This is a genomic window from Saccharothrix violaceirubra (assembly GCF_014203755.1).
GTDB classification, from domain to species: Bacteria; Actinomycetota; Actinomycetes; order Mycobacteriales; family Pseudonocardiaceae; genus Actinosynnema; species Actinosynnema violaceirubrum.
In genome coordinates, this window is record NZ_JACHJS010000001.1 from 5,660,603 (window position 1) to 5,717,793 (window position 57,191).

Annotated in this window: 55 protein-coding genes, 2 pseudogenes and 1 riboswitch (2 of these 58 running past the window's edge); of the genes and pseudogenes, 21 read left to right on the forward strand and 36 right to left on the reverse strand. The window is 71.4% G+C overall.

Features of this window, described 5'->3' with window-relative positions:
• Together F4559_RS25980 and F4559_RS25985 are read right to left on the reverse strand one after the other, a co-directional pair.
• Positions 1-323: the 5' end (the start) of an NAD(P)H-dependent flavin oxidoreductase gene (locus tag F4559_RS25980; RefSeq protein ID WP_184672957.1), read on the reverse strand. It extends 715 nt beyond the left edge of the window; 323 of the gene's 1,038 nt are visible here — the first part of the coding sequence; it begins with the start codon at positions 321-323; its stop codon lies beyond the left edge, outside the window.
• A gap of 126 nt (positions 324-449) precedes the next feature.
• Positions 450-1,940 (reverse strand): chitinase, encoded by a 1,491-nt coding sequence (locus F4559_RS25985; protein WP_312865826.1) that lies wholly within the window; start codon positions 1,938-1,940, stop codon positions 450-452.
• Positions 1,941-2,111: 171 nt separating this feature from the next.
• Between F4559_RS25985 and F4559_RS25990 the strand changes: the two genes are divergently transcribed.
• Positions 2,112-2,561 (forward strand): HD domain-containing protein, encoded by a 450-nt coding sequence (locus F4559_RS25990; RefSeq protein ID WP_184672961.1) that lies wholly within the window; start codon positions 2,112-2,114, stop codon positions 2,559-2,561.
• Here the strand turns inward: F4559_RS25990 and F4559_RS25995 are convergent.
• Positions 2,535-2,972, reverse strand: a complete 438-nt coding sequence (locus tag F4559_RS25995; RefSeq protein WP_184672963.1) for a type II toxin-antitoxin system PemK/MazF family toxin — start codon at positions 2,970-2,972, stop codon at positions 2,535-2,537. The two genes, F4559_RS25990 and F4559_RS25995, sit on opposite strands and share 27 nt — an antisense overlap.
• Positions 2,973-3,073: 101 nt before the next feature.
• Here F4559_RS25995 and lepA point away from each other — a divergent pair, with 101 nt between their 5' ends.
• Positions 3,074-4,918: a translation elongation factor 4 gene (gene lepA / locus F4559_RS26000; RefSeq protein WP_184672965.1), complete on the forward strand. Its 1,845-nt coding sequence runs from the start codon at positions 3,074-3,076 to the stop codon at positions 4,916-4,918.
• Positions 4,919-4,964: 46 nt separating this feature from the next.
• Here the strand turns inward: lepA and F4559_RS26005 are convergent, their stop codons facing one another.
• Positions 4,965-5,765, reverse strand: a complete 801-nt coding sequence (locus F4559_RS26005; protein WP_184672967.1) for a siderophore-interacting protein — start codon at positions 5,763-5,765, stop codon at positions 4,965-4,967.
• Positions 5,766-5,904: 139 nt separating this feature from the next.
• Between F4559_RS26005 and F4559_RS26010 the strand changes: the two genes are divergently transcribed.
• Positions 5,905-6,501, forward strand: coding sequence for a class I SAM-dependent methyltransferase (locus F4559_RS26010; protein WP_184672969.1), 597 nt, complete (start codon positions 5,905-5,907; stop codon positions 6,499-6,501).
• A gap of 48 nt (positions 6,502-6,549) precedes the next feature.
• Here the strand turns inward: F4559_RS26010 and F4559_RS26015 are convergent, their stop codons facing one another.
• Positions 6,550-7,020, reverse strand: a complete 471-nt coding sequence (locus tag F4559_RS26015; RefSeq protein WP_184672971.1) for a GNAT family N-acetyltransferase — start codon at positions 7,018-7,020, stop codon at positions 6,550-6,552.
• Positions 7,021-7,125: 105 nt separating this feature from the next.
• On the opposite strand from F4559_RS26015, the gene F4559_RS26020 reads away from it, so the two are divergent.
• Together F4559_RS26020 and F4559_RS26025 are read left to right on the forward strand one after the other, a co-directional pair.
• Positions 7,126-8,046 carry an SPFH domain-containing protein gene (locus tag F4559_RS26020; protein ID WP_184672973.1) on the forward strand — a complete coding sequence of 307 codons (921 nt, stop codon included), beginning with the start codon at positions 7,126-7,128 and terminating at the stop codon, positions 8,044-8,046.
• A gap of 1 nt (position 8,047) precedes the next feature.
• The gene (locus tag F4559_RS26025; RefSeq protein ID WP_184672975.1) at positions 8,048-8,251 is read left to right on the forward strand and encodes a type II toxin-antitoxin system antitoxin; all 204 of its coding nucleotides are present in this window, start codon (positions 8,048-8,050) and stop codon (positions 8,249-8,251) included.
• A gap of 316 nt (positions 8,252-8,567) precedes the next feature.
• On the opposite strand, the gene F4559_RS26030 is transcribed toward F4559_RS26025, so the two are convergent.
• Complete coding sequence (locus tag F4559_RS26030; protein WP_184676219.1) at positions 8,568-9,368, reverse strand: TSUP family transporter; 801 nt, start codon at positions 9,366-9,368, stop codon at positions 8,568-8,570.
• Between the two features lie 186 nt (positions 9,369-9,554).
• On the opposite strand from F4559_RS26030, the gene rpsT reads away from it, so the two are divergent.
• Positions 9,555-9,815, forward strand: a complete 261-nt coding sequence (rpsT, locus tag F4559_RS26035) for a 30S ribosomal protein S20 (protein ID WP_184672977.1) — start codon at positions 9,555-9,557, stop codon at positions 9,813-9,815.
• 424 nt (positions 9,816-10,239) lie between these two features.
• Here rpsT and holA read toward each other — a convergent pair whose 3' ends face one another.
• Positions 10,240-11,223, reverse strand: a complete 984-nt coding sequence (holA, locus tag F4559_RS26040; protein ID WP_184672979.1) for a DNA polymerase III subunit delta — start codon at positions 11,221-11,223, stop codon at positions 10,240-10,242.
• Between the two features lie 103 nt (positions 11,224-11,326).
• A riboswitch (SAM riboswitch) is annotated at positions 11,327-11,440 on the forward strand.
• An 11-nt stretch (positions 11,441-11,451) separates the two neighbouring features.
• On the opposite strand from holA, the gene thrC reads away from it, so the two are divergent.
• On the forward strand, positions 11,452-12,714 hold the full coding sequence (gene thrC, locus F4559_RS26045; protein ID WP_184672981.1) for a threonine synthase: 1,263 nt from the start codon (positions 11,452-11,454) through the stop codon (positions 12,712-12,714).
• On the opposite strand, the gene F4559_RS26050 is transcribed toward thrC, so the two are convergent.
• The 10 genes from F4559_RS26050 to F4559_RS26095 form a co-directional block, all read right to left on the reverse strand.
• Complete coding sequence (locus F4559_RS26050; RefSeq protein ID WP_184672983.1) at positions 12,704-13,213, reverse strand: hypothetical protein; 510 nt, start codon at positions 13,211-13,213, stop codon at positions 12,704-12,706. The genes thrC and F4559_RS26050 overlap by 11 nt on opposite strands.
• A 278-nt stretch (positions 13,214-13,491) precedes the next feature.
• Positions 13,492-15,792 (reverse strand): DNA internalization-related competence protein ComEC/Rec2, encoded by a 2,301-nt coding sequence (locus F4559_RS26055; protein ID WP_184672985.1) that lies wholly within the window; start codon positions 15,790-15,792, stop codon positions 13,492-13,494.
• A 12-nt stretch (positions 15,793-15,804) separates the two neighbouring features.
• Positions 15,805-16,521, reverse strand: a complete 717-nt coding sequence (locus F4559_RS26060) for a ComEA family DNA-binding protein (protein WP_246445331.1) — start codon at positions 16,519-16,521, stop codon at positions 15,805-15,807.
• A gap of 87 nt (positions 16,522-16,608) precedes the next feature.
• Positions 16,609-17,451 (reverse strand): DegV family protein, encoded by an 843-nt coding sequence (locus F4559_RS26065; RefSeq protein WP_184672987.1) that lies wholly within the window; start codon positions 17,449-17,451, stop codon positions 16,609-16,611.
• Positions 17,452-17,462: 11 nt separating this feature from the next.
• Positions 17,463-18,188 carry a diglucosylglycerate octanoyltransferase gene (gene octT / locus F4559_RS26070; RefSeq protein WP_312865827.1) on the reverse strand — a complete coding sequence of 242 codons (726 nt, stop codon included), beginning with the start codon at positions 18,186-18,188 and terminating at the stop codon, positions 17,463-17,465.
• Positions 18,185-18,799: a histidine phosphatase family protein gene (locus F4559_RS26075; RefSeq protein ID WP_184672991.1), complete on the reverse strand. Its 615-nt coding sequence runs from the start codon at positions 18,797-18,799 to the stop codon at positions 18,185-18,187. Before F4559_RS26075 ends, octT begins: the two co-directional genes overlap by 4 nt.
• Positions 18,796-19,185, reverse strand: a complete 390-nt coding sequence (gene rsfS, locus F4559_RS26080) for a ribosome silencing factor (protein ID WP_184672993.1) — start codon at positions 19,183-19,185, stop codon at positions 18,796-18,798. Before rsfS ends, F4559_RS26075 begins: the two co-directional genes overlap by 4 nt.
• Positions 19,186-19,254: 69 nt before the next feature.
• Positions 19,255-19,848 carry a nicotinate-nucleotide adenylyltransferase gene (gene nadD, locus F4559_RS26085; RefSeq protein WP_184672995.1) on the reverse strand — a complete coding sequence of 198 codons (594 nt, stop codon included), beginning with the start codon at positions 19,846-19,848 and terminating at the stop codon, positions 19,255-19,257.
• A gap of 18 nt (positions 19,849-19,866) precedes the next feature.
• Positions 19,867-20,091, reverse strand: coding sequence for a ferredoxin (locus F4559_RS26090; RefSeq protein ID WP_184672997.1), 225 nt, complete (start codon positions 20,089-20,091; stop codon positions 19,867-19,869).
• Positions 20,092-20,174: 83 nt separating this feature from the next.
• A complete protein-coding gene (locus tag F4559_RS26095; protein WP_184672999.1) occupies positions 20,175-21,440 on the reverse strand; it encodes a glutamate-5-semialdehyde dehydrogenase in 1,266 nt (421 codons plus the stop codon).
• Positions 21,441-21,528: 88 nt separating this feature from the next.
• On the opposite strand from F4559_RS26095, the gene F4559_RS26100 reads away from it, so the two are divergent.
• Together F4559_RS26100 and F4559_RS26105 are read left to right on the forward strand one after the other, a co-directional pair.
• Positions 21,529-23,604, forward strand: a complete 2,076-nt coding sequence (locus F4559_RS26100) for a RecQ family ATP-dependent DNA helicase (RefSeq protein ID WP_184673001.1) — start codon at positions 21,529-21,531, stop codon at positions 23,602-23,604.
• Positions 23,601-24,128, forward strand: a complete 528-nt coding sequence (locus tag F4559_RS26105; protein ID WP_184673003.1) for a GNAT family N-acetyltransferase — start codon at positions 23,601-23,603, stop codon at positions 24,126-24,128. The genes F4559_RS26100 and F4559_RS26105 overlap by 4 nt, the downstream gene beginning before the upstream one ends.
• A 142-nt stretch (positions 24,129-24,270) precedes the next feature.
• Here the strand turns inward: F4559_RS26105 and proB are convergent, their stop codons facing one another.
• From proB to F4559_RS26135, 6 genes are all read right to left on the reverse strand, one after another.
• Positions 24,271-25,383, reverse strand: a complete 1,113-nt coding sequence (gene proB, locus F4559_RS26110) for a glutamate 5-kinase (RefSeq protein WP_184676223.1) — start codon at positions 25,381-25,383, stop codon at positions 24,271-24,273.
• A gap of 14 nt (positions 25,384-25,397) precedes the next feature.
• Entirely contained in the window at positions 25,398-26,855 is a 1,458-nt protein-coding gene (gene obgE, locus F4559_RS26115) for a GTPase ObgE (RefSeq protein WP_184673005.1), read from the reverse strand.
• An 87-nt stretch (positions 26,856-26,942) separates the two neighbouring features.
• Positions 26,943-27,206, reverse strand: coding sequence for a 50S ribosomal protein L27 (gene rpmA / locus F4559_RS26120; RefSeq protein WP_184673007.1), 264 nt, complete (start codon positions 27,204-27,206; stop codon positions 26,943-26,945).
• Between the two features lie 14 nt (positions 27,207-27,220).
• Positions 27,221-27,535, reverse strand: coding sequence for a 50S ribosomal protein L21 (gene rplU / locus F4559_RS26125; protein ID WP_184673009.1), 315 nt, complete (start codon positions 27,533-27,535; stop codon positions 27,221-27,223).
• 205 nt (positions 27,536-27,740) lie between these two features.
• A complete protein-coding gene (locus F4559_RS26130) occupies positions 27,741-30,500 on the reverse strand; it encodes a translation initiation factor IF-2 N-terminal domain-containing protein (RefSeq protein WP_184673011.1) in 2,760 nt (919 codons plus the stop codon).
• A 189-nt stretch (positions 30,501-30,689) separates the two neighbouring features.
• Positions 30,690-31,421: a TIGR03936 family radical SAM-associated protein gene (locus F4559_RS26135; RefSeq protein ID WP_184676225.1), complete on the reverse strand. Its 732-nt coding sequence runs from the start codon at positions 31,419-31,421 to the stop codon at positions 30,690-30,692.
• Between the two features lie 249 nt (positions 31,422-31,670).
• On the opposite strand from F4559_RS26135, the gene F4559_RS26140 reads away from it, so the two are divergent.
• Positions 31,671-33,161, forward strand: a complete 1,491-nt coding sequence (locus tag F4559_RS26140) for a S8 family peptidase (protein WP_184673013.1) — start codon at positions 31,671-31,673, stop codon at positions 33,159-33,161.
• A 13-nt stretch (positions 33,162-33,174) separates the two neighbouring features.
• Here F4559_RS26140 and F4559_RS26145 read toward each other — a convergent pair whose 3' ends face one another.
• The 5 genes from F4559_RS26145 to F4559_RS26165 all read right to left on the reverse strand — a co-directional run bounded on the left by F4559_RS26145 (position 33,175) and on the right by F4559_RS26165 (position 38,243).
• Positions 33,175-35,139 (reverse strand): TIGR03960 family B12-binding radical SAM protein, encoded by a 1,965-nt coding sequence (locus F4559_RS26145; RefSeq protein ID WP_184673015.1) that lies wholly within the window; start codon positions 35,137-35,139, stop codon positions 33,175-33,177.
• A gap of 32 nt (positions 35,140-35,171) precedes the next feature.
• Entirely contained in the window at positions 35,172-35,582 is a 411-nt protein-coding gene (locus tag F4559_RS26150; RefSeq protein ID WP_184673017.1) for a DoxX family protein, read from the reverse strand.
• Between the two features lie 42 nt (positions 35,583-35,624).
• Positions 35,625-36,428, reverse strand: coding sequence for an ABC transporter permease (locus tag F4559_RS26155; RefSeq protein WP_184673019.1), 804 nt, complete (start codon positions 36,426-36,428; stop codon positions 35,625-35,627).
• A gap of 109 nt (positions 36,429-36,537) precedes the next feature.
• Positions 36,538-37,323, reverse strand: a complete 786-nt coding sequence (locus F4559_RS26160) for an ABC transporter permease (RefSeq protein WP_184673021.1) — start codon at positions 37,321-37,323, stop codon at positions 36,538-36,540.
• Positions 37,323-38,243, reverse strand: coding sequence for an ABC transporter ATP-binding protein (locus tag F4559_RS26165; RefSeq protein ID WP_184673023.1), 921 nt, complete (start codon positions 38,241-38,243; stop codon positions 37,323-37,325). Before F4559_RS26165 ends, F4559_RS26160 begins: the two co-directional genes overlap by 1 nt.
• A 56-nt stretch (positions 38,244-38,299) precedes the next feature.
• On the opposite strand from F4559_RS26165, the gene F4559_RS26170 reads away from it, so the two are divergent.
• Positions 38,300-38,923 (forward strand): GNAT family N-acetyltransferase, encoded by a 624-nt coding sequence (locus tag F4559_RS26170; protein ID WP_184673025.1) that lies wholly within the window; start codon positions 38,300-38,302, stop codon positions 38,921-38,923.
• Here the strand turns inward: F4559_RS26170 and ndk are convergent.
• A complete protein-coding gene (gene ndk, locus F4559_RS26175) occupies positions 38,898-39,308 on the reverse strand; it encodes a nucleoside-diphosphate kinase (protein WP_184673027.1) in 411 nt (136 codons plus the stop codon). The genes F4559_RS26170 and ndk overlap by 26 nt on opposite strands.
• A 162-nt stretch (positions 39,309-39,470) precedes the next feature.
• A pseudogene (locus tag F4559_RS26180) lies at positions 39,471-40,214 on the reverse strand (alkaline phosphatase D family protein); the annotation flags it as partial.
• Positions 40,215-40,222: 8 nt separating this feature from the next.
• Between F4559_RS26180 and F4559_RS36560 the strand changes: the two are divergent.
• The 5 genes from F4559_RS36560 to F4559_RS26205 all read left to right on the forward strand — a co-directional run bounded on the left by F4559_RS36560 (position 40,223) and on the right by F4559_RS26205 (position 42,956).
• The gene (locus tag F4559_RS36560) at positions 40,223-40,813 is read left to right on the forward strand and encodes a YbaB/EbfC family nucleoid-associated protein (RefSeq protein WP_184673031.1); all 591 of its coding nucleotides are present in this window, start codon (positions 40,223-40,225) and stop codon (positions 40,811-40,813) included.
• A gap of 11 nt (positions 40,814-40,824) precedes the next feature.
• The gene (locus F4559_RS26190; protein WP_184673033.1) at positions 40,825-41,127 is read left to right on the forward strand and encodes a type VII secretion target; all 303 of its coding nucleotides are present in this window, start codon (positions 40,825-40,827) and stop codon (positions 41,125-41,127) included.
• Positions 41,124-42,401, forward strand: a complete 1,278-nt coding sequence (locus F4559_RS26195) for a WXG100 family type VII secretion target (RefSeq protein ID WP_184673036.1) — start codon at positions 41,124-41,126, stop codon at positions 42,399-42,401. Before F4559_RS26190 ends, F4559_RS26195 begins: the two co-directional genes overlap by 4 nt.
• A 5-nt stretch (positions 42,402-42,406) precedes the next feature.
• Positions 42,407-42,637, forward strand: a complete 231-nt coding sequence (locus tag F4559_RS26200; RefSeq protein ID WP_184673038.1) for a hypothetical protein — start codon at positions 42,407-42,409, stop codon at positions 42,635-42,637.
• A gap of 82 nt (positions 42,638-42,719) precedes the next feature.
• On the forward strand, positions 42,720-42,956 hold the full coding sequence (locus F4559_RS26205; RefSeq protein ID WP_184673040.1) for a hypothetical protein: 237 nt from the start codon (positions 42,720-42,722) through the stop codon (positions 42,954-42,956).
• A 448-nt stretch (positions 42,957-43,404) separates the two neighbouring features.
• Here F4559_RS26205 and F4559_RS26210 read toward each other — a convergent pair.
• The 4 genes and pseudogenes from F4559_RS26210 to F4559_RS26225 all read right to left on the reverse strand — a co-directional run.
• A pseudogene (locus F4559_RS26210) lies at positions 43,405-44,184 on the reverse strand (alkaline phosphatase D family protein); the annotation flags it as partial.
• A 38-nt stretch (positions 44,185-44,222) separates the two neighbouring features.
• The gene (locus tag F4559_RS26215; protein ID WP_184676227.1) at positions 44,223-44,573 is read right to left on the reverse strand and encodes a DUF4233 domain-containing protein; all 351 of its coding nucleotides are present in this window, start codon (positions 44,571-44,573) and stop codon (positions 44,223-44,225) included.
• Positions 44,574-44,596: 23 nt separating this feature from the next.
• Positions 44,597-45,961: a bifunctional tetrahydrofolate synthase/dihydrofolate synthase gene (folC, locus tag F4559_RS26220; RefSeq protein ID WP_184673044.1), complete on the reverse strand. Its 1,365-nt coding sequence runs from the start codon at positions 45,959-45,961 to the stop codon at positions 44,597-44,599.
• Complete coding sequence (locus F4559_RS26225) at positions 45,958-48,588, reverse strand: valine--tRNA ligase (RefSeq protein ID WP_184673052.1); 2,631 nt, start codon at positions 48,586-48,588, stop codon at positions 45,958-45,960. Before F4559_RS26225 ends, folC begins: the two co-directional genes overlap by 4 nt.
• Positions 48,589-49,023: 435 nt before the next feature.
• Between F4559_RS26225 and F4559_RS26230 the strand changes: the two genes are divergently transcribed.
• Positions 49,024-51,318, forward strand: coding sequence for an FdhF/YdeP family oxidoreductase (locus F4559_RS26230; protein WP_184673055.1), 2,295 nt, complete (start codon positions 49,024-49,026; stop codon positions 51,316-51,318).
• Positions 51,319-51,363: 45 nt separating this feature from the next.
• Positions 51,364-51,852 carry a hypothetical protein gene (locus tag F4559_RS26235; RefSeq protein WP_184673057.1) on the forward strand — a complete coding sequence of 163 codons (489 nt, stop codon included), beginning with the start codon at positions 51,364-51,366 and terminating at the stop codon, positions 51,850-51,852.
• On the opposite strand, the gene F4559_RS26240 is transcribed toward F4559_RS26235, so the two are convergent.
• Positions 51,835-53,331: a phytoene desaturase family protein gene (locus F4559_RS26240; protein ID WP_184673059.1), complete on the reverse strand. Its 1,497-nt coding sequence runs from the start codon at positions 53,329-53,331 to the stop codon at positions 51,835-51,837. The two genes, F4559_RS26235 and F4559_RS26240, sit on opposite strands and share 18 nt — an antisense overlap.
• A gap of 54 nt (positions 53,332-53,385) precedes the next feature.
• On the opposite strand from F4559_RS26240, the gene fdhD reads away from it, so the two are divergent.
• From fdhD to F4559_RS26255, 3 genes are read left to right on the forward strand one after another with little or no spacing between them, the layout of a single operon-like run.
• The gene (fdhD, locus tag F4559_RS26245; RefSeq protein ID WP_184673061.1) at positions 53,386-54,210 is read left to right on the forward strand and encodes a formate dehydrogenase accessory sulfurtransferase FdhD; all 825 of its coding nucleotides are present in this window, start codon (positions 53,386-53,388) and stop codon (positions 54,208-54,210) included.
• Positions 54,207-55,361: a CaiB/BaiF CoA transferase family protein gene (locus F4559_RS26250; RefSeq protein WP_184673064.1), complete on the forward strand. Its 1,155-nt coding sequence runs from the start codon at positions 54,207-54,209 to the stop codon at positions 55,359-55,361. Before fdhD ends, F4559_RS26250 begins: the two co-directional genes overlap by 4 nt.
• Positions 55,362-55,414: 53 nt before the next feature.
• Positions 55,415-56,281, forward strand: coding sequence for an alpha/beta hydrolase (locus F4559_RS26255; RefSeq protein ID WP_184673066.1), 867 nt, complete (start codon positions 55,415-55,417; stop codon positions 56,279-56,281).
• Here the strand turns inward: F4559_RS26255 and F4559_RS36565 are convergent.
• Positions 56,276-57,191: the end of a 5'-methylthioadenosine/S-adenosylhomocysteine nucleosidase family protein gene (locus F4559_RS36565; RefSeq protein ID WP_184673068.1), read on the reverse strand. The gene runs 917 nt beyond the window's last position; only the last 916 of its 1,833 coding nucleotides appear in the window; its start codon lies beyond the right edge, outside the window — the gene reads right to left on this strand; it ends in the stop codon at positions 56,276-56,278. The two genes, F4559_RS26255 and F4559_RS36565, sit on opposite strands and share 6 nt — an antisense overlap.

Sequence of the window (57,191 nt, forward strand, 5' to 3'; positions counted from 1 at the left end):
GCCAGTTCCACCTTGGCCGCGTACGCGTCGTCGTCCCAGCGCGGCTCGCCCGGCTCGACGCCGGTCGCGTCCCGGACCCGGTCGCGGTAGCCGTGCAGGTCGGTCGTGGACCGCGAGCCGGGCACGAACAGGTTGAGCCCGAACGGTTTCGCGGTCAGCGCGGCGGTCTCCGTGAGCAGCGCGGCCACCGCCTCGACGGACAGGTAGCCGGCCGGGAGGAAACCGAACCCGCCCGCCTCGGTCACGGCCGCGACCAGCGCGGGCGTCGAGGCGCCGCCGGCCATCGGCGCGGCGATCACGGGCACGTCCAGTCGATCGAGCATCCGCCGACGATAACTCCGCCGGACGCGGAAACCGAGTGCCTCCCGGAAAACGCGGAACCCGCGCCACCCGGGGGGTGGCACGGGTTCCGACGTCGTTCGGGGATACGGGGTACTGCGCGGATCAGGTCAGGGCAGGGTGTCCAGGTGCGGCGCCACGGTGTTGGCGAAGCCCCAGTTGCTCACCGCGTCCCAGTTGATCGACCAGGTCATGGCGCCCCGGATGGACGGCCACGTCTGGGTCGGCTTGAACGAGCCGCAGTTCGTGCCCTTGGCCAGGCAGTTCAGCGCGTTGTTGACCACGGTCGGCGAGACGTAGCCGCCGCCCGCGCCCGACGGGGACGCCGGGACGCCGATGCCGACCTGGTCGGGGCGCAGGCCGTTCTGGAGCTGGATGCAGGCCAGGGCCGTGATGAAGTCGATCGAGCCCTGCGAGTACACCTTGCCGTCGCAGCCGAGCATCGCGCCCGAGTTGTAGTACTGCATGTTGACGACGGTCAGGATGTCCTTCACGGCCAGCGCCAGCTTGAAGTACTCCGCGCCGGTGGACTGCATGTCGATCGTCTGCGGCGCCATGGTGATGATCTGGCCGCCGGCCGCGTAGATGGAGCGCAGGGCCTGCGCCATGTACGTGGAGTTGACGCCGTTCTCCAGGTCGATGTCCACGCCGTCGAAGCCGTAGTTCTGGATCAGGGTCTTGACGCTGTTGGCGAAGTTGGTCGCGGCGGTGGAGCTGCCGACGCTGATCGTGCCCTTCTCGCCACCCACCGAGAGGATGACCTTCTGGCCACGGCCCTGGAGGGTCTTCACGTCCGCCTTGAACTGCGCGTCGGTGTAGCCGCCGAGCTTGGACGACAGGACCGGGTCGAGGTTGAAGGCGACCGCGCCCGGCGTCGAGGTGGCGTCGGCGAACGAGACGGCCACGATGTCGTACGTGGTGGGCACGTCCGCGAGCTTGAGCACGCGCGAGTTGTTGTCGAAGTTGTGCCAGTAGCCGGTCAGCACGTGCTTCGGCAGACCCGTACCCGGGTTCGGGTTCGTGGTCGTGGTCGTGGTGGTCGTCGTCGTGGTCGTCGACGTGGACGTCGAGGTGCTCGGACCCGAGGTCGTGGTGGTCGGGTTCGTCGTGGTGGTGCCGTTGGGCTGGCCGTCCACCACCACGTCGTCGACGTAGAACGACGGCTGGCCGTACCAGCCGTTGACCGAGACCTCCACGACGCCGCTGGCGGGGGCGGTCACGTCGAGGCTGAGCTGGGTGAAGCTGCTCGCCGAGGACGTCCAGGTGCTCTTGCCGCCCGAGTTCAGGTAGACGTAGCTGCCCTGCACCCAGGCGGTGACCTTGACGTTGGTGTTCGGCTTGACCGACACGGACTGCGAGCACTTGGCGGTGTCATGTCCGGCCGGGGTGCCCTGGAGGGCGTACGACCCCGTGCGCTTGGTCGCGGTCTGCGCCGACGTGCCACCGGTACAGGTCCAGCCGGTGAGGTTCCCGGCTTCGAATCCCGAGTTGTAGACCAGGTTCGCCGCCGAAGCGCTGCCCTGGACAACCAGGGTCAGGCCGACGACGGCAACGGCACCGGCAGCCAGAGCGGCCAGTGCGCGTCTCGTCTTGCCTGCCACGTCCACCTCCATGAAGTCTCTTCGGCGGCCTTTGCCCAGCACAGGTGACGTGGGCCACTGGCAAAATGGACTAGACCACTGGCGTTTGTCAAGGGTCTTGACCTTCGGTGACGGCATTCAGCCGCGAAAAAACCGCCGAAACGGCGCTCGGGGGATGTGACCATAAGCGCCATGACGTTCACCGTCCAGGACGCGGTATCACTCGCCCGAACGGCGCACGAGGGCCAGGTCGACAAGTCCGGCAAGCCCTACATCGGGCACCCGCTGCGGGTGATGGCCGCGATGACCGACGACCGCGGCCGGATGGCCGCGGTGCTGCACGACGTCGTGGAGGACACCGACGTGACGGCGGACGACCTGCGCGCGGCCGGGTGCCCGGCCGAGGTCGTCGACGCCGTGATCGCCCTGAGCCACCTCGGGGGCGAGCCGCAGGAGGACTACCTGCGGCGGGTCGCGGCGAACCCGCTGGCGGTCCGCGTCAAGCGCGCGGACATCGCCGACAACTCGTCGCCGCACCGCCTGGCCGACCTGGACGAGCCGACCAGGCTCAGGCTCACGGAGAAGTACCGCCGGGCCGTGGCCCTGCTGGACGGGCTAGCGCCAGCCGTGCCGCCCGCGTAGCGCTTCGGCCACCCGCCCGAACCGGTCGGCCCCCAGCACCGAGCCCTCGCGCCGGATGTCGTCCTCGGCCAGCTCGAACACCCGGTCCAGCCGCAGGTAGGAGCGTCGACCACCGCGGTCCCACGCGCCCGAGCCCAGGTCGAGGAAGTCGTCCGCCTCGTACGGGTCCGGGTCCCGGCTGGTCAGCATCAACGCCAGCAGCGCCCGCCGGTGCCGGCCCACGACCAGCAGCGGCCGGTCCTTGCCCCGCGACGGGTCCTCCTCGTAGGGCACCCAGGCCCACACGACCTCGCCCGGGTCGGCCAGGCCGTCCAGGTCGGGCGAGTACTCCAGGCGTGCGGCACGGGCCGCCGAGTGGACCTCGCGCACCGCGCCCTTGACCGGACGGGGGTCCTCACCGTTAGTCAGCACGGACGCAGCTTATGGCGCGGTCGTGCCCATGACGAACGCTGCGCACCGCACGCATGAGAGGATGGGTCGATCCCCCGTCCTTCATGCGCGAGGAACCCTGAGTGACCACGTTCGCCGACCAGACCTTCACGCCTCCGGAGCTGATCCGGAACTTCTGCATCATCGCCCACATCGACCACGGCAAGTCGACCCTGGCCGACCGGATGTTGCAGCTCACCGGCGTTGTCGAGGCGCGGGCGATGCGTGCGCAGTACCTCGACCGCATGGACATCGAGCGCGAGCGCGGCATCACGATCAAGGCGCAGAACGTGCGCCTGCCCTGGCAGGTCCAGGGGCAGGACCACGTCCTGCACATGATCGACACGCCGGGTCACGTCGACTTCACCTACGAGGTCTCCCGGGCGCTGGAGGCGTGCGAGGGCACGGTCCTGCTCGTCGACGCGGCGCAGGGCATCGAGGCGCAGACGCTGGCGAACCTATACCTGGCGATGGAGAACGACCTCACCATCATCCCGGTGCTCAACAAGATCGACCTCCCGGCCGCGGACCCGGACAAGTACGCCAAGGAGTTGGCGCACATCGTCGGCTGCGAGCCCGAGGAGGTGCTGCGCGTCTCGGCCAAGACCGGCCTGGGCGTGGAGGCGCTGCTCGACGAGGTCGTCCGCCGCGTGCCCGCGCCCGTCGGCGAGGCCGAGGCCCCCGCCCGCGCGATGATCTTCGACTCGGTCTACGACACGTACCGGGGCGTGGTCACCTACATCCGCGTGGTCGACGGCCGCATCACGCCGCGCGAGCGGATCAAGATGATGTCCACCGGTGCCACGCACGAACTGCTGGAAGTCGGGATCATCTCGCCCGAGCCCAAGCCGTCGCGTGGTCTGGGCGTCGGCGAGGTCGGCTACCTGATCACCGGCGTGAAGGACGTGCGCCAGTCCAAGGTCGGCGACACGGTCACGTGGGAGAAGAAGGGCGCGACCCAGCCGCTGGCCGGGTACCGCGAGCCCAAGCCGATGGTCTACTCCGGCCTGTACCCCGTGGACGGCTCCGACTACCCCGAGCTGCGCGAGGCCCTGGAGAAGCTCCAACTCAACGACGCCGCGCTCACGTTCGAGCCGGAGACCTCGGCGGCACTGGGCTTCGGCTTCCGCTGCGGCTTCCTGGGCCTGCTGCACCTGGAGATCACCCGCGACCGGCTGGAGCGCGAGTTCGGCCTCGACCTGATCTCCACCGCGCCGAACGTGGTCTACCGCGTAGTGATGGAGGACGGCGCGGAGCACGTCGTGACCAACCCGTCCGACTGGCCCGACGGCAAGCGCGCCGAGGTGTACGAGCCGGTCACCAAGTGCACGATCATCGCGCCCAGCGACTACATCGGCGCGATCATGGAGCTGTGCCAGGCCAAGCGCGGCCAGCTGGGCGGCATGGACTACCTGTCCGAGGACCGCGTCGAGCTGCGCTACACGATGCCGCTCGGCGAGATCATCTTCGACTTCTTCGACGCCCTGAAGTCCCGCACCCGCGGCTATGCCTCGCTCGACTACGAAGAGGCGGGCGAGCAGGACGCCGAACTGGTCAAGGTCGACATCCTGCTCCAGGGCGAGGCCGTCGACGCGTTCAGCGCGATCGTGCACAAGGACCACGCGTACGGCTACGGCACCAAGATGGCCACCAAGCTGCGGGAACTCATCCCCCGGCAACAGTTCGAGGTGCCCATCCAGGCCGCGATCGGCTCCCGGGTGATCGCCCGCGAGACCATCCGCGCCATCCGCAAGGACGTCCTCGCGAAGTGCTACGGCGGTGACATCACCCGTAAGCGCAAGCTGCTGGAGAAGCAGAAGGAGGGCAAGAAGCGGATGAAGATGGTCGGCCGCGTCGAGGTCCCCCAGGAGGCGTTCGTCGCCGCACTGTCCACCGAGGACTCGGGCAAGGACAAGGGCAAGAAGTAGCTCTTTACGAAGACGGGCCCCGCTTTCCGGCGGGGCCCGTCTTCGGCTAGGCGGTTTCCTGCTCCTGCTCGACCTGGCGGTTCCACTCGGCCTTGCCGGACTGCCAGCCGTCCTCGTCCGCGCCCAGGCGCCAGTAGCCCGAGATCGACAACTGGTCACGGCCGAGGCCGCGCTCGTTGCGCAGGTGCCCGCGCAGCTCCTTGACCATGTGCGCCTCGCCGTGCACGAACACGTGCACGCGGCCGGCCGGGAACTCCAGTCCGCGCACGGCGTCGACCGCTGCCTGACCGTGCCGGCCTGACCGGTGCACCCACTCGACGCCAGGCAGCGGCAGTTCCTCGTCCGGGCCGTCGACCTCGACGAACGCCCGCACGTGCGCGCCCGGCGGCAGCGCCTCGACGGCGGCGGCGATCGCCGGGAGAGCGCTCTCGTCACCGGCCATGAGGTGCCAGTCGGCGGTCGCGTCCGGCGCGTAGCCGCCACCCGGCCCGGAGAACCACAGCAGGTCGCCGGGCTGTGCCTTGGCCGCCCACGGTCCCGCGATGCCCTCGTCGCCGTGCACGACGAAGTCGATCCACAGCTCGCCGTCGCCCCACCGGCGCACGGTGTAGGTACGGGTGCGCGGCCACTGGTCGCGCGGCAGGGTCTCGCGGATCACGCCGAGGTCGAACGGCTCGGGGTAGTGCACGTCCTCCTGCGGGAACTGGAGCTTCACGTAGCTGTCGGTGTACGGACCGACCTCGAACCCGTCGAGGCCCTCCCCGCCGAGCACCACCCGGATCATGTGCGGCGCGAGCTGTTCGGTCCGCAGGACGCGTCCGGTCTTGACGCGGGAACGCTCGGCCATCCGGCCCTCCTCTGGTGCAGCCATTGCGATGCCCCTCACAGTACGTGAGACGGACTCACGCCCCTTGCGGGCCGGCCCCGGAGGATTCTCCGGACCATCCCCGATGCCTTCAGTGACATTCCGGGGCGACGCTGGGGACATGGCCGCGAATCTGGCGAAGGCGTTCGACCTGGCGTTCGGGCACCCCCGCGGCAAGGTGGGTGAGCTGGGCGGGCGGGTCATGGCGAAGACCGGTGCGAAGGCCGAGGCGCACGCCGTCGAGGTGGCCGCTCCGGCACCGCAGGAGGTCGTGCTCGTGGTGGGCCACGGTCCGGGCGTCGGGCTGCGGCTGGTCGGCGAGCAGGCGATCAAGGCGATCGGCGTCGACCCGTCGTCGATCATGCTCGACGAGGCGCGCACCCGGTGCGCCGACCTGATCGCGACCGGGCGGGTGGAGCTGCGCGAGGGCACGGCGGCACGGACCGGTCAGCCGCCCGCGTCGGTCGACGTGGTGGTGTCCGTCGACAACCTCCAGCTGTGGGAGAACCGGGCGGCGTCGTTCCACGAGCTGGCCCGGGTGCTGCGGCCGGGTGGCCGGCTGGTCGTGTCCGTGCGGCGGTGGCGGCTGCCGGTGTCCGAGTTCGACCTGATGGTCGAGGCGGAGACGGCGGGGTTCGTGGACGTGCGCACGTCGTTGCAGCACTATGGCGGCCTGCAACCGCCGGTCGTACTGTTGCTGGCGTCCACGCCCGCGTAGACCCCTTTTCCGGCGCCCTCGCCGTACGGCGAGGGCGCCGTCGAGTGTTCAGCGGGTGAGGTCCCGTTCCATGAGCACGTGGACGTACTCCTCCTGGGTGGTGCCGACCTCGCGCCACCCCCGGGACCGGTGGAACTCCCGGCCTCGGTGGTTGTCCACGAACACGTCCAGTTCGCCCCGGCGGGCGCCGAGGCCGACCAGAGCCGCCACGCACGCGTCGTGCAGAGCGGTGCCGACGCCGTTGCCCCGCCGGTCGGGGTCGACGTGCAGTTGCCAGAGCCTGCCCGTAGCTGTGACCAGGGCGAACCCGACGAGTAAGCCGTCGAGTTCGGCGCAGAGCCAGCGTCGGGTGGGTCCGGGGTCCAGGCGGTAGCCGGCCGCGCGGACGCGGCCCTCCCAGTCGCGGAGCACGGACTCCGGGACGTGGCCTTCGTAGTAGCCGCGGCGGGAACGGATGTGGATGTCGACGACGGTGTCCAGGTCGGCGTGCTCGGCGGTGCGCACGGTGATTGTCCCCATGCAGACGGGACGCGGAGTCCCGACCCCGGTTGCGCGAGTTGCCCTCACGACCGGAAAAGTGATATCACTTTGCTAAGCACGGGATATGACAGTGAGGGGTGCGACATGAGCGCTGCGACAGACGTGGTGCGGATGCCGGTTCCGCCGGTACGGGAGCGGGAGGCCATCGGGCTGCCCGGCATCTCGGCGTTCTTCATCGGTTTCTTCGCCTTGATCGCCGGCGTGGCACTCATGGTCACGCCGATCGTCCGGAACCCGGACGAGCCGAACCTGACCGTGGCCGTCGCGGGTCTGCTGATCGTGATCGGCGGCGTCATCGGCCTGCGCGGCCTGTTCACGGTCGCACCGGGCGAGGCGCGGGTGCTCCAGTTCCTCGGCCGCTACACGGGCACCGTGCGCAAGGACGGGCTGCGCTGGGCCAACCCGTTCAGCACGCGGGCGAAGGTGTCGACCAGGATCCGCAACCACGAGACCGCGACGCTGAAGGTCAACGACGCGGACGGCAACCCGATCGAGATCGCCGCCGTGGTCGTGTGGCAGGTCGACGACACGGCGAAGGCGATGTTCGCGGTCGACGACTTCGTGCGGTTCGTGGGCATCCAGGCCGAAACGGCCGTGCGGCACATCGCGACCAGCTACCCGTACGACAACCACGACGAGGCCGGCCTGTCGCTGCGGGAGAACGCGGACGAGATCACCGAGAAGCTGTCGCTGGAGATCGCCGCCCGGGTCCAGGCAGCGGGTGTGCACGTCATCGAGTCGCGGCTGACGCACCTGGCGTACGCGCCGGAGATCGCGCACGCCATGCTCCAGCGCCAGCAGGCGGGTGCGGTCGTGGCGGCACGGGCCCGCATCGTGGAGGGCGCGGTCGGTATGGTCGAACTGGCCCTGGCCAAGCTCGCCGAACAGGACGTGGTGGAACTGGACGAGGAGCGCAAGGCGGCGATGGTGTCGAACCTGCTGGTCGTGCTGTGCGGTGACCGGTCCACGCAGCCCGTGGTCAACACCGGGTCGCTGTACCACTGAGGTGGCCGAGCGCAAAAGCGTCCTGCTCCGCTTGGACCCGGCGGTGCACGACGCGCTGACCAGGTGGGCGGCCGACGAGTTGCGCAGCACCAACGCCCAGATCGAGTTCCTGCTGCGCCGCGCCCTGACGGAGGCCGGCCGCCTCCCGACGGGCACCGCCGACCAGCCCAAACGCGGTCGGCCACGCAAAGACACCGCGACCTGACCCGGTGGCGGGGCTCGCCCGCCGAGCCCCGCCCCTCCGCGTTCGGCTGCCCGCTTCCCAATCCCTTGACCCGCGCTCCGGTCCGCGCGAACGCGCCTGCGTCCTCGCAGGTGGACCGGGTCGCCGTCGGCCGCGGACCGGAACGTGCGGCTGTCCGCCCTCGCCCTGCGCCCGACTTCCCGTTCGGCCCGCCACGACCGACCGTCGACACAGTCGGCCCGCTTCACCCGCCGCATCCGGGTGCGCTTCCCGAAGCCTTCGGCACACCGCACCTCCGCGCGGCGCCGCCGGCCCGTCTCGTCCCGTCTGCCGCACGTCAGCCCAGGGCGACCTTCCAGCCGAGGCTGAACACCAACGCCACCACGACGGTCAGGAACACCCGGCGGACGAAGGCCGAGCCCTTCCGCACCGCGAGCCGGGCACCCACCACGGCACCGGTGACGTTGCAGACCGCCAAGACCGCGCCCAGTCCCCACAGCACGTTCCCGGCGGGGATGAAGTAGAAGAGCGCGCCCAGGTTCGTGGCCACGTTGACCAGCTTCGCCGTGGCCGAGGCCCGCAGGAACGCGAACCCGATCAGCCCCACCAGCAGGAACACCAGGAACGTCCCGGTGCCCGGCCCGGCGAGCCCGTCGTAGAACCCGACCACCGCGCCGCCCGCGACCATGACCGCCAGTTGCGCCCACTTCCCGAAACGGGGCGTTTCGGCGACACCCAACGCGGGCTTGCGCCACGTGTAGAGCCCCACCCCGACCAGCGCGACCAGCACCACGCCGTTGAGCACCGCCGGTTTCAAGGCCCCGGCGAACGCCGCGCCGCCCACCGCGCCACCGAACGCCGCGACCGCCATGGGGATGGCGGACCCCCAGTCGATCGGCGTCTGCCGGGCGTACGTGCGCATCGCCGCCGACGTGCCCACCACCGCCGCGATCTTGTTGGTGGCCAACGCGTAGACGGGTTGCCCGCCCGGTGCGACGAGGAGGAGGGCGGGCACCAGGATCAGCCCGCCGCCACCGACGACGGCGTCGATCGCACCCGCCAGCGCGGCGGCGAGACAGAGGAACAGAAGGCCGGCGAGGGACACCTGGCCGAACCCGGGCCAGTCCAGCGCACTCATCACGACCCCAGCCTAACGGGACGCACGTACTGTATTTCCGCCCGATTTCCGACGCCCTGAGCAGCCCTGATAGCCTGGACCCTCGCACCGCGCGGCATTCCGCTGTGGAGGAAACCCGCCCGTCCCGGGCGGCGCCGACAACCAGCGCGGTACGACCAAGACTCGAACGACAAAGGTGGCTTTCGCGTGGCGAACATCAAGTCCCAGCTCAAGCGGATCAAGACGAACGAGAAGGCGCGTCTGCGCAACAAGTCCGTCAAGTCGTCGCTGAAGACCGCGATCCGCAAGTTCCGTGAGGCCGCCGAGGCCGGTGACAAGGAGAAGGCCGTCGCCCTCGCCCGCGAGGCGTCCCGCAAGCTGGACAAGGCCGTCACCAAGGGCGTGATCCACGCCAACCAGGCCGCGAACAAGAAGTCGGCCCTGGCGAAGCGCGCGAACCAGATCTGATCCGAGCGCACACCCACGGCACGAATTCGGCGCCGCCTCCCACCGGGAGGCGGCGCCGCTCTTTTGGGCGACAGCCCGGCGGGTCGGTTCAGCCGATCGGGCAGACCAGTGGGCAGGCAGACCGGGCGGCCAGCCGGCGGCGGGCGGCCATCGGCGGGCGGCGGCTGGCGGCGGACAGGCGGCGCCGGGCGGCGGGCGGAAGACAAGCGGGTAGCCAGCGGGCGGCGGCAGGCGGCTGGCGGGCGGAAGACAGGCGGATAGCCGGCGGGCGGCGGCCGGCAGGCGGGCACGGGGCGGTCGGCCAGCAGGCGGGGTGGCGGTGGGGCGGCCTCGGGCTTTGCCGCCAGGCGGGTCAGCGACCCTCGGCGAGCAGGCAGGTGGCCGGCCAGGCGAGGTGCGACCTGAGGCTTTGCCGCCCAGCGGGTCAGCGGCGGGCGTGGTAGGCGGCGACGATCTTGAGCACGGCGCGTTCCAGCGCATAGCCCGAATCCGCGGCCACGCCCTTCACGTCGGCGTTCAGGGCGGCCACCACCGACATCGCGGCGGCCAGGCCGTCGCCGTCCCAGCCGCGGGCCTGGGCCTGCGCCTTCTTCACCTTCCACGGTGGCATGCCCAACTCGCCCGCCAGCTTGAACGGGTCTCCCCGGCCCGACGCGGACACGCGGGCGATGGTCCGCACCGCGTCGGCGAGGGCGTCGGCGACGAGCACGTGCGGCACGCCGAGGTTGATGGCCCACCGCAGCGCCTCCAACGCACCGCCCCGGTCGCCCATCACGGCCTTCTCCGCCACCGCGAACCCGGTCACCTCGGCCCGGCCGCGGTGGTAGCGGTGCACCGCGGCCACGTCGATCTTGCCGCCGGTGTCGGCGACGAGCTGCGACGCGGCGGCCGACAACTCGCGCAGGTCCGACCCGACCGCCTCGATCAGCGCGGCGACGGCCTGCGGGTCCGCCTTGCCGCCCGCCGAGCGGATCTCGTTGCGCACGAACGCGTCGCGCTCGGCCGGTTTCGTGATCCGGGGACACTCGGTCACCACCGCGCCGGCCTTGCGCAGGGCGGCGGGCAACTCCTTGGCCACCTTGCTGCGCCCGCCGCCGGTGTGGACGACGACGAGCGTCACCCCGTCGGCCGGTGCCTTGGCGTAGGCGAGCACCGCGTCGGCGATCTCCTTGCCCGCGTCCTGGGCCGCCTCCAGCGCGACGACCCGACCCTCCGCGAACAGGGACGGACTCACCAATTCGGCCAGCTCGGGAGGCGTGAGGTCGGTCACCCGCACCCTGGTCAGGTCGGCTTGGGGGTCCGCTTTCCGCGCGATCTCCAGCGCACCCCGGACAGCCCGCTCGACCAGCAACTCCTCCTCGCCGACGACCAGGTGCACGGCATCCGGCGCGGCAGCGGCAGCACTCACGGCGACGATCCTCCCACGTTCGTCCGTCGCCCGGCCCGTGGACGACACTGGCCACGAGCCGGAACGATGACGTACGTTGTAAGCCGCACGCACAATCGAATACCGCTCATCCAGAGGGGCAGAGGGATCGGCCCGAAGAAGCCCCGGCAACCCGTCGCACAGCATCCGCTGGCGACCACGGTGCCAATTCCGACCCGCGACGCGGGACAGATGAGGAGAGACCTCGCGATGACCGCTGTCAGTGTGCCCTCGGCCACCACCTCCTTCGACCTCGGTCCGGCTCGCGCCCTGTCGTGCCGCGAGTGCGGCAACGAGACGCCGCTCGCCCCGGAATACGCCTGTTACGAGTGTTTCGGTCCCCTGGAAGTCGCGTACGACTTCGGCCGCGTCCGCCGCGAGGACATCGAGTCCGGCCCGCAGTCCATCTGGCGTTACCGCAGCCTGCTGCCGGTCCCGACGAACGTCGCGTCGCACCCCAACCTCGAGCCCGGCAACACCCGCCTGATCGAGGCCGACCGCCTGGCCAAGGCCCTCGGCCTGCGGAAGGTCTGGGTGAAGGACGACACCGGCAACCCCACCCACTCCTTCAAGGACCGCGTCGTCGGCGTGGCGCTGGCCGCCGCCCGCGAACTCGGCTTCAAGGTGCTGGCCTGCCCGTCGACCGGCAACCTGGCCAACGCCGTCGCCGCCGCCGCGACCCGCGCGGGCTGGCAGTCGGTCGTGCTCGTGCCCTCCTCCCTGGAGCAGGCGAAGATCCTCATGACGGCCGTCTACGACGGCGCCCTGATCACCATCGACGGCAACTACGACGACGTGAACCGCGTCGCGCAGGAGCTGGCGGCGGAGAACGAGGACTGGGCCTTCGTCAACGTCAACGTCCGCCCGTACTACGCCGAGGGCTCGAAGACCCTGGGCTTCGAGGTCGCCGAGCAGCTCGGCTGGCGCCTGCCCGAGCAGATCGTCGTCCCCATCGCCTCCGGCTCGCAGTTGACCAAGGTCGACAAGGCGTTCCGCGAACTCGGCTCCCTCGACCTGGTCGAAGCGACGCCGTACAAGGTCTTCGGCGCCCAGGCCACCGGCTGCGCCCCGGTCGCGACCGCCTTCAAGGCCGGCCACGACGTGATCACCCCGGTCCGCCCGGACACGATCGCCCGGTCGCTGGCGATCGGCGTCCCGGCCGACGGCCCCTACGCGCTGGACTCCGTCCGTCGCACCGGTGGCACCATCGAGGACGTCTCCGACGAGGAGGTCGTCGAGGGCATCCGCCTGCTGGCGCGCACCGAGGGCATCTTCGCCGAGACGGCGGGCGGCGTGACCGTCGCCACGGCGAAGAAGCTCGTCGAGACCGGCCAGCTCGACCCGGACGCCGAGACCGTCCTGCTGATCACCGGCGACGGCCTCAAGACCCTCGACGCGGTGTCGCACAAGGTCGGCCCGAAGGCGAACGTGCCGCCGTCGGCCGAGGCCGTGATCAACGCCCTCAAGGGCTGAGCGCCTCCTCCCCGAGGATCGTCGCGGGCGATTTCAGCCAGCCACAACGCGGGAACCGAGCCAGTTCGGACCGGAACAACGGTCCGAACGGTTCGGTGACCACGCGCCACGCGGTCAGCCGCTGCGGCCACGGCGAGTCGAACTTGAGCCGGTTGTACGGATTGGCGTGCCACACCTCGTGCGGCATCCACGTCAGGTCGTCGAACATCAGCTCGAGCAACGCGTCGAACGCGTCCTGGACCGAGTGGACCTTCACGGTCAGCGGATCACGGACGACCGTGGCCCTGGCGGTCACCGCGCGTTCGCCGAACCCCTTGTCGCACAGGTAATAGGTGAAGCCGGGTTTCAGCTCGCCGTACGGCCACGGTCGGGCGACGTAGCCGGGCTGCCACAACGCCCACCCGAAGCCGTGGCCCTCCGTCTGCCCCTCCAGTTGTCGTCCGATGCCGCTGAACTCCCAGCCGTTGTTCAGGCGGATCCAGATGTCGTCTTCTTCCACGGTGTTCTCCCGAAGTCGTCGTTCGATTCCGGCGCCCCGCAGGTCTGCGGAACAGCCGGGTGGCAAGGCACGCACGGTGCCGAAATCGGGCCACGGACCGACGATTCCGGCACTTGACCGCAGTGGTCGGCCGAGCATGTGGTCCGAGTCCGTCGGCGGCCGAGCGGACGGTTTGTCCTGGCAGGCCGGGAAAATACGGCCTGCCGCGCTCTGTGGGTCCAGTGCCGTCGGCCCGGTGGCGGTCGGCCGCCGGGACCGGCGCGGTCGGTTCGCTCCTCTCAGTCGTGTCCACTTCGGATCGGATCGCCGCGTCGGGCGATCCGCAGCCCCTGGGGACCGGGTAGGACGGCGGTGTCGCCGTCGCGGTCGGTCCGGGTCACCAGGACGCCCTGCCGGCCCAAGGCGTCCAGCACGACGCCGCTGGGGTGGCCGTAGCGGTTGCCCGCCCCGACGCTGACCAACCCGACCCTCGGCCGCACCGCCGCCAGGAACTCCGGCGTCGAGAAGCGCGAACCGTGGTGCGGTACCTTCAGGACGTCGGCCCGCAGGTCCACTCCCGCGCCGAGCAGGTCGGACTGCCCGCGCAACTCGATGTCGCCGGTCAGCAACACCCGCCCGGCCGCCGTCGACGCCCGCAACACCACCGAGGCGTCGTTGACCGCCGTGTTCTCCTCCCTTCCGGCCGGCACCTCGCGCGGTCCCAGCACCTCCACGGCCAACCCGGGCCAGTCGAGCCGTTGCCCGGCGGTCAACTCGACGACCCGCACTCCCGCCGCGTCCGCCCGCTCCCGCACGGACCGCCACGCCCACTCCGGCCGCCGGGCCGGTCCGACCGCGACCGCACCGACCCCGTGCTCGGCCAGTACGGCGGCCAGGCCGCCAATGTGGTCGGCGTGCAGATGGCTCAGCACCACCAGCGGAATCCGCCGCACGCCCAACCGCCGCAGGCACCGCAGCACGGGCACCGGATCGGGCCCGGTGTCCACCAGCACGGCACGCCCCCGCTCGGCGGTCGCCAACACCACCGCGTCGCCCTGCCCGACGTCGCACAGGACCGCCGCCCACCCCGACACCGGCCAACGCGGCGTGAACACCCCCACCGGCACGAGCACCAGGCCCAGCCCCACCACGGCGGCCAGGACCACGACCCGCAGCCGAGGCAGGCGCAGGACCACCCAGACCACGGCGACCACGACGACCAGCACCACGCCGCCGACCCACCCGTCCGGCCAGGCGATCGCGGCACCCGGTACCGCCGCCGCGTGCCGGGCCACCGCGATCAGCCACCCGAGCAGCGGACCGGCGACCTCGGCCACCAGCCGTGCCGGGCCCTCGTGCGCCTGCGCGGCCACCGCCGCCAGCACACCGAGCACGGTCGCCGGGGCGACCACCGGCGCGGCCACCAGGTTCGCCACCACCGACACCAGGCTGACCTGTCCGGAGAGCCCCGCCACCAGCGGTGCCGTCGCCAGGTTGGCGGCGACCGGGACGGCCAACGCCTCGGCGAACCCCACGGGCACGCCCCGCGCCCGCAGTGCCGCCGACCACCGGGGTGCCACCAGCACCAGCGATGCCGTCGCCACGACCGACAACCCGAACCCCGGGTCGACGGCCAACTCCGGGTCGACGAGCACCAGGGTGATCACCGACGCCGCCAGCGCGGGTACCGCGGACCGTTCCCGGCCCAGGGCCAGGGCCAGCAACGCCACCCCGCCCATGACCGCCGCACGCAGGACGCTCGCCTCCGGCCCGACCAGCACGACGAACCCGACCAACGCCACCGCCGCACCGGCCACGCAGCCCTTGAGCCCGACCTGGAGCATCCGGAGCAGCACCAGCACCCCGCCGCACACGATGGCGAGATTCGCGCCGGACACCGCCAGCAGGTGGACCAGTCCCGAGGTCTCGAACTCGTCGGTCATCCGGGACGACAGGCCCTCGGTATCGCCGACCACCAGGGCGGGCAGCAACGCCGCGGGTTCCGGGTCGAGCGCACCCGCAGCCCGGGTCAGACCCGCGCGGACCTTGGCCGCCGCCCGCTGCCACACCGGCGCCTCGACGACGTCACGGGGCGGCCCCCGGACGCGCAGGAGCGCCACGGTCAGCTCGCCCGACCGGGCCGGGACGAGCCCGGCGGTCACCGTGACCTCCTGGCCGGGCAACAGATCCCGCCACGCCGGAGCCGGGGCGAGGACCACGACCCGGCCGCCGCCGTCGAGCGTCGCCTTCAGCACCACGAGTTCGACCCCGCCCGGCCGCGACCCGAACCCGGCGGTGCGCACGCCACGCGGCCGGGTGTCGACCTCCACGCGGAACGTGCCGACCCCGCCATGGGCAGCGGCTTCCCGCAGCGGGTGGAACTCGGCGGCGTGCAGCCGGAACCCGACCCACAGGGCCGCGACCGCGCCCGTCACGGCGAGCGCCACCGCCATCGGCGGCCACCGCCGCAGCGCGACCGCCACCGCCGCCAGACCCAGTCCGACCGCGACCGCCGCCCACCACGTCCACAGCAGACCGACCGCCGCGGACGCCCACACCGCCGAGGCGGCCGGGACCAGGTGGAACCGTTGACCGATCATGGTGCGCCACCGTCACAACCTGATCAGCTCGGCCAGCCGCGCGAGCCGGGCGTCGCCGATGCCCTCGATCTCGCCGAGCTGGTCGAGCGACGTGAACGGCCCGCGCCGCTGTCGCCGGTCCAGAATCCGTTGCGCGGTCACGGGACCGACGCCCGGCAACGCGTCGAGCTGCTCCTTGGTCGCGGTGTTGATGTCGAGCCGCCCGCCGGACGCGGCGTCGGCCGTCGGTCGGACGCCCACCGCGATCTGCTCGCCGTCGGCCACCTTGCGCGCCAGGTTCAGCCCGGCCAGATCGGTGCCCGGGTTCACGCCGCCGGCCTTGGCGATGGCGTCGGAGACCCGCGCGCCACCGGGCAGTGTCACCAGACCGGGCGTCGGCACGGCACCGGTCACGTCGACGACCGGCCCGTCCGGCTCCCGCGTCACCGCCACCGCAGCCACCGGCAGGTCGGACGGCGCTTCGACCGTCGGACGCTGCCACCACAGGGCGGTCGCGACGGCCAGTAGCACGCCGACCACACCGCCCACGACCACGGCACGCCGGGGCAGCGGCACGTCCGGCGCCGGCAGCCATCGCCGCAGCGACCGGCGCAACCGACCCGGTGGCCCGGAGCCGCCTTCGGCGGAGGCGAAGACCACGGTCGGGGTGCCGTCCGCGCGGTGACGCCCGCGCGCCCGCTTCATCAACGCGTCGAGTCGGTCCGAGGAATCCGGTGTGGTGTCGAACATGTGGGCGACATTAGGCCGAATGACGCAGTGGTGGTAAAAGATCTTGTCAGGCTGTGGACAACTCGGGGGCCTGTGGACAACTCACCCTCAGCCGACGCCTCCGGGCAGCACGACGACGCCCAGCACACCCGGACCGGTGTGTGCCCCCAGCACGGCTCCCACCTCGGAGATCAGGCACCCGCCCGACCCCGGGACCCGCTCGTCCAACCGGGTCGCAAGCTCGGCGGCACGCTCCGGCGTGGCCAAGTGGTGCACGGCCAGACCCACCGGCCCGGACCCCGCCGCCGCCACCGCCAGGTCGACCAGCCGGGCCATCGCCCGCGCCGTCGTCCGCACCTTCTCCAGCGGCACGATGCGCCCGTCGTCGACGTGCAGCAACGGCTTCACCGCCAACGCCGTGCCCAACAACGCCGCCGCCGCGCCGATCCGACCGCCGCGCCGCAGGTGGTCCAACGTCTCGACGCAGAAGAACATCCGGGTCCGCGCCGCCGCGTCGGTCGCCGCCGCGACCGCGCGTTCCACGTCGTCACCGGCGGCGCACGCGGCCAACGCGGCGAACCCCAGTCCCATCCCCGCCAACCGGGAGTCGACCACCCGCACCCGCACCGGGTCGACCTCGGACGCCGCCAGCCGGGCCGCCTCCCAGGTCCCGGAAAGCTCGCGGGACAGGTGCACGGACACGATCCGGTCGGCACCGGACGCCAAGACCTCGCGGTACGTGCGGGCCAGCTCGTCGGGCGTCAGCCGCGACGTCGTCACCCGCCGGTGCTCCCCCAGCGCCTCGGCCAGCTCGACCGGGCCGAAGTCGACGCCGTCCAACCGGCTCTCTCCGTCCACCGCGACGTGCAGCGGGACCACCCGGATGCCGTGCCGCTGCGCGAACCCCTCGGGCAGGTACGCCGTGGAGTCGGTGACGATCGTGGTGGACACGGGTCCCGAGACTACGGCTCCGACGACGTGGAATGCCCCACCGCCACGGACCCGATGAGATCGGCCATCCGCGTCCCCACCAGTTCGTGGCCTTCCCAGCCCCAGTGCATGCCGTCCGGGTTGCCGCGCCGTGACCGCACGTGGTCGCCCACCACCGCGGGCAGGTCCAACAGCGGGACGTCGGCACCACTCGCCCACGCGCGGACCGCCCGCTCCCCCGCGGGACGTCCCGTGTGCACGAACCCATAGGACGGTGCACAGTGCACGGACGGAGTCATGCCCACAACACGCATTCCGGGCTTCAATGCACGAACGGCGCGAACGCACGAATCCAGGTAGCGCACCGTCGAAGAAGGCGGCAACGCCACCCACGGCGTCCACCTCGACATCACCGGCTGCGCGGCCTGATACGCCTTACGCACCCATCGACGCACCGCGTCCGGACGCAGGTGACGCACCCCCTGACGCAGGTACGTCGGCAGCGGCGAAGGCAACGTGTCCATGTGCCCCACGGCCAACACGAGCACGTCCACGCCCGGCAACCACGACCACACACGCGGATCGCCGGTCAACGACCACCACGCGTCCCGTGCCGTCCACCCGATGCCCGCCGCCAGTTCGGCACGACCGCCCAACCGGGCCGCCGCCACGTTCGGCCACAGACGCGGGTCGTCGGCGGGCAACGGCCCGTCGGGACCGTGGAACGTCAACGAGTCGCCGAGGACCAGCAGTCTCACCGGGTGGTGCCGGCGTTGTACGACGAAAGCCGCCACCGGCCGTCGCCGCCGGGTCTGCGGGTGAACACGGTCCAGTGGCAGTTGCCGATGCCGCCCAGCAGCGACCACCGGTCCGTGGGCAGGTCGAGCAGCCGGCCGGTCAACGCGCTGATCAGCCCGCCGTGCGCGGCGAGCAGCACGGTGCCGGAGCACTCGGCGTCGACGTCCGCGACCACGGCCGCCGCGCGTTCGGCGACCTCGATCCGGGTCTCGCCGTCGGGCGGCGCGAGCGACGCGTCGACCCGCCACGCGTCGAGCGCGCCCGGCCACTCGGCCGCGATCTCGGCCGCCGTCAGCCCCTGCCACTTGCCGAAGTGCGTCTCGCGCAGCCGCTCGTCCACCCGCAGCTCGACGCTCGTGGCCTGCGTGAACACCGTCGCGGTGTCCCGCGCGCGGCGCAGGTCGGAGCACACGACCAGCTCGGGCGCGAACCCGGAGAGGACCGGCACCGCGAACCGCGCCTGGTTCCACCCGGTCTCGGTCAGCGCCGAGTCGTAGTGGCCCTGCATGCGGCCGGTCGCGTTGTAGTCGGTCTCACCGTGCCGCCACAGCACGAGCCGGTCCAGCGTCATGCGCCAGCGACCTCGTCCTCCGTGACCGGCCCGGCGTCGAACTCGATGCGCGGACAGTCCTTCCACAGCCGTTCGAGGCCGTAGAAGCTGCGTTCCTCCACGTGCTGGACGTGCACGACCACGTCGACGAAGTCGAGCAGGACCCAGCGGCCCTCGCGTGCGCCCTCCCGGCGGACCGGCTTGCGGCCGGCCTCGCGGAGCTGTTCCTCGACGTTGTCGACGATCGCGCCGACCTGCCGCTCGTTGGGCGCGGACGCGATCACGAAAACGTCCGTGATCACGAGCTGGTCGGACACGTCGAGCACGACCACGTCGTGCGCCTTCTTGTCCGCCGCCGCGTTCGCGGCGACCAGCGCCAACCGTCGTGCCTCGTCGGTGGCTGCCACGTTTCTCCTCATCACCACGGCGGGCACCGGTACACCCGCACGAGCCATTGAGGGTACCGGCGTCCGGTGTCAGTCCGGCACCGAGTAAAGCCCGTTCTTGGAGATGTACTGGACGACACCGTCGGGGACCAGGTACCAGACCGGCAGACCGGCCGCGGTGCGCGACCGGACGCCGGTGGACGAGATGGCCATCGCGGGCACCTCGACCAGCGACACCGAGCCCTCGGGCAGGTGCCGGTCGTCGAGTTCGTAGCCGGGCCGCGTGACGCCGATGAAGTGGGCGAGGTCGAACATCTCGTCGGCCCGCCGCCAGGACAGGATCTGCTCCAGCGCGTCGGCGCCGGTGATGAAGAACAGGTCGGCGTCGGGGTGCCGGGTCCGCAGGTCGCTGAGCGTGTCGTAGGTGTAGGTCGGCCCGTCCCGGTCGATGTCGACCCGGCTGACCGAGAACCGCGGGTTGGACGCCGTGGCGATCACGGTCATGAGGTAGCGGTCCTCGGCCGGGCTGACGTCGCGCCCGGTCTTCTGCCACGGCCGGCCGGTGGGCACGAACACCACCTCGTCGAGGCCGAACCGCGCCTGCACCTCGCTGGCCGCCACGAGGTGGCCGTGGTGCACGGGGTCGAAGGTGCCGCCCATGACACCGACACGCCTGTTGGACATGGGACATGAGGATAATTCCTAGAGCTGGGGTGCGAGCACCGAACCGTCGCTGTCGCGGACCAGGATCGCCTCCACCGGACAGGACTCGGCCGCGTCGAGGACGCCGTTGCCGGGCTCGACGCGGCCGTCGACGGGGACGGCCGAGCCGTCCTCCTGCCGGGTGAAGCGATCCGGGGCGACGTTGGTGCACATGCCGGTACCCAGGCACCGCGAACGGTCGACCTCCACGATCCAGTCGCTCATCGGGTTCACCACCTCGGGACGGTGAGCGGATCACGCTCAGTCTGCCGCGCCACACTCACCGTCACCATCCGACCGCCGGGTGACTACGAGGTCGCCCGGACGTGACCTTCGCCCCACGCCACCCACTTCGAAGACGTCAACTCGGCCAACCCCATCGGACCACGCGCGTGCAACTTCTGGGTGGAAATGCCGATCTCGGCGCCCATGCCGAACTCGGCGCCGTCCGTGAACGCCGTCGAGGCGTTCACCATCACGGCCGCCGCGTCGACCCGGGCGGTGAACGTCCGCGCGGCCCGCACGTCGTCGGTCACGATCGCCTCGGTGTGCCCGGAACCGTGCTCGGCGATGTGCTCCACGGCCTGGTCGAGCGACTCGACCACGCGGGCGGCGAGGTCGAGCGACAGGTATTCGGTGTCCCAGTCCTCGTCGGTCGCGGGCACCACGCGGGGGTCCTGGGCGAAGCGCTCGTCGCCGTGGATCGTCACGTCCGCCTGGCGCAGCGCGGTGATGATCCGGGGCAGGAACTCGTCCGCGACGGCCTCGTGCACCAGCAGCGACTCGGCCGCGTTGCACACGCTCGTGCGACGCGTCTTGGAGTTGAGCACGATGCGCTGCGCCATGTCGAGGTCGGCGGACGCGTCGACGTACACGTGCACGTTGCCGACGCCGGTCTCGATCGTCGGCACGGTCGCCTGCCGCACGACGGCGTCGATCAACCCCGCGCCGCCGCGCGGGATGACCAGGTCGACCAGGCCGCGGGCGGTGATCAGGTGGGTGACCGACGCGCGGTCGTGGCACGGCAGCAGCTGGACGGCGTCGGCGGGCAGGCCGACCGCCTCCAGGGCGTCGCGCAGGATCGCGACGAGCGCGGTGTTGGAGTGCTCGGCCGAGGACGAGCCGCGCAGCAGCGCCGCGTTGCCCGACTTCAGCGCCAGACCCGCCGCGTCGACGGTGACGTTCGGACGTGCCTCGTACACCATGCCGACCACGCCCATCGGCACACGGACCTGTCGCAGCTCGAGGCCGTTGGGCAGGGTCGAGCCGCGCAGCACCTCGCCGATCGGGTCCGGAAGGCCGGCGACGGTCTCCAGGCCGCGCGCGACGCCGCCGATGCGCGCCTCGGTGAGCGTCAGGCGGTCGATGAGCCCCTCGGCCAGCCCGGCGGCGCGGCCCGCTTCGATGTCCTTGGCGTTGGCGTCGAGGACCTCCGGGGCCCGCGTGCGCAGCGCGGCGGCCATCTCCAGCAGGGCGGCGTCCTTGCGCTCGCGGGTGGCCAGGACCAGGTCGTTCGCCGCGACGCGGGCACGGCGTGCGGCCGCGTGCACCTCGTCGCGCAGGTCGTCAGTCACCAGCCAAGACTACGTTCACCCGATCGGGAAAGTCGCCCCGGTTCCCACCCGCCCCGGAACCGTCGGACCCCTCTGCCAAAGTGGCCCCATGGACGACACCGCACTCCGCGACCTGGCCGAAGAGAGGCTCCGGGCCCTGGCCGGCCCGCACGCCGTGCTGCGCGAGGACCAGTGGAAGGCGATCCGGACCCTGGTCGCCGACCGGGGCCGGGCGTTGGTCGTGCAGCGGACCGGGTGGGGCAAGTCGGCGGTGTACTTCGTCGCGACGGCGTTGCTGCGGTCCCTGGGCGGGGGGCCGACGGTGATCGTGTCGCCGTTGCTGGCGTTGATGCGCAACCAGGTCGCCGCCGCGGCGCGGGCGGGCGTGCACGCGGCGACGATCAACTCGGCGAACCCCGACGAGTGGCAGGACGTGCGGGACCGGGTCGTGGCGGGCGAGGTCGACGTGCTGCTGGTGTCGCCGGAGCGGTTGAACAACCCCGATTTCCGGGACGCGGTGCTGCCGTCGTTGACCGCGTCGGCCGGGCTGCTCGTGGTCGACGAGGCGCACTGCATCTCGGACTGGGGGCACGACTTCCGGCCGGACTACCGGCGGTTGCGCACGCTGCTGGCCGAGTTGCCGGCGGGTGTGCCGGTGCTCGCGACGACGGCGACGGCCAACGACCGCGTGGTGCGCGACGTGGCCGACCAGCTCGGGGTGGGCCCGGAGACGGTGGTGCTGCGCGGCCCCCTGGACCGGGAGAGCCTGCGGCTGTCGACCGTGCGGCTGCCGTCGGCGGAGGCCCGGCTGGGGTGGCTGGCCGAGCGGTTGGCCGAGCTGCCCGGTTCGGGCATCGTCTACACGCTCACGGTCGCCGCGGCGGACGACGTGGCGGCGTTCCTGCGCGACCGGGGGTACGCGGTGGCGGCGTACTCGGGGCGGACCGACCCGGCCGAGCGCGAACGCGCCGAGGAGGACCTGCTCGCGAACCGGGTGAAGGCGCTGGTGGCCACGTCGGCGCTGGGCATGGGGTTCGACAAACCGGACCTGGGGTTCGTGGTGCACCTGGGCGCGCCGCCCTCGCCCATCGCCTACTACCAGCAGATCGGGCGGGCCGGGCGCGGTGTCGAACGGGCCGAGGTGCTGCTGCTGCCCGGCCGGGAGGACCGGGACATCTGGGCGTACTTCGCGTCGCTGGCGTTCCCGCCGGAGCGGGTGGTGCGGCAGGTGCTCGACGCGCTCGCCGACGCGGGCCGGGTGCTGTCGACGGCGGCGCTGGAACCGCTGGTCGAGCTGTCCCGGACGCGGCTGGAGGTGGTGCTCAAGGTGCTCGACGTCGACGGTGCCGTGCGACGGGTGCGCGGTGGCTGGGAGTCGACCGGGCAGGAGTGGCGCTACGACGCGGAGCGGTACGCGCGGATCGACGCGGCACGGCGGGCCGAGCAGCAGGCCGTGCTCGACTACCTCGACACCACCGGGTGCCGCATGGAGTTCCTGTTGCGGCAGTTGGACGATCCGCACGCCACGCCGTGCGGGCGCTGCGACAACTGCACCGGACGGCACGTGTCGGCCGAGGTGTCCGAGGTCGCGGCAGCCGCGGCCCGGGAACGCCTGGACCGGCCGGGGGTGGAGATCGCGCCGCGTCGGATGTGGCCGACCGGGATGGCGGCGGTCGGCGTCGGGCTGTCCGGGAAGATCCCGGCCGGCGAGGTGGTCGAGGTGGGGCGGGCGCTCGGGCGGCTGACGGACATCGGCTGGGGCAATCGTTTGCGGACGTTGTTCGGCGAGGCCGACCAGGACGTGCCCGAGGACGTGTTCGCCGCGTGCGTGAAGGTGCTCGCCGCGTGGGGGTGGGCCGAGCGACCGGTCGGGGTGGTGACCGTCGGCTCACGCTCCCGACCGGAGTTGGTCGAGGGGCTCGGGCAACGGATCTCGGCGCTGGGTCGGCTCCCCCTGCTCGGCCGGGTGTGGTTGGGCGAGGGTGCGCACCGGGCCAACAGCGCGCAACGGCTGGCGGGCCTGGCGGGCGCGGTCGACGCACCCGATCTGTCCACTGTGGAGGGTCCGGTGCTGTTGGTGGACGACCGGGTCGACACGGGGTGGACGATGACGGTCGCGGGCCGGGCGTTGCGCCGGGCGGGCGCTCCGGCCGTGCTGCCGTTCGCGTTGGCGGTGACGGCGTGAGGCTGACCACGGACCGGTTGGTGGTGCGGCACTTCACGCCGGAGGACGCCGCCGCGTTCGCCGCGTGGCGCTCCGATCCCGAGGTCGCCCGCTACCAGAGTTGGGACGCGCCTTATCCGGAGGCGAAGGCCGTGGAGTTCGTCCGGGAACTCCTCGCCTCGGACCCGGACGCGCCCGGCTGGTACCAGTACGCCGTCGAGGCAGATGGCTTGGTGGTGGGCGATGTCGGGGTGTGCTTACACGAGAACGGAATGCAGGCCGAGATCGGCTACTCGGTGGCGCGCGCCCATCAGCGACGCGGGTACGCGACCGAGGCGGTGCACGGCGTTCTGGGCTTCTTGTTCGAGGAGCGCGGCCTGCACCGGGTGTCGGCGGAATGCGACGCCCACAACACCCCTTCGGCGAAGTTGTTGACCCGCTTGGGTTTCCGCTTGGAAGGTCGGCGGCCGGAGAACACGTGGACGAAGGGAGCGTGGAGGGACGACCTGCTGTTCGGTTTGCTGGCGCGGGACTGGCACACATGAGGGCCGCGCGCGATGGCATGGGCCGACACGGACAGGTCCTGACGGACGGCCTACGGCTTGACGACAGACCGCGCCCGCCCGACCACCGCCCAGCCTTACGGCGGGCCGACGACGTCCGGCCGCACCACCGTCGCACCGCGGCCTAATGGCGCAGGGGGACCAGGTCGTCGGCGTGGACGACCTCCCGGCGGTGCTCCTCCGGGAGGTTCGGGCTGGAGAGGCCGATCAGGTCGGGGAGTTCCGTCGCGTCGAACGCGACCACCCCCCTGGCCACGACCTCGCCCGCCAGGTCGACCAGTTCGACCACGTCGCCCGCGTCGAAGACACCTTCCACCGCCATGATCCCGGCGGCCAGCAGTGACCGGCGGCGGTCGACCACGGCGGCCACCGCACCGTCGTCCAGGACCAGCCTGCCGGAGGCGTCCGCCGCGTGGCCCAGCCAGAACCTGCGGGCCGAGAGGCGGGGGCCGGTCGGTACGAAGGCGGTGCCCACGTCCGCTTTCCCCAACGCGTGGAAGGCATCGGCGGCACCGGCCAGGAGTACCGGGATTCCCGCCGAAGCGGCGAGGTGGGCGGCGGCCAGCTTCGAGGCCATGCCGCCGGTGCCCAGGCCCGACGCGCCGGTGGTGGTCGTGTCGATCCCGTCCGCGTCGGCGTGGCCGGTGATCTCGGTGATGCGCCGGGCGCCCGGCGTCCTGGGGTCGGCGTCGTACACGGCGTCCACATCGGACAGCAGGACCAGGGCCTCCGCGCCCACCAGGTGGGCGACCAGCGCCGCCAGCCGGTCGTTGTCGCCGAAGCGGATCTCGGCCGTGGCGACCGTGTCGTTCTCGTTGACGACGGGCACGGCACCCAGCGCCAGCAGGCGGGAGAACGTGCGCTGGGCGTTGCGGTAGTGGGAACGGCGCACGACGTCGTCGGCGGTGAGCAGGACCTGGCCGACGGTCAGGGCGTAGCGGCCGAACGAATTCGCGTACGCGTGGGCCAGCGTCAACTGCCCCACGCTCGCCGCCGCCTGCTGGGTCGCCAGATCACGCGGCCGACGGGTGATGCCCAACGGGGCCAGGCCGGCCGCGATGGCACCGGACGACACCAGCACGACCTGGCTCCCGGCGGCGCAGCGGCTCGCCACCGCGTCCACCAGGGCGTCCAGGCGTCCGGCGTCCAAACCACCCTCGGCGGTCGTCAGGGACGACGAGCCGACCTTCACCACGACACGGCCGGCCGTCGCCACGGACCGCCTGGCCTGCGACACCGTCACCGGAGCGCTCACTCGTCCTCTTCGAAGTCCTCGTCCGCGTAAGAACCCGGAATCCTCCGGGACTTCTTGGCCGCCAAGCGCTCCGCGGCGCCCACGCGGTTCATGGGCTCCAGGCGGGCATCGGTACCGCGTCCACTCATGGTCATCGCGATACCGGCGGGGGTGGTCGGCTCCCAGTCGAACACCAGGTCGCCGATGGTGACCTGGGCACCGGGTACCGCGCCCTTCTTGACCAGTACGTCCTCGACGCCCAGCCGGGCGAGGCGGTCGGCGAGGTAGCCCACGGCCTCGTCGTTGGTGAAGTCGGTCTGGCGGATCCAGCGCAGCGGGCGTTCGCCGTGCACGAGGAAACCGCCCGGCGTCTCCGGGTCCTCGACCACCGTGAACCCGGCGTCGTCGACGGCGGTCGGCCGCAGCACGATCCGGGTCGCCTCCTGCTTGGGCCGGGACGCGCGGTACTCCTCCACCACGCGTGCCAAGGCGAACGTCAGCTCGCGCAGGCCCTCACGGCTCGCGGTCGACACCTCGAACACCGGCAGGCCGCGGGCCTCGACATCCGCGCGGACCAGCTCGGCCAGCTCGCGCGCCTCGGGCAGGTCGATCTTGTTGAGCACGACCACGCGCGGGCGCTCGGCCAGGTCGCCGGCCAACGACGGGGTGTACTCGGCCAGCTCGGTCTCCAGCGCGTCGATGTCCGACAGCGGGTCGCGGCCGGGCTCGTACGTGGCGCAGTCGACGACGTGCACGAGCACCGCGCAGCGCTCGATGTGGCGCAGGAAGTCCAGACCGAGGCCCTTGCCCTCCGAGGCGCCGGGAATCAGGCCGGGCACGTCGGCCATCGTGAAGATCGTCTCGCCCGCCGTGATGACGCCCAGGTTCGGCACGAGCGTGGTGAACGGGTAGTCGGCGATCTTCGGCTTGGCCGCGGACAGCACCGAGATCAGCGACGACTTGCCTGCCGAGGGGAAGCCCAACAGGCCGACGTCCGCGACGGACTTCAGCTCCAGCACCAGGTTGTGCGCCTCGCCGGGCTCGCCCAGCAGCGCGAAACCGGGCGCCTTGCGGGCCTTGGACGCGAGCGAGGCGTTGCCCAGCCCGCCCCGGCCGCCCTGGGCCGCGACCAGCCGCGTGCCCTCGCCGGTCAGGTCGGCGACGAGGTCACCCGACTCGGTGAGCACGACCGTGCCGTCCGGCACGCGCAGTTCGAGGTCCGCGCCGTTCGCGCCGTCGCGGTTGCCGCCCTGGCCGCCCTTGCCGTTGCCGGCCGTGGCGTTGGGGCGGAAGTGGAAGTCCAGCAGGGTGTGCACCTGCGAGTCGACGACCAGGACGACGTCGCCGCCGCGACCGCCGTTCCCGCCGTCCGGCCCGCCGAGGGGCTTGAACTTCTCGCGGTGCACCGAGGCGACGCCGTTCCCGCCGTCGCCCGCGGCGACGTGGATGACCACCCGGTCGACGAAGCGGGACACGGGGAATTCCTTTCACAAAGAACGAGGGGCGGGTGCCGGAAACCCGGTCCCGCCCCTCGTCGGAAGTCGTGCGGCCTGATCAGGCGATCAGGCAGCGGCCTCGACCGGAACGATGTTCACGGTCTTGCGCCCACGCTTGCTGCCGAACTCCACCGCACCGGCGGCGAGGGCGAACAGCGTGTCGTCCTTGCCGCGGCCGACGTTGACGCCGGGGTGGAACTTGGTGCCGCGCTGGCGGATCAGGATCTCGCCGGCCTTGACGACCTGACCGCCGAACCGCTTGACCCCGAGGTACTGGGGGTTGGAGTCACGGCCGTTCCGGGAACTGGAAGCACCCTTTTTGTGTGCCATGGCTGGTCAGATCCTCACTTACCGGTGATGCCGGTGACCTCGACGCGGGTCAGCTTCTGGCGGTGACCCTGGCGCTTGTGGTAGCCGGTCTTGTTCTTGAACTTGTGGATGCGGATCTTGGGACCCTTGGTCTGCTCGACGACCTTGCCGGTCACCGTGATCTTCGCAAGGGCGTCGACAGCGGACGTGACGTCCTCGCCGTCCACGACGAGGAGGGGCGCCGCGAAGGTGATCTCGGTGTCCGGCTCGCCTTCGAGCTTCTCGACCTCGATGACGTCGCCGACAGCCACCTTGTACTGCTTGCCGCCGGTCTTGACGATCGCGTACATCGGGACGGAAGTCTCCTGCTACTCGACGGGAACGGACCGCGCGCGCCACGTCGCCACGAGAAGTTCGGGCGGAGGGGGCTTCGCGCGAGGCTGGGACCACCGGGACGGCGGACCGGTCATCAGGTTACGTGGCGGTGGACAGCGGGGTCAAACCGGGGTCCCCCTCGGGGCGGCGCCGCCGGAACGGCGCCGCACCCGGGTGGGATCAGCCTTCGGTGACCGCGTTGACCGGCGGGCCGGCGGGCCGCGAGGCGGCACGACGGCGGGTCCGCGTGCGGGACGTCGTGCCGTTGCGGGACTCGGCCGCGTCCGCCGGACCGACCTGGGTCGGCGGCGCGATCGACACGTGCGGTGCCTCGGGCTCGACGACCGGCGCCGACGCGGCGGGCTCGGCGACCCGCTCGACGACGACGGGCTCGGCGGGAGCGGCCGGCTCCGGCGCCGACGACTCGCGCCGGCTCACCGCACCGGCCTCGCGCCGGGCCACGCGACGGCGCTGCCGACGCGGCCGACCGTCGTCGGGCGCCTCGTCCACGGAAGAGTCGCCGATCACGGCCGCGCCCGACACCGGACCACTCTCGACGGACGCGCCGCCGTCCGGCGCCGTGACGGTCGGACCGACCACGGGTGCGGTCTCGACCGGCTCGTCCTCCACGATCGCGGGCAGGTCGACCGGCGCCTCGGCGGGCGGCGCGGCGTTGTCGCCGCCCTTGCCACGCCGGGACTTGCGCCCGCCACCCTGCTGCTGCTGCTGCGGCGGCTGTTGCTGCTGCTGTTGTTGACCGGACTGGCCCGAACCACCGTGCGCGTGGCCGGCCACCGGCTCGGTCGACACCACCAGGCCACGCCCGCGGCAGTGCTCGCACGTGCTGCTGAACGCCTCCAGCAACCCGGTGCCGACCCGCTTGCGGGTCATCTGCACCAGGCCGAGCGAGGTCACCTCGGCGACCTGGTGGCGCGTGCGGTCCCGGCCGAGGCACTCGGTCAGGCGACGCAGCACCAGGTCCCGGTTGGACTCCAGCACCATGTCGATGAAGTCGATCACGATGATGCCGCCGACGTCGCGCAGCCGGAGCTGGCGGACGATCTCCTCCGCGGCCTCCAGGTTGTTGCGCGTCACCGTCTCTTCGAGGTTTCCGCCCGAACCGGTGAACTTGCCGGTGTTCACGTCGATCACGGTCATCGCCTCGGTGCGGTCGACGACCAGGTAGCCGCCCGAGGGCAGCCACACCTTGCGGTCCAATGCCTTGAGGAGCTGCTCGTCGATGCGGTGCTCGGCGAACACCTCCGTGTTGCCCACGTGGCGACGCAGCCGGTCCTGGAGGTCGGGCGCGACGTGGCGCACGTACGCCTCGATCACGTCCCACGCCTCCGAGCCCTGCACGATCAGCGCGGAGAAGTCCTCGGTGAACAGGTCGCGGACGACCTTCACCAGCAGGTCGGGCTCTTCGTACAGCAGCTGCGGAGCCTGGGCGCGCGGCACGTCGGCCTTCTCCTTGATGACCTGCCACTGCGCCTGGAGGCGGGTGACGTCGCGGCCGAGCTCCTCCTCCGCGATGCCCTCGGAGGCGGTGCGGATGATCACGCCCGCGTCCTCGGGCACCACGCGCTTGAGGATGTCCTTGAGGCGCTTGCGCTCGGTGTCGGGCAGCTTGCGGCTGATGCCGGTCGCGCCGCCGCCGGGCACGTACACCAGGAAGCGGCCGGGCAGGCTGATCTGCGTGGTCAGCCGGGCGCCCTTGTGGCCGACCGGGTCCTTGGTGACCTGCACGAGCACGCTGTCGCCGGTGGACAGGGCCTGCTCGATCTTGCGGGCCTTGCCCTCGAGGCCCGCGGCGTCCCAGTCGACCTCGCCCGCGTAGAGCACGGCGTTGCGACCGCGGCCGATGTCGATGAAGGCGGCCTCCATCGACGGCAGCACGTTCTGCACGCGGCCCAGGTAGACGTTGCCGACCAGCGAGCCGGTGCCCGACGAGGTCACGAAGTGCTCGACGAGGACGCCGTCCTCCAGCACGCCGATCTGCGTGCGGTCGCCGCGCTCGCGCACGACCATGGTGCGCTCGACGGCCTCGCGTCGGGCCAGGAACTCGGCCTCGGACAGCACCGGCGCACGACGGCGCCCGGCCTCGCGACCGTCCCGGCGGCGCTGGCGCTTGGCCTCCAGCCGGGTCGAGCCGCGCACGCTGCGGACCTCGTTCTGGGCGGCCTCGGAGTCGGCCTTGTCGTCCCGTGCGTCGCGCACGTGGACGACCGTGTTCGGCGGGTCGTCCTCGTTCGGCGTCGCCTCGTCCTCGGCAACGCCCCGGCGACGACGACGGCGCCGACGGCGCCGGTTGCCGCCGCCTTCGCCTTCCTCGTCGGCGGCCTCGTCCTCGACCGTCTCCTCGCCGACGGCCTCGGCCGCCTCGTCGGTCGACTCGTCGACGTCGGCCTCGTCGCCCATGCCCTTGCCGCGACCACGACCACGACGGCCACGACGGCGACGACGACGGCCTTCGCCCTCGTCACCGGCGTCCTCGTCGGCGTGCGCCTCGTCGCCGACCGGTTCGGCCGCGGGCTCCTCGTCGACGTCGGCCGTCGTCGCGGCGGGCGCGACCACGGGCACGGGCGTCGGCGGCAGGAACACCGCGGACGGCGGCGCGAACAACGGGGTGAGCGCGGCCACCTCGCGGGGCGGCAGCGCCGGTTCCTCGGTGGTCTCGTCGACCTCGCCGGTGACGATGTCGTCCCAGTCCAGCAGGCTTTCCGCGACCTTCAGGGCGAGGTCACGCGTCACGCTGGACTGCGCGCTGCGCACCGTCTCGCCGAGATCGGCGAGCGCGGCGACCACGTCCTTGCTGCTCGCGCCGAGCAGCTTCGCCAGGGCGTGCACCCTGAGCTTGGCCGGCAGATCCGCCAACTGCGGGTGTGCGGATGTGACGTTACCCCCGCCGGCGCCGCCGGCAGGCCTGTCCGTGTTCGACATGCAGCTCCTCCACCCCCGGGCGCGTCGATCGACGCGGCCGCGCAGGGGCCTCTTCTCTTTTGTCCACTCACCGCCGCGGCCGGCGGCGGGAATCCTTGCCTTCACGCCGAGCGCATGCCGCCAGGGCACGCGGTACGGCAGGTCTACTTCTCCCGCGACGACGCCGTCAGCGGTGCTCCGACAGCCGGGTCAGTCCTCCGTCACCCTGTCCGGGGAGAGCGGATCGACCAGGTTGCCATCGTCCTCGAGCCGGCCCTGCGCCATCCGGGTCGCCTTCGCGGGGACCGGCGGAACCAGGTCGGCGACGACCCGGAGCGCGCTCAGCACGTCGTCGGGTCGCACGGTAGGCGTTGTCTGCCGTACGACCGTCATGAGTATCCCACACGGTTGTGACAATCCAGGCGCATCGTGTCCGGCATCGCTCGAATGCCCGTCGACCTGGGCCGACACCAGGGCCGGCCGCACGTCGAGCAGGCGTTTGCCGTCCTTGGTGAGCCGTTCGACCTCGACCGACGTCGCGGACAGCAACGCGGCCACCGCGAACTCCAGCCGATCGGGTGACACGCCGGGCAGTTCGATCCGCCAGCGACTGGCGTCGATCCGCTCCGGGAGGTTGCCACCACCCGACTGGACGATCTCCAGGATGTCCAGGCCCGGCGGCAGGGCCGCGTCGAGGGCCGCACGCAGCGCCTCGGGCTCGACCTCCTCTACGACCTGCACCTCCACGTACTCGGCCTCGCTCGCCACACCGGTCGGTGCGGCATTCGCCCATGACACCTTCGGGTGGGGGTTGAAGCCCTGCGAGTAGGCCATGGGCACGCCCGCGCGGCGCAGTGCGCGTTCGAAGGTCCGGGCGATGTCGCGGTGCGACGTGAACCGCAACCGGCCGCGTTTCGCGTAGCGCACCCGAAGCCTCTGCACCGGTGCGGCCGACGGGTTGGGCTGGTGCTGGCGGTTCAGTGCTGCTCCCTCGGGGTATTCGGGCACGCCCGCCGGGATGGGCGTCCCGACGGTCCACGGTCCTGCTCCACGAGGACGGTACCTTGGTCGTGTCAAGCGCGGTTGAGCTTGTCTGGTTCGTCGGGCGTGGCTACCGTCCGGCACCAGTGGCCCGATCGACGGCGTGCCGACGCGCGGGCTCCCCGCCAGCCCAGCACCTGGAGGTCCCCCGTGCCTCTGCTCCGCCGCGCCCGAGCGGCAGCGGTCGGCGTGGCGTTGCTCGCGACCGGGTTCGCCCCCGGTTCGGCCTCGGCGAGCATCGCGGTGCCGACGTACGCCGCGGCGGACCCCGACGAGGTCGGCGCGTCCCACTGCATCCAGCCCGGACCGACCCTGCGCTACCTGGTGGTGTTCGACGAGGGCACGAGCAGCCCGCTGGCGGACGCCCTGGTCACGGGCGCGTGCGGCACGATCGCGACCTACCACCCGCAGATCTCGGTGGCCGTCGTGACCTCGGCCGACCCGGGGTTCGGCACGAAGATGGGGCCGGAGCGGGCCTACAGCGCGCAGGCCGACGGCAGGTCCCGGCGGACGCCCGCGAAGAAGCGCGAGGACGAACCGGTGGGCAGCCGGACGGCGGACGGCACACTGGACCGGACGGCCGAGCAGTGGGACATGGAGTTGATCCACGCCGCCGAGGCGCACGCCGTCAGCACGGGCAGCCGTGACGTCGTGGTGGGCGTGCTCGACTCGGGCGTGGACCCCACGCACCCCGACCTGGTCGACGCGCTGGACCCCGAACTGTCGGCGGGCTGCACGACCGGCGTGGCCGACCCCGCCGAGGCCGCCTGGTCGCCGACCACGTCGGTGCACGGCACGCACGTCGCGGGCACGATCGCGGCGGCCGACGACGGCCGGGGCACCACGGGCGTCGCGCCGGGCGTGCGGATCGCGTCGGTGAAGGTCGTCGACGACGACGGGTTCATCTACCCCGAATACGCGGTGTGCGGGTTCATGTGGGCGGCGACGCACGGCATGACCGTGACCAACAACAGCTACTACATCGACCCGTGGGTGTTCACCTGCCAGAACCAGGACGGGCAGAAGCTGGTCTACGAGGCCGTGCGCCGGGCCGTGGACTACGCGGCGGCGCGGGGCGTGCTGACCGTGGCGGCGGCGGGCAACGCGGCCGTCGACCTGACCAAGCCGGGCCGGGACGCGCAGAGCCCGACGAACGCCGCGCCCGAGGACGTCAAGCCGCGGCCCGTGGACAACACGTGCCTGGTGCTGCCCGCGCAGTTGCGCAACGTGGTCGCGGTCTCGTCCGTGGGCGCCAATCGGGTGAAGGCCGGGTACAGCTCGTATGGGCTGGGCGCGGTGGACGTCACGGCGCCGGGCGGTGACCGGCGGCAGGTGCCGGCGGACGGCGGGCAGGGCTGCGTGCTGTCGACCGTGCCGAACGGCTACGACTACTCCTGCGGCACGTCGATGGCAGTGCCGCACGCGTCCGGCGTGGCCGCGCTGATCGCCTCGCAGCACCCGTCGGCGGGCGCGGGCGAACTCGGACGGATGCTCAACGCGGGCGCGCAGACTGTGCCGTGCCCGGCGGACTACGACCTCAACGGCACCGGCGTGCAGGACGCGTACTGCACCGGGTACTCCGAGTACAACGGCTTCTACGGGCACGGGATGGTGGACGCGGAGGCGGCCGTCACGCGGTGACGGCCGCCTGGGGTCACCCCTTGGTCAACGCCGGGTTGCGGACCGGCGAACCCTTGCCGACGGGCGAGATCGGCAGCAGCGTCCGGCCGGTCGGCCCGACCTCGATGTCGGTGCCCATGGCCGGGCACACGCCGCAGTCGAAGCACGGCGTCCAGCGGCAGTCGTCCTGCTCGCGCTCGTCGAGGGCGTCCTGCCAGTCGGCCCAGAGCCACTCCTTGTCCAGGCCCGAGTCGAGGTGGTCCCAGGGCAGGACCTCGAGTTCCTCGCGCTCGCGCGTGGTGAACCAGTCGAGGTCGACGCCCAGCGGCCCGAGTTCGGCCGCGGCGGCCTCGACCCAGCGCTCGTAGGAGAAGTGCTCGGACCAGCCGTCGAACCGGCCGCCCTCGCGCCACACCCGTTCGATCACCAGGCCGATGCGCCGGTCGCCCCGGGACAGCAGTCCTTCGATCAGCGAGGGCTTGCCGTCGTGGTAGCGCATGCCGATGTTGCGGCCAAGCGAGCGGTCGGCGTTGACGGCCTCGCGCAGCTTGCGCAGTCGCGAGTCGACGGTGTCCGGGTCGCACTGGCCGGCCCACTGGAACGGGGTGTGCGGCTTGGGCACGAACCCGCCGATGGAGATCGTGCAGCGGATGTCCTTGCGCCCGCTGACCTCACGGCCCTTGCGGATGACGTTCTTGGCCATCTCCGCGATCTGGAGGACGTCCTCGTCGGTCTCGGTGGGCAGACCGCACATGAAGTACAGCTTCACCTGCCGCCAGCCCGCCTGGAACGCGGCGCCGACCGTCCTGATGAGGTCCTCTTCGGACACCATCTTGTTGATGACGCGGCGGATGCGCTCGCTGCCGCCCTCGGGCGCGAACGTCAGGCCGGAGCGGCGGCCGTTGCGCGACAGCTCGTTGGCCAGGTCGATGTTGAACGCGTCCACACGGGTCGACGGCAGCGACAGGCTGGTGTTCGTGCCCTCGTAGCGGTCGGCCAAGCCCTTGGTGATCTCGGCGATCTCGGAGTGGTCGGCGCTGGACAGCGACAGCAGGCCGACCTCCTCGAAGCCGGTCGCCTCCAGACCGCGCTGGACCATCGCGCCGATGCCCTCGATCGAGCGTTCGCGCACCGGACGGGTGATCATGCCCGCCTGGCAGAACCGGCAGCCGCGCGTGCAGCCCCGGAAGATCTCCACGCTCATCCGCTCGTGCACGCTCTCCGCGAGGGGCACCAGGGGCTGCTTGGGGTACGGCCACGCGTCGAGGTCCATCGTGGTGCGCTTGAACACCCGGTACGGCACGCGCTCGCGGTTGGGCACCACGCGCTGGATGCGCCCGTCCGGCAGGTATTCGACATCGTAGAACCGGGGCACGTAGACGCCGCCGGTCTCGGCGAGTCGGGTCAGGATCTCGTCGCGCCCGCCCGGCCGGCCCTCGGCCTTCCACGCCCGCACCAGGTCGGTGATCTCCAGGACCGCCTCCTCGCCGTCGCCGAGCACGGCGGCGTCGACGAACGGGGAGATCGGTTCCGGGTTGAACGCGGCGTGACCACCGGCGACCACGATCGGATGGTCTTCGGTGCGGTCGGCGGCGTGGATCGGGACGCCCGCGAGGTCAAGGGCGTTGAGCAGGTTGGTGTAGCCCAGTTCCGTGGAGAAGCTGACGCCGAGCAGGTCGAACGCGCCGACCGGCCGGTGGCCGTCGACGGTGAACTGCGGCACGCCGTGCTCGCGCATCAGCGCTTCCAGGTCCGGCCACACCGCGTAGGTGCGTTCGGCCAGCACGTCGGGCTGCTCGTTCAGGACCTCGTAGAGGATCATGACGCCCTGGTTGGGCAGGCCGACCTCGTAGGCGTCGGGGTACATCAACGCCCACCGCACGGCCGCGCCGTCCCAGTCCTTGACGGTCGCGTTCAACTCCCCGCCGACGTACTGCACCGGCTTGGCGACCTTCGGCAGAAGGGGTTCCAGCGCGGGGAAGACGGACTCAGCACTCACGCTTTCCAGCGTAACGGCAGGGCCCGAGGACCTCAGAACAGCGGTCCGGTCACCGTCAGGCCCAGGTCGGCGCCCACGCCGGCGTAGACGCCGAAGAACATCAGCGCGCCGCCCGCGAGCGAGAGGTCCTTGTTGAACGCGATCATCTCCTGCTGTTTGGCCTGGGGATCGGTCTGCTTCCAGAAGTCGTGCATGAGGAACGCGGTCGGCAGCAGGAAGACCACCAGCAGCAACGCGCCGAGGTCGGCCCACACGCCGAGCAGCAGCATCAGCGCGGCCACGATCATGAGCACGCCGCTGCCCGCCGTGGCGAGCTTCGGCTGCGGCACGCCCTTCGACGCCGCATACCCGGCCATCGCCTCGGTCTGGGTGAGGTGCCCGATCGCCGAGCCGAAGAAGAGGAACACGAAGAGGATTCGACCGATCAACACGAGGACGTCCACGATGACCTCCCGGAGTGGTGGTCGGACCAGTGTCGACCCGCTTCAGGTCAGCAGCAACCGGCCGATCCGGCGGGCCGCGACCACGAGCCCGACCACGGTCAGGGCCACGAAGTACAGGGCGTGGACCAGCAGTCCGACGTGCAGGTTCCCGGCCGCCAACGACCGCACCAGCTCGATCGCGTGGTAGAGCGGCGTCCAGCGGACGACCTCCTGGAACGGCCCCGGGTACACCGACAGCGGGAAGAACGTGGTCGAGAACAGGAACATCGGCGTGACCGCGAGCAGCACGAGGTCGAAGTCGTGCCACGTTCGCATGAACGTGGTCGCGGCCATGCCCACGGCGGCGAACCCGAGCGCCACCAGCAGCGCGGCGGGCACCACGAGCAGCGCCCAAGGCGTCGACACGAGGCCCAGCACGGCCATCACCGCCAGGAACCCGACCGAGTACAGGCCGCCGCGCGCCAGGCACCACATCGCCTCGCCGAGCGCGATGTCGACCGGGCCCATGGGCGTGGCCAGGACCGCGTCGTAGGTCTTGGCGTACTTGAACTTGAAGAAGACGTTGAACGTCGACTCGAACACGGCGCCGTTCATCGCGGACGCGGCCAGCAGCGCGGGCGCGACGTACGTGGCGTAGTCGACCGGTCCACCCGGCGCGTCCACCGAAGTGACGAGTTGCCCGAACCCGAAGCCCAGCGAGAGCAGGAAGAACAGCGGCTCGAAGAACCCGGACACCAGCGACAGCGCCGCCCGGCGGTGGACCAGGTACGACCGTTCGACCAGGACGTGCGCCCGACGCGCGTACAGGCCGGGCGGCACGATCCGCAGCGTGAGACCCGTGCTCATCGGCGCTCCTCCCCCGCGTGGGTCGGCGTGGGCGGACGACCGGGGCCGCGGGTGCGCGGACCCCGGCGGTCGGGCGCGCCGACCTCGCCGCGCGGCGGGCGGGTGCGGATCACTGGGTCAACCTCCGGTGGAAGAAGCGGCGGGCCGGCACGGTGCCGAGCACGACCAACGCGGCCAGGTAGGCGACGTGCCCGAGGGCGGCCAGGGGCGACAGGCCGCCGAGCGCGAGGCCCCGGCACAGCTCGACGCCGTGCCACACCGGCGTCAGCCAGACGACCGGGTGCAGCCAGTCGGGCAACTGGTCGAGCGGGAAGTACGTGCCGCCGAACAACACCATCGGCATCACCAGGAACCGGTGCAGGGCGCCGAACCCGGCCGGTTGCTCCCGGGTCACGCTGAACGCCACCGTCGGCGCGCTGAACGCCATGCCCGCGAGCACGGCGGCGGGCACGGCCAGCACCGCGAGCGGGCTCGTGACCGCGCCCAGCAGGGCGGCGACAACCAGGAACGCCGTCGTCGCCAATGCCGACTGCGCCGCGATCCACACCAGGTGTCCGTAGAGGACCTGGGCCGGCGTGACCGGCGTGGCCACCAGGCCCACGTACCTCTTCTCCCACTTCAACGCCGACAGCACCGCGTACGTCGACTCCTGGATCGTGGCCTGGAGTGCCGTGACGACCAGCAGCGCGGGCGCGAGGAACTCCACGTACGGCAGCCCGCCGGTCGCCGGGCCCGGCCGCACCTGGGACCCGAAACCCAGTCCCAGGGCGAGCAGGAACAGCACGGGCTGGAGGAAGTTGGACACCACCGACGCCCGCCAGTTGCGCCGATACCAGGTCAACCGGTGCTCGACGCAGACCAGCACGGCCCGCACGGGCCCGAGGACGACCGCCATCAGTCCACCAACGTCCGTCCGGTCAGTCGGAGAAAGACGTCCTCCAGCGACGACCGGCGCACCAGGCTGGACGTCGGACGCACACCCCGCGAGTGGACGGCGGCGAGCGTGGCCTCCCCGTCGTCGGTGTAGAGCAGCAGCCGATCGGGCAGGACCTCGACCCGGTCGGCGAGCCCGTCGACGAGGTCGGGGTCCTGGCCGTCCGGCGGGAACCGCAGTTCGAGCACCTCCCGCGTCGAGTACCGCCGGATGAGGTCGGCCGGGGACCCCTCGGCGGCGATCAGCCCACCGTCCATGACCACCAACCTGTCGCAGAGCTGCTCGGCCTCGTCCATGTAGTGGGTCGTGATGATCAACGTGACGCCGGACTGCTTGAGCCGGAAAAGGCGGTCCCACAACAGGTGCCGGGCCTGCGGGTCGAGGCCGGTGGTCGGCTCGTCGAGCAGCAGCAGCTCGGGCTCGTTGACCAGTGACCGGGCGATGGTCAGCCGCCGCTTCATGCCGCCCGACAACGAGTCCACCTCGGCGTCGGCCTTGTCCGTGAGCTGCGCGAACTCCAGCAGCTCCGCGGCCTTGGCCCGCACGGTGGACCGCGACAACCCGAAGTACCGGCCGTAGATCTCCAGGTTCTGCCGCACGGTCAGCTCGTTGTCGAGGTTGTCCTGCTGCGGCACGACGCCCAGCCGGGCACGAATGCTCGGACCATCGCGCTCGGGGTCGAGCCCGAACACGGTCAGGTCGCCGCCGGAACGCGGCGAGACGCACGAGACCATCCGCACGGTCGACGACTTGCCCGCACCGTTGGGGCCGAGGAAGCCGAACGCCTCACCGGCCCGCACCTGGACGTCGATGCCGCGCACGGCCTCGAACGTCCCGAAGTGCTTGGTCAACGCCTTGGCTTCGACAAGGGTCGTGGTCACGGGGATCACGGTAACCGCGCGGTCCGACAATCCCCCGCGGGTTTTACGCTCGGTCCGTGGAGATCGACCTCATCAGACCCGACGAACCGGACGAACACCTGCGCGCCGGAGTCCACGAGGTGCTGCACGACGTCGTGGCGGCGGGCGGTGCCATCGGCTATCCGAACCCGCCGGACCGGACCGCGACGGACGCGTGGCTGGACTCCGTCTTCGACGACGTGACCCGGGGCCGGGGCGGGCTCGTCCTGGCGCGGGTGGACGGCGTGATCAGCGGCACGGCCGCGTGGCACGGCGAGGGCATGGGCGTGTTCGCGGGCTGTGCCGAGCTGCGCCGCGTGACCGCGCACCCGAGGGCTCGTGGCCTGGGCCTGGGCGCGCTGCTCGTGGCGGACGTGATCGCCACGACCAGGGCGGCGGGGCTGGAGCTGCTCACGTTGGGTGTGCGGGGCAACAACCGCAACGCGATCGGGCTGTACGAGTCCCTGGGCTTCCGGGAGTGGGGCAGGTTGCCCAACTCCGTCGCCGTGGGCGACACCCGGTTCGACTCGGTGCGCATGTACCTGCCGCTGGGCTACCCGGAGGGGACGGTGCTGCACGGTTCGGCCGAGGGCGGCAACGGGTCCTCGCCCCGTCGCCGCGCCTCGACCGGTGGCCTCAGAGCGCGGGGAACCAGATCTTGATCTCGCGCTCGGCCGACTCGACCGAGTCGGAGCCGTGCACGAGGTTGAACTGGACCTCCAGGCCGAAGTCGCCGCGGATCGTGCCCGGCGTGGCCTTCTCCACCGGGTCGGTGCCGCCGGCGAGCTGGCGGAACGCCGAGATCGCCCGGGTGCCCTCGACGACGATCGCGACCAGCGGACCGCCGGTGATGAACTCGACGAGGTCGTTGAAGAACGACTTGCCGTCGTGCTCGGCGTAGTGCTGCTTGGCGGTGGCCTCGTCGACGGTGCGCAGTTCCAGCGCGGCCAGTCGGAGGCCCTTGCGCTCGATGCGCGAGATCACCTCGCCGACCAGTCCACGGCTGACGCCATCGGGCTTGACCAGGACCAGGGTGCGCTCGCTCACGGCCGTCTGTACTCCTTCGTACGGGGTCGGTGTGGGGCAAAGAGTAGCCGCAGGGCCTCGGGAACGGCGGAACCGGGGACGATGCCGCGTCCGCTGTGCCCGAGTGCGTGTTTCAGGGTGTCCGAGTGCGTATTTCGGGGTGCCCGGGTGGAGGACTCGCGGTCAGCGGCGTGGGTCCAGGGTGGTGGACCAGAGCGAGCGCCCCTTGATGTCGCGCAGCCACACCGTAAGGCGCCCGTCGGCGGCCACCTCGACCTCGCCGAAGTGCTGGAAGCCGTCCAACGGCGTCGTGTTCGCCGCCGGCGGCGCGCTCACGAAGACCGCCTGCGGACCGAACGTCGGGTCCAGGGTGTTGGGTCCGAACGCCCCCGCGTGCAGCGGCCCGGACACGAACTCCCAGAACGGGTCGAAGTCCTGGAACGTCGCGCGGTCCGGCGAGTAGTGGTGCGCGGCGGAGTAGTGCACGTCCGCTGTGAGCCACACGGTGTTTCGGACGCGGCGACGCTTGAGTTCCTTGAGCAGCCACGCGATCTCGGTCTCCCGGCCGCCGGGCGCACCGGGCAGGCCGTTGGCCACTCCTTCGATGTCGGCGCCGTCCGGCACGGTCAGCCCGATCGGCAGGTCGGCGGCGATGATCTTCCACATGGCGCGCGAGCGGCTCAGCGAGTCGAGCAGCCAGCGGGCCTGGCGGTCGCCGAGGATGTGCCCGGCCTGGTCGCGCGGCGAGGTGTTCGCGTCCTTGTACGTGCGCATGTCGAGGATGAAGACCTCGATGTTCGGCCCGTACGAGAACTTCCGGTACACACGGCCGTCGACGGCCCGCGTGGAGTCGATGGGCTGCCACTCGTCGAACGCCTGGAACGCGCGGGCGGCCAGGACGTCGACGCGCTTCTCCGTATGGAGCGGCGAGGTCAGTGTCGATTCAGGGTATACAGACGCTCTGTGATCTCCGGGCAATCGCACTCGCTGCCGAGACGCTCATCCGGTGGAAATCTCCCGATCGCGTGATCACTTCGATGGCGTCCGGCTATAACCAACGTATGGCGGAGCCACGTCGGGACGGACTGCTGAGCGGAGACCCGGGACAGGCCGAGCGCAGCATCGACGACTGGGTCGAAGGGATGCGCAGCCGGGCAGATCGCTTGCAGGCGCTGCGCGACCAGGTGGAACGGATCCGGGTGACGGAGACCAGCGTCAACGGCGCGGTTGTCGTGACCGTCGACTCCACCGGCTCTCCGGTGGACGTCCGGTTCACCGATCGGACGACCTCGGTGCGGCCGGACGACCTCGGCCCCCTGTTCATGAGCACCCTGAACGCCGCTCGCGCGCGAATCGCCGGTGAGGTTCAAGCCGCCACGGAGTCGCAGGTGGGTGACGACCTGCCGGACACCCGTCGGATGGTCGTGGACGCGTACCGCGATCGGTTCGGTGACGCTCCGCCGCCCGCACCACGGGCCCGCAGGCGCGATGACGACGACTTCGGCGACGACTCGTACCTCAGGTAAAGGAGGCGGCTGTGAACGGATACGACGTTCTGCCCTATGAACTGCGTGCGCATGCCGCCAAGCTCGAAGCACTAGCCGAGCGGCTGGGTGAGGCGGTGCACGCCGCCCGCACGGTGAGCATGGCCGACGGCGCTTACGGACAGCTGTGCCAGTTCCTGCCCTCCGTCGTGCGCGGCATCGAAGATCAGGCCAGTGACGCGTTGACGGCCGGCACCAAGGGGATGGCCGACATCGCCACGCAGGTGAAGTACACGGCCGACGAGTACGAGCAGCGCGAGGACGACGCGGCGGTCACGTTCGGGAGCCTGCGGTGACCGGCGGCAATCCGCTCATCGCGCCCGTTCAGGACAGCACGCGGTGGTACTCCGGCATCGGTATCGCCGAGTCCGCCGCCGACCTCAAGTCCGGTATCGAGAGCGGCAGTTGGATCGACATCGGCATGGGTGTCGCGGGTGTCGGGCTCGAGGCGCTGAGCATCGTCATCGACCCGTTGGGCTCGCTGCTGTCGGCCGGCGTCTCGTGGCTGATCGAGCACGTCAAGCCGTTGTCCGACGCGTTGGACTGGCTCGCGGGCAACGCCGACCTCGTCGCCTCCCACGCGGCTACGTGGAAGAACGTCGCCAAGGCCGTGGCCGAGGTCCGTGACGACTACACGCGCGACGTGGCCAACGACACCGCAGGGTGGCAGGGGCAGGCGGGGGACGCCTACCGGGCCGCCGCCGGGAACACCGCCGAGGTGCTCGGCGGCGCGTCCACCGCTGCCGACGGGTTCGGTTCGGCCGTGGAGATGGCGGGCGTCGTGGTCGCCGTCGTGCGCGAGTTCGTGCGGGACCTGATCGCCGATCTGGTCGGACGGTTGATTGCCTGGGCGCTGGAGGTCGCGTTCACCGTCGGTCTGGCCACGCCGGTCGTGGTCGCGCAGGCGTCAGCGGCCGTGGCGCGGTGGGGCGCGAAGATCGGCGACATCCTCAAGAAGCTGGTGCGGACGATCAGCAAGCTCGTCCCGCTGCTGCGCACGCTCGGCGACGTGTTCGACAAGGTCCGCAAGGTGCTGGACGACCTCAAGACCCCGGCCCGATCGGGTGATGAACTCCCACGCCCCGGACAGACCGGCGGCGCGCGACCGGTGGACGACGGGTCGTTGCGTGCCTACGACCGCATCGACCGCTGGTCGGAGAACGCGTACCAGTCGATCCGAGGCTCCGATGACATCGGCGATGTCGCGGGCCATGTCGCCGACGTACCCCGGGTCGGGGGTGGAACCGGGTTCACCCGCGCCGAGATCGAGCAGATCAAGAACCACGTGTTCGAGGACCTGCACCCACTGGAGGGTGTCGACGGTGGCACGGTGATGGCCCGCTTCGACCCCAACCCCGACATGGCGGAGGCGTGGCTGAGGCTGCGCTCGGGCCAGGCGCAGCCATCGGACATCGCCCTGCTCGAACACGAACTCGCCGAGGCGCGATACTGGCAGCAGAACCCGAACGCCTCGTACAAGGACGCTCACGCGGCAGCAAACGAGGTGTCGCGGTGGGAAACCCAGATCCCACCCGCGTCCAATGAGGACTACAGCAAGCCCTGGAGGTGATCGCGTTGGCGATGCTCGTGTACCTGCACAAAGAGGCCGAGACCGAAGCCGAGGCGCGCTACCGGTTCCACACCGACGGCGGCTCGGACCGGTACCTCGTGCTGGACAAGCGGTCAGAGACGATTACGCCCGACGACGGCGACCGCGACGGTGTGTTCCGCGCGGCGGCGGGCAAGTTGGCCAGGGCCTGGCTCGACACGAAGGCCGCACCTGACCGGCTGATCCACCAGAGCTGATCTGCCGTTGTAATTCCGACTTTGCAGTATCACGGACGCCAACACTAATAACTTCCGACCTACCCCGGAAGGATCCTTGCACATGCAGGGTGACCTAGATGAATTAAACGGCAGCGAAGAACATGCCAAGAAGATTGAGCAAGGTGCCACAGCGATCCGAAGCATTGTTTCATCCCGGATGCAGATGGCCAAAGTCAAAAAGTCCTTAAAACCACTTGGGGCAAGCTGGAAGACACAAGGCCGGACGCGGCGATTCGCGGCGGAGAATTACTACCCCAACATCGAATCAACTTGCAGTTTCTATATGCCGATCGCATAGCTGAACGCGCAAGCGCACAAGCGGATCCCGATATAGACCTGCATCGCGGTTTAAGATGCACCCAGTGTGGGACTTGGGTGACAAGCTCCAAAAACCATCCTGCTCCCGCGGTCTTTGCGCACTATGACGCGCGCCGGAGTTGATCGATCTTGTTTCAATGTCTCGATAACAGTTCTATCACTCAAAGCAGAAGCGGCCATTGATTCATCCTGATCTGCACAAGATGCCACTTGTGATGCACACTCGCATAAAACAGGAGGCTTACCTTGAGAATTCGAGTCCAGGATTTACCCAACGACCACACTAGAGAAATACGCTAGACAATTGTCGCCAAGCGTTGCCCCTGTACTGGGCCAGAGGAGGGGTGATGTCGCCAACTGGACCGATACCGGATACAACCAGCAAGAGGTCATCTGCCAAGATGCTACCGTAACCCCAGTAAGCAGTAGTCCAGAATCTCGCCGGGGTACCAGTTGTTGGTGACCTCGTGGTCGTCCCACTGGGCGTAAGCGGGGACCTGCGCGGCGAACTCGCGGACCTTCGGGTCGAGCAGGTTGTACGCGAACTGGCCCCGGTACTCGTCCAGCGTCTCCGCGACCTTGAGCTTCTCCGGCGTCACGACGTTGCGCCAGACCCGCCCGTCGGCCAGCGTCACCTTCTCCTGGAGCGGGCCGTCGGAGTACACGGTGTCGCCGCTGTGCACGAAGAAGTCCGGCCGCCGGGCGGTCATCGCCGCGAACAGCGGCATGCCGCCCAGGTCCGGGTTGCTGCCCCAGCCCTGGCCGGCCACGTCGCCGCCCCACACGAACCGCACGTCGCGGCGCAGCAGCGGCGGCGTGGTGAAGCTGCCGACGACACCTTCACTGCGCGTGCGCCCGTCGAGGTCCTCGGCGACGACCCGGTAGTACGCCCGACGGCCGGGCACCAGGCCACGCAGCCGGACCTTGCCCGTGCCGCCGGTCTCCGGGGTCAGCAGCGGCCCGCGCACCACCCGCCGGTGGCGGAAGGACGGGTCGGACGAGACCTCGACGAGCATCCGGGACGGCCGGTCGGCCCGCGTCCACACCAGCGCGCCGTCGGCGGTCACGTCGCCGGACTGCACACCGTGCGTGAGAACGGGCCGGTTCTTGCCGTGCGCCAAGGCGACACCGGCGGGCAGCAGCATCGCGGCCGGGACGATCGCACCGGCGCGCAGCAGCGTCCGCCGGTTCACCACACCTTCGGTCATGGTCGTTTCCTAACGACCATGACCGACATCGAGGTGAACTACGCCTGTTGGCCGGGCAACCGGCCCTCGGCCATCCGTCGCGCGACGTCGCGCCGCAGCCACAGCAGGTACACCCAGACCAGGGTGAAGACCACGCCGATGCCGCCGAGCGCGGTGAGCAGCCACCACGACGCGATCATGGCGACGTGCACGACCGCGACCACGCCGACCGCCCACGGCCGCTTGAGCAGGCCGCACGTGCCGATCAGCACGACGATCAGCCCGAGCACGAAGTACCCGGTGCCGGTGCCGATCCCGTCGCCGAGCTTGGCGACGATCGGCAGCGCCAGCGCCACCACGATCGCTTCGAGGATCAGCGTCCCGGCCATGATGCCCCGGAACGACTTCATCGGGTCCTTGCGCGGAGGGGTGCTCACGACGGTTCCTTCCCGAACAACGCGCGGGCCTCTCCGGCGGTCACGACCGATCCGGTGACGATCACGCCGCCACCGGACACCACGCCGGTGTCGTCGTCCTCCTCGGCCAGCCGCACGGCCTCCTCGACGGCGTCGACCAGGTGCGGCACGACCACCATCCGGTCCTCGCCGAAGATCGGCACGGCCAGCGACGCCAGCGCGTCGGGGTCCATGGACCGCCGCGACGAGTTGGCCGTGAGCACGACCTCGTTCACGACGGGTTCCAGCGCGACCAGGATGCCCTCGGCGTCCTTGTCGGCCATCACGCCGACGACGGCGACGAGCTTGCGGAAGCCGAACTCCTCGTCCAGCGCCTTGGCCAACGCCGCCGCGCCGTGCGGGTTGTGCGCCGCGTCGACCAGCACGGTCGGCGCCGAGCGCACGCGTTCGAGCCGGCCGGGCGAGGCCACGGTCGCGAACGCCTCGCGCACCGCCTCCACGTCGAGCCGCCGGTCCGCGCCGGCACCGAAGAACGCCTCCACGGCCGCCAGCGCCAACGCCGCGTTCGCCGCCTGGTGGGCACCGTGCAGCGGCAGGAACACGTCCTCGTAGATCCCGCCGAGCCCCTGGAGGCGCAGCACCTGCCCGCCGATGGCGACGTCCCGGCCGAGCACGCCGAACTCCGCGCCCTGGCGGGCCACGGTCGCGTCCACCTCGGCGGCCCGGCGCAGCAGCACCCGTTCGACCACCGGGTCCTGCTCGGCGAGCACGGCGACGGCACCGGGCTTGATGATCCCGGCTTTCTCCTCTGCGATGCCCTCCAGCGTCGGCCCGAGGTAGTCGACGTGGTCCAGGCCGATCGGCGTGATCACGGCGATCCGGCCGTCGGCCACGTTGGTCGCGTCCCACGTGCCGCCCAGCCCGACCTCGACCACGGCGACGTCGACCGGGGCGTCCGCGAAGGCCGCGTACGCCATGCCGGTCAGCACCTCGAACTTGGACATGGGCACGTCGCCGCGCGCGTCCACGATGGACACGTACGGTTCGACGTCCCGATACACCTCGACGTAGCGGTCCGGGCTGATCGGCTCGTTGTCCACGTTGATGCGCTCGGTGGCGAGCTGGAGGTGCGGGCTGGTGTAGCGGCCGGTGCGCAGGCCGATCCGGGTGAACAGCGCGTCGATCATGCGCGAGGTCGACGTCTTGCCGTTCGTGCCGGTCAGGTGCACGACCGGGTACGAGCGCTGCGGGTCGCCGAGGATCTCGGTCAGCGCGCGCACCCGGTCGAGCGACGGGTCGAGCTTGGTCTCCGGCCAGCGGGTGTCCAGTTCCGCCTCGACCTGGCGCAGGTCCTCGAGCGCGGCGGGGTCCACGGCGCTCACGACTGCGGCAACGTCTCGAGCCGGGCGTGGATGCGGTCGATCTCGGCGTCGGCGGCGGCCAGCCGGGCCTTGATCTTCTCCACCACGTCGGCCGGTGCCTTGGCCGTGAACGCCGCGTTGTTCAGCTTGCCCTCGCACTGCGCGCGTTCCTTCTCCGCGACGGCGAGGTCCTTGGCCAACCGCTTGCGCTCGGCGACCACGTCGATCGCACCGGACAGGTCGAGTTCGACCTTCACGGCACCGGCGGGCAGGCCGACCTCCAGCGACACCGAGGCCGCGAACCCGTCCTCGGGCTCGGTCATCCGGGTCAGCGACCGGACGGCGGGCACGTGGTCGAGCAGGTCGACGCAGCACGCGCCGCGCACCTTGCCCGCGACCTTCTGCGCGGGCTTGAGGCCCTGGTCGGAGCGGAACCGGCGGACCTCGGTGACGAGCTTCTTCACGCCCTCGATCCGGGTCGCGGCCACCTCGTCGCGCGCGACGCCGGACGGCTTGGGCCAGTCCGCGACCACGAGCGACTCGCCGCCGGTCAGCGTCGTCCAGAGCGTTTCGGTGACGAACGGCGTCAACGGGTGCAGCAGCCGCAGCACGACGTCGAGCACGTGGCCGAGCACCGACCGGGTGGCGTCGGCGCGGGCGCCGCCCTCGGCGAGCTGGACCTTGGCCAGTTCGAGGTACCAGTCGCAGAACTCGTCCCACACGAAGTGGTAGAGCCCCTCGGCCAGCTTGGCGAACTGGAACGCCTCGAACTGACCGTCCACATCGGACACAAGCCGGTCGAGCAGGTCGAGGATCCAGCGGTCCGCGTCGGTCAGCGCGTCGCGGTCGGGCAGCCCGCCCTCGACGGTGGCGCCGTTGGACAGGGCGAACCTGGTGGCGTTCCACAGCTTCGTGGTGAAGTTGCGCGACCCGGCCGCCCACTCCTCGGCCAGCGCCAGGTCCGAACCGGGGTTCGCGCCGCGCAGCAGCGTGAAGCGGGTGGCGTCGGCGCCGTAGGCGTCCATCCAGTCGATGGGGTCGATGCCGTTGCCCCGCGACTTGGACATCTTCTTGCCGTGTTGGTCGCGGATGAGACCGTGCAGGAAGACGTGGTCGAACGGCTGCTTCCCGTCCAGCGCGTACAGGCCGAACATCATCATCCGGACGACCCAGAAGAACAGGATGTCGTAGCCGGTGGACAGCACCGCGGTCGGGTAGAAGCGGGCCAGGTCGTCGGCGGACTCCGGCCAGCCCAGCGTGGAGAACGGCCACAGGCCAGAGGAGAACCACGTGTCGAGCACGTCCTCGTCCCGCGTCCAGCCCTCGCCGGGCGGCTGCTCATCGGGACCGACGCACCGGACCTCGCCGTCGGGGCCATACCAGACCGGGATGCGGTGGCCCCACCAGAGCTGGCGCGAGATGCACCAGTCGTTGAGGTTGTCGACCCAGTCGAAGTAGCGCTTGGCCAGCTCCGGCGGGTGGATGGTCGTGCGGCCGTCGCGCACCGCCTCGCCGGCGGCGCGGGCCAGCGGCTCGACCTTGACCCACCACTGGAGCGACAGCCGGGGCTCGATCACGGTGTCGCAGCGCGAGCAGTGGCCCACCGAGTGCGTGTACGGCCGCTTCTCGGCGACGATCCGGCCCTGCTCGCGCAGCGCGGCCACGACGGCCGGGCGTGCCTCGAACCGGTCGAGGCCCTCGAAGGGGCCCTTGACCGTGATGTTGCCGAGCCCGTCCATGACGGTGAGCGCGGGCAGGTCGTGGCGGCGGCCGATCTCGAAGTCGTTGGGGTCGTGCGCGGGCGTGACCTTGACCGCGCCGGTGCCGAACTTCGGGTCCACGTGCCCGTCGCCCACGATCGGCACGAACCGGCCGGTCAGCGGCACCTCGACGGTGGTGCCGATCAGGTGGCGGTAGCGCTCGTCCTCGGGGTGCACGGCCACGGCCGTGTCGCCGAGCATGGTCTCGGCGCGCGTGGTGGCCACGACGATCGAGCGGTCGCCCTCGCCGTAGCGGATGGACACGAGTTCGCCGTCGTCGTCGGAGTGGTCGACCTCGATGTCCGACAGCGCGGTCCGGCAGCGCGGACACCAGTTGATGATCCGCTCGGCGCGGTAGATCAGGCCGTCGTCGTAGAGCTTCTTGAAGATCGTCTGGACGGCCTCGGACAGGCCCTCGTCCATGGTGAAGCGCAGCCGCGACCAGTCCACGCCGTCGCCAAGGCGGCGCATCTGGCCGAGGATCCGGCCGCCGACCTCCTCACGCCACTGCCACACGCGCTCGACGAACTTCTCGCGGCCCAGGTCGTGCCGGGACTGCCCCTCGCTCGCCAGGGCGCGCTCGACCGCCGTCTGGGTCGCGATGCCCGCGTGGTCGGTGCCGGGCAGCCACAGCACCTCGTAGCCCTGCATGCGCCGGCGGCGGCTCAGGGCGTCCATGACGCTGTGGTTGAGGGCGTGGCCCATGTGGAGGCTGCCGTTGACGTTGGGCGGCGGCAGCATGATCGCGAACGGCGGCTTGTCGCTGCCGGGGTCGGCGGTGAAGTAGCCGCGCTCGACCCACCGCTCGTACAGGCCGGCCTCTACCTCGGCCGGGTTCCACGCCGACGGGAGTTCGGGACGCTGTGCCGCGGTGGGGGTCTCAGTCACGCGGGAAGTCTACGGAAACACGGGTATCGACTTCGAACCAGATACCTGGTACCGGCACCCGGGAGTACGCCGGATGTGTGACCCGCAACGGTTCCCGCCGGGACGTCGGGACGTTCGCCGTGGTGGCGGGGTCACCCGGATCGCCGTCGCCGTCCGGCGCGCTGGGGTCACTCGTTCGGGGGATTCGGCGATCGGTGACCCCGCTCACAATTGACGGTGATCACCAGGTCAAGCCGCAGGTTGGACGCGAATCCACGGACTCGACCAACCCCTTGGAGCCCGTGGGCAGCGGATCGCGTCGCGGTGGCGCCCGGTCGATCGCGGAGACCGCCGGTGCGCTCGCGCGGGGCGTGCCGGCGGCGCCGCGGTACACCCTCCGGAGAACCGGGCACGCGTGGACAACTCCGTGCCGCCCGGCGGGGTGAGAATGGGCCCATGGACCGCAACCCGCCCGAGCACGACATCGACGAGACTCGGCTCGACGTCGGCGAGCCCAAGCGCTGGGCCGCGGGGCTGCCCGGGGTGGCCGTGTCGCTCAAACGCGGTGTCGAGCAGATGGGGGTCGTGCGGACCGCCACGACGTTGCGCCTGCTCAACCAGCGCGAGGGTTTCGACTGCCCCGGCTGCGCCTGGCCCGAGCCGCAGGGGCACCGCCGGCTCGCCGAGTTCTGCGAGAACGGCGCCAAGGCGGTCGCCGAGGAGGCCACCCGGCGCCGGGTCGGGCCGGAGTTCTTCGCCGCGCACCCGGTCGCCGAACTGGCGACCAGGCCGGACTACTGGCTCGGGCAACAGGGCCGGCTCACCGATCCGGTGGTGCTGCGCGAGGGGGCCACGCACTACGAACCGATCTCGTGGGGCGACGCGTTCTCGTTGATCGGTGAGAAGCTGCGCGGGCTGCCCGGTCCGGATCAGGCGCTCTTCTACACCTCGGGTCGCACCAGCAACGAGGCCGCGTTCCTCTACCAGCTCATGGTGCGGTCGTTCGGCACGAACAACCTGCCCGACTGCTCCAACATGTGCCACGAGTCGTCCGGCGCCGCGCTGTCGGAGACGACCGGCATCGGCAAGGGCTCGGTGAGCATCGCCGACTTCGACCGCGCGGACCTGATCGTGGTCGTGGGCCAGAACCCCGGCACCAACCACCCGCGCATGCTGTCCGCGCTGGAGAGCGCCAAGCGCAACGGTGCCCGGGTCGTCGCGGTCAACCCGTTGCCCGAGGCCGGGTTGCTGCGGTTCAAGAACCCGCAGAACGTGCGTGGCGTGGTCGGCCGCGGCACGGCGTTGGCCGACGACTTCCTCCAGATCCGGCTCGGCGGCGACCAGGCCCTGTTCGCCGCGGCGGGCAACCTGCTGCTGTCGTGGGACGCGGCCGACGCCGACTTCGTGGCGCACTACACCGACGGGTACGCCGACTACGTCGAGCAGACCAAGGCGCTCGACTGGGCCGCCGTCGACGAGGCCACCGGCCTGCCGCGCGCCGAGATCGAGCACTTCGCCCGGCTGCTGGCCGACTCCGAGCGGACGATCTTCTGCTGGGCCATGGGCCTTACGCAGCACAAGCACGCCGTGCGCGCCATCCGCGAGATCGCGAACGTGGCCCTGCTGCGCGGCATGATCGGCAAGCCGGGCGCGGGCCTCTGCCCGGTGCGCGGGCATTCCAACGTGCAGGGCGACCGGACGATGGGCATCTGGGAGAAGATGCCGGAGAAGTTCCTGGCCGCCCTGGAGACCGAGTTCGGCATCACCGTGCCGCGCGAGCACGGGCACGACACCGTCGCGTCGATCCGGGCCATGCGGGACGGCACGGCCAAGGTGTTCTTCGCGGTGGGCGGCAACTTCGCGTCCGCGTCGCCGGACACGGCCGTCACGGAAGCCGCGCTGCGCTCGTGCGAACTGACCGTGCAGGTCTCCACGAAGCTCAACCGGTCGCACGTCGTGCACGGCCGCACCGCGCTGATCCTGCCCACGCTGGGCCGCACCGAGGCCGACCTCCAGCACTCCGGCGAGCAGTTCGTCACGGTCGAGGACTCGATGTCCGTCGTGCACCGGTCGCGGGGCCGGTTGACGCCGGCGAGCGACCGGCTGCTGTCCGAGGTCTCGATCCTGTGCCGGCTCGCCCGCGAGCTGCTCGGGCCCGACCACCCGGTGCCGTGGGAGGACTTCGAGCGGGACTACGACCTGATCCGCGACCGGATCTCCCGGGTCGTGCCCGGCTGCGCCGACTACAACGAGCGGGTCCGGCGGCCGGACGGGTTCGTGCTGCCGCACGCGCCGCGCGACGCCCGCGAGTTCACCGGCACACGGTCGGGCAAGGCGCACTTCTCCGCGCACGAGCTGGAGGTGCTCAAGGTCCCGACCGGTCGACTGCTGTTGCAGACGTTGCGCAGCCACGACCAGTACAACACCACGATCTACGGCCTCGACGACCGCTACCGGGGCGTGAAGGACGGTCGCCGCGTGGTGTTCGTCAGCCCGGCCGACCTGGACGAGCTGGACCTGCTGGACGGGCACTACGTCGACCTGGTCTCGGAGTGGCCCGACGACCCGACCGGGATCGTGGAGCGCCGGGCCGAGCGGTTCCGGGTGGTGGCCTACCCGACGGCACGCGGGTGTGCGGCGGCGTACTTCCCGGAGGCGAACCCGTTGGTGCCGTTGGATTCCACGGCGGACGTGTCGGGCACGCCCACGTCGAAGTCGATCGTGGTGCGGCTGGAGCGGCTGCCGGACTGAGCGGTTCGGGTAACGTCGGGGTGCCGCCGAGGGACAGGACAGTACGTGACCAGGAAAATCGCCGCGCTCTCCTGTCTGCTCGTGCTCGGTGCGTGCACGTCGACGCCCGAACCCCCGTCGCCGGCGCCGGCCACGTCCGCGACCCGGCCCAACGGGATCGGGTGCGACAAGGCGCCGGCCGACGTCGTGGGCCCGGCGTTGTCGCTGAACCTGGCCCACACCCGCGAGACGATCGAGGGCACGGCCGTCCTGTGCTCGTACGAGGGCGGCGGCTCGACGACGTCGGTGCGGATCGAGACCGCCTCCGGGCCCGAGGCGTTCGCCCGCACCAAGCTCGACTACGAGGACAAGGGCCAGGATCCCGAGCCGGTGGCCGGGATCGGCGACGAGGCGTACCGGGCCACGCTCGGCTCGGGCGAGGTCGTGCAGCACACCGTGGTGGGCCGCAAGGGCAAGACCGAGATCCAGGTGACGTCGGCGGCGAGCGTCGAGTCGGCGAGCAGGCTCCTGGTCCGGCTACTGGAAGGCTTCTAGGACCGCCATCGCGGCGTTGTGGCCGCCGATCCCGCTCACGCCACCGCCACGCCGCGCGCCCGAACCGCACACGAACAGGTTCGCCACGTCGGTCTCCACGCCCCAGCGCCCGTCGTCGCCGAACGGCCAGTCCAGGTCGCCGTGGAAGATGTTGCCGCGTGGCAGACCCAGTTCCGCCTCCAGGTCCGACGGGGTGCGGACCTCGACGCACGGGCGGCCGTCGCGGTCGCGGGCCAGGCAGTCCGCGACCGGCTCGGCGAGCACGCGGTCGAGCCCGGCGAGGTAGCGGGCGGCCAGGTCCTCGTGGCCGCCGCCCGCGAACAGGGACGCGGGCGTGTGCAGGCCGAACAGGGTGAGCGTGTGCCACCCCCGCTCGACGAGCCCCGGCGCCAGGATCGACGGGTCGGTCAGCGTGTGGCAGTACATCTCGGCGGGCAGCACCTCGGGCAGCGCGCCCGACGCGCTCTCCCGGTACGCGGTCTCCAGGCGGCTGTAGGACTCGTCGAGGTGCAAGGTCCCCGCGAACGCCTCACGGGGATCCACGCCCGACTTCAGCCGGGGCAGGCGTTCCAGGACCATGTTCAGCTTGACCTGGCAGCCTTCCGCCACCGGCCGGGGCGTACGTCCGCGCAACGCGTCCAGCGTGCCGGGCGCCACGCCCGACAGCACGAACCGCGCGCCGACGCGGCGTCCGCCGAAGCCCACCTCGGCCACCCGACCATCGGCGTCCACAGTGGACACTTCGGCACCGGTCACGACCTCCGCGCCGGCTTCCCGCGCCACGCGGGCGAGTTCGGCCGTGACCGCACCCATCCCGCCGACCGGGACCCGCCACTCCCCCGTGCCGTTGCCCACCAGGTGGTAGAGGAAGCACCGGTTCGCCCGCGGGTCGTGCGCCGACGCGTGCGTGCCGATCAGCCCGTCGGTGGCGACGACGCCGCGCACCACGTCGTGCGCGAACGTCTCCTCGATCGTCTCGCCGAGCGGCCGGTCCACCAGGCGCTCCCACACCCGCCGGTCCACCCGTGACCGCAATTCCGCCCGGGTCGGCACGGGTTCCAGCAGCGTCGGCGCCACGACGGCCGCGAACTTCGCCACGTCGTCGTAGAAATCACACCACGCCGAGAACTCCGCGTCCGATCCCGTCAGCGCGCGGAACGACGCCCGCGTCCGCTCCCCCGGCGTCCGCTCGACCAGCAGGTCGCCTTCCGGCGTGTACGAGGACACCGCACGCGACCGCAGCGCGATCCGCAGCCCCAGATCGGCCACGATCCGGTCCGGCAGCAGGCTGACCAGGTACGAGTAGCGGGACAGCCGGGCCGGCACGCCCGCGAACGCGTGCTCGCCGACCGCCGCGCCGCCGACGTGGCCGAGCTTCTCCAGCACGAGCACCGAATGCCCGGCGCGGGCCAGGTACGCCGCCGCGACGAGCCCGTTGTGCCCGCCGCCGACCACCACCACGTCGTAGTCGGAGTCCACCCGCCGAACCCTAGCTAACCTGGGGGAAACGTGGTCGGGAGAGAGGCTGTCGCGATGGGGCGGGTCACCGTACGCCGACCGGTCGTCACCTACGCGCGGGGCGCGCGGCGTGACCGGGTCGACGCGCTCGCCGCCGAGGAACCGCTGGAGCTGAGGGTGGCCGGGAAGGCACTGACCGTCACCATGCGCACCCCCGGCCAGGACGTCGAACTGGCGCACGGGTTCCTGCTCGGCGAAGGAGTCGTCGGCGGCCTCGCCGACATCGCGACCGCGCGGTTCTGCGCGGGCACCGGCCCCGACGGGCTCAACACGTACAACGTCCTCGACATCGCCCTCGCGGCCGGAGTCGAACCGCCCGACGTAGGTGTGGAGCGCAATTTCTACACCACGTCGTCGTGCGGCGTATGCGGCAAGGCGTCGCTGGACGCGGTCCGGCTCAAGACCCGCTTCTCCCCCGCCGCCGACGCCGCGACCGTGACCGTCGACGTGCTCACCGGGCTGCCGGACGCGTTGCGCGCCAAGCAGAAGGTGTTCGCGTCCACCGGCGGCCTGCACGCGGCCGGGCTGTTCACCGCCGACGGTCGGGCGCTGGTGGTGCGCGAGGACGTCGGCCGACACAACGCCGTGGACAAGGTGCTCGGCTGGGCGTTGCTCGACGGGCGCGTGCCGGTGGCCGGCGGCGTGCTCATGGTGTCCGGGCGGGCCTCGTTCGAACTGGTGCAGAAGGCCGCGATGGCGGGCGTCCCGGTGCTGGCGGCGGTGTCCGCGCCGTCGTCCCTGGCCGTGGAACTGGCCGCGGAGCAGGGGATCACGCTCATCGGGTTCCTGCGCGGCGATTCGTTCAACGTGTACACGGGCGCGCACCGGGTGGTCGGGTGAGACCGCTCGACGGGCTGGTGGTCGTCAGCCTCGAACAGGCCGTGGCCGTGCCCTACGCCACCCGCCTGCTCGCCGACCTCGGCGCCCGCGTGATCAAGGTCGAACGGCCCGACGGCGGCGACTTCGCCCGGCACTTCGACACCGCGTGCGGGTCGACGTCGTCGTACTTCGCGTGGACCAACGTGGGCAAGGAGTCGATCGCGCTGGACCTCAAGCGGCCCGCCGGCCGCGAGGTGCCGGCCCGACTGGTCGAACGGGCCGACGTGGTGCTGTGCAACCTCTCGCCGGGCGCGGCCCGTCGACTCGGTGTGGACGCGGAGACGCTGCGCGCGGCCCGCCCGGACCTGGTGGTCGGCGAACTGTCCGGCTACGGCGAGGGCGGCCCGTACTCGACGCGCAAGGCGTACGACGCGCTCGTGCAGTCCGAGACCGGCCTGGTGGCCCTGACCGGGCAGGGACCGGTGACCGCGCGGGCGGGCATCTCGGTCGCGGACATCTCCGCGGGCGTCCAACTGCACGCCGCCGTGCTGGCCGCGCTGCTGCACCGGCAGCGCACGGGCGAGGGCTGCGTGCTGCGGCTGACCCTGTTCGAGGCGTTGGCCGAGTGGATGCACCAGCCCGCCCTGTACGCCCAAGGCACCGGGACGGCGCCGCCCCGGACCGGCGCGCACCACCCGACCATCGCGCCTTACGGCCCGTACGAGTGCGGCGACGGTCCCGTGCACCTCGCCGTGCAGAACGACGGCCAGTGGCGTCGGCTGTGCGAGGTGGCGGGCCGGCCCGCGCTGGCCGACGACCCGAGATTCGCCACCATCGGGCTACGCGTCGAGCACCGGGCCGCGCTCGACGCGGAACTCGACTTCTCGGCGTGGCGGTCGTCCGACCTGCTCGACGCGCTCGACACCGCCGACGTCCCGGCCGCGTTGACCCGCGACGTCGGCCGGCTCACCGAACACCCGCAGCTCACCGCGCGTGACCGTGTCACATCCGTGTCCGTCCCCGACGGCTCGGTCACCCTTCTGCGCCCGCCGGTCGACTCCACCGCGTGGGACTGGTCGCCGGCGCCCGTGCCGGACCTCGGCGAGCACACCGACCGGGTGTTGGAATGGCTGGGCTACGACCACGCGCGACGCCGGGCGCTCCAGGGGTGAAACACGAGCCGTCGTCCCGACGATTGCGGGGAGGGGACCGCACGGGAGGGCCGATGATCAGCAGGCGCACGGTGCTCACCACGGTGGGCGCGGGCGGTCTCACGGCGGCGGCGGTGCTGGCCGCCGGGCCGATGCCCGCCCTCGACGCCCTGTGGTCCGTGCTCGGCGTCGCCGGTCCCGTCCCGACCCCGAAACGCGCCGTGGTCAAGGTGGACCGCGTGTACTCGCGCTACCGGGGTCGCGAGGTCGACCTCCAGACGATCGTGCCGCCGGGCGTGTCCGCGCGTGGCCTGCCGATGTCGATCCTGCTGCACGGCCTGCACGGCAGCGCCCGCCTCGCGGCCGTGGCGAACCTGCCGGAGGCCCTGGTCACCGCGACGACCCGGGGCATCGTGCCGCCGTTCGGGTTCGTGTCGGTCGACGGCGGCGACAACTACTGGCACGAGAACGTGCCCGGCGACGACCCGATGGCCATGCTGCTCGAAGAGGTGCCGGTGTGGCTGGCCGAACGCGGGTTCGGCCCGGTGTTCGCGTGCACCGGCGTGTCCATGGGCGGATTCGGCGCCCTGCTCTACGGGCGGCGCGAGCGGGAACGCCGCGAGAGCCTCGGCGCGATCGCGGCCGTGTCGCCCGGGTTGATCACGACCTGGGAGGAGATGGCCAAGCGCAAGGCGTTCGCCGACCGCGAGCAGTGGGTCTCGCTGGACCCGTTGCGCAACCTGGACAAGGTCGGCGACGCGCCCACCGGGATCTGGATCGGCGACCGGGACAAGTTCATCGAGGGCACGCGCCGGTTCATCGAGGCCGTCAAGCCGGTCGTCGGGTCGATCACGCCCGGCCGGCACGACGACGCGTTCTACCGGACGATCACCGACGACGTGGTCCGGTTCCTGGGCAAACGGGTCCCGAAGCGGTCATAGCGGGTCGAGGTTGCCGGTCCGCACCAGGTGGGCCAGGAACTCGGCGGCGTTGCGCGCGGCCAACGGCTGGTGCCCGTCGGTCTTGCCCATGCCGTAGTCCGAGATGCCTTTGATGCCGATCCAGTCGACCTTGTGCTTCGAGCACGCCGCCTGCACGCCCGCCAGCTCCATGTCGCCGCACACCGCGTCCGGTTCCAGGTCGAGCAGGCCGGCGCGGAACTCCGCCGAGTCCACCAGCACGCCCAACGACAGCGTCAGCCCGAAGTCCGGCCGGGGACCGGACCAGTCCCGGGCCGCGTCACGGCACCGGTCGAGCAGGCGTTGCGGCGCCACCGCCAGCTCGCCGCGCACGATCGTGCGACCCGGCGCCTCCTTGCGCCAGTTCATCGACCGCACCCGGCTGCTGACCACCAGGTCGCCGGGCTCCTGGGCGTGCTCGCGCAGGCCGTAGCCGACGCCGACGATCAGCACGTAATCCGGCGCCAACCAGCGGATCAGCGCGTCGGTGGTCAACGTCGCCGCGCCCTGCGTGTCGATGCCCTGCTCGGTCCAGCCGAGCACCACCCGGGTACGGCCGACCACGCCGAGGTCCAGCGCCGTGTGGTGCTCGGAGCGCAAGCGGGTCACCTCCCCGGTCGCCACGGCGGTCAGCACGGCGGCGCGTTCGATGTCGTTGGCCACCAGGACCAGCGCGGTCGAGTACGGCCGGGCCACGTCGTCCACGAACCCCTCCCTCTCCTCGTCGTCCTCACGCTGTCGGGTCCGGACCACCCGCACCACGCGCGCCGCGATCACCAGGCCGAGCAGGGCCATGGCCAACCCGAGCGCCTTCGACTGGCCGGTCGACGGCGCCACACCGGGAATCCCCAGCACCACGAAATGGCGCAGCAGCCAGAAGACCGCGTCGCCG

Excerpts from the sequence above, each read along its gene's own strand:
- F4559_RS26255 (WP_184673066.1), top strand. The coding sequence starts at position 55,415 with ATGATCAGCAGGCGCACGGTGCTCACCACGGTGGGCGCGGGCGGTCTC.
- nadD (WP_184672995.1), bottom strand. The coding sequence starts at position 19,848 with ATGTCCAACAGGCGTGTCGGTGTCATGGGCGGCACCTTCGACCCCGTG.
- F4559_RS26055 (WP_184672985.1), bottom strand. The coding sequence starts at position 15,792 with ATGATCGGTCAACGGTTCCACCTGGTCCCGGCCGCCTCGGCGGTGTGG.
- F4559_RS26005 (WP_184672967.1), bottom strand. The coding sequence starts at position 5,765 with ATGGCCGAGCGTTCCCGCGTCAAGACCGGACGCGTCCTGCGGACCGAA.
- F4559_RS26030 (WP_184676219.1), bottom strand. The coding sequence starts at position 9,368 with ATGAGTGCGCTGGACTGGCCCGGGTTCGGCCAGGTGTCCCTCGCCGGC.
- F4559_RS26075 (WP_184672991.1), bottom strand. The coding sequence starts at position 18,799 with ATGACGCTGGACCGGCTCGTGCTGTGGCGGCACGGTGAGACCGACTAC.
- F4559_RS26100 (WP_184673001.1), top strand. The coding sequence starts at position 21,529 with ATGGACGACACCGCACTCCGCGACCTGGCCGAAGAGAGGCTCCGGGCC.
- rplU (WP_184673009.1), bottom strand. The coding sequence starts at position 27,535 with ATGTACGCGATCGTCAAGACCGGCGGCAAGCAGTACAAGGTGGCTGTC.
- F4559_RS26060 (WP_246445331.1), bottom strand. The coding sequence starts at position 16,521 with ATGTTCGACACCACACCGGATTCCTCGGACCGACTCGACGCGTTGATG.
- F4559_RS25990 (WP_184672961.1), top strand. The coding sequence starts at position 2,112 with ATGACGTTCACCGTCCAGGACGCGGTATCACTCGCCCGAACGGCGCAC.
- F4559_RS26160 (WP_184673021.1), bottom strand. The coding sequence starts at position 37,323 with ATGGCGGTCGTCCTCGGGCCCGTGCGGGCCGTGCTGGTCTGCGTCGAG.
- F4559_RS26020 (WP_184672973.1), top strand. The coding sequence starts at position 7,126 with ATGAGCGCTGCGACAGACGTGGTGCGGATGCCGGTTCCGCCGGTACGG.
- F4559_RS26205 (WP_184673040.1), top strand. The coding sequence starts at position 42,720 with ATGCAGGGTGACCTAGATGAATTAAACGGCAGCGAAGAACATGCCAAG.
- F4559_RS26215 (WP_184676227.1), bottom strand. The coding sequence starts at position 44,573 with ATGAAGTCGTTCCGGGGCATCATGGCCGGGACGCTGATCCTCGAAGCG.
- F4559_RS26155 (WP_184673019.1), bottom strand. The coding sequence starts at position 36,428 with ATGAGCACGGGTCTCACGCTGCGGATCGTGCCGCCCGGCCTGTACGCG.
- F4559_RS26090 (WP_184672997.1), bottom strand. The coding sequence starts at position 20,091 with ATGAGCGACTGGATCGTGGAGGTCGACCGTTCGCGGTGCCTGGGTACC.
- F4559_RS26130 (WP_184673011.1), bottom strand. The coding sequence starts at position 30,500 with ATGTCGAACACGGACAGGCCTGCCGGCGGCGCCGGCGGGGGTAACGTC.
- thrC (WP_184672981.1), top strand. The coding sequence starts at position 11,452 with ATGACCGCTGTCAGTGTGCCCTCGGCCACCACCTCCTTCGACCTCGGT.
- fdhD (WP_184673061.1), top strand. The coding sequence starts at position 53,386 with ATGGGGCGGGTCACCGTACGCCGACCGGTCGTCACCTACGCGCGGGGC.
- F4559_RS26015 (WP_184672971.1), bottom strand. The coding sequence starts at position 7,020 with ATGGGGACAATCACCGTGCGCACCGCCGAGCACGCCGACCTGGACACC.
- rpmA (WP_184673007.1), bottom strand. The coding sequence starts at position 27,206 with ATGGCACACAAAAAGGGTGCTTCCAGTTCCCGGAACGGCCGTGACTCC.
- F4559_RS26230 (WP_184673055.1), top strand. The coding sequence starts at position 49,024 with ATGGACCGCAACCCGCCCGAGCACGACATCGACGAGACTCGGCTCGAC.
- F4559_RS26010 (WP_184672969.1), top strand. The coding sequence starts at position 5,905 with ATGGCCGCGAATCTGGCGAAGGCGTTCGACCTGGCGTTCGGGCACCCC.